The sequence below is a fragment of the Exiguobacterium sp. SH0S2 genome, assembly GCF_004337185.1.
GTDB classification, from domain to species: domain Bacteria; phylum Bacillota; class Bacilli; order Exiguobacteriales; family Exiguobacteriaceae; genus Exiguobacterium; species Exiguobacterium aurantiacum_A.
Window position 1 is genome coordinate 228,851 of record NZ_SJVB01000004.1, and the last position, 55,443, is coordinate 284,293.

Here is a 55,443-nt window from a genome sequence, read left to right on the forward strand (position 1 = left end):
GCAACAACCCCCACATCGCATACGTATGTAAGATGTCACCCGACCAGATGGCCAGGTGAGCAAGTCCGAACAAGAAAAGGATGACGATGCGTCGGACATAGCGGCTCGCCGAGTCCCCACGCGCGTACGAACGCTCGAGAAAAATCGAGAAGCCGATGCCGAACAGTAAAGAGAAAATTGTATAGAACTTCGTCTGGATGAACAAGTCGAACAGTGTCCTTACGACGAGGTCACTGCCTTCATACATCGGTTTACCGAAGATCCAGTCGCTCCCGAGCATGCTCGGGATGTTGACGAGGAAGATGCCGCACAGGGCAAACCCTCGAATGATGTCATAGAGAACGATGCGTTCGTTCAATTGGATTGGGCCTGTCATGCGACACTTCCTCTACACGTTTTAGAATACTTTTGTCGTCCACGATTCGCAGTTCCAGACGTCGGTGACGATGTCTTGGTAGAACTCCGGTTCGTGACTGATGAGCAAGATGCTGCCTTTATACTCTTTCAACGCACGCTTCAACTCTTCTTTCGCGTCGACGTCCAAGTGGTTCGTCGGCTCATCGAAAAGAAGTAAGTTTGACTCGTTGTTTTGGAGCTTACAGAGGCGGACTTTCGCCTTCTCGCCACCACTGAGGACGGCAATTTTACTTTCGATATGTTTCGTCATGAGACCACACTTCGCGAGCATGGCCCGGACTTGTTGCTGGTTGAGCGACGGGAACTCGCTCCAGATCTCTTCGATACACGTGTTGTTGCTGACGGCCGCTTCTTGTTCGAAGTAGCCGATCTCTAAGAACTCGCCGCGTTCGACCGTTCCTTCAAGTGGGTTGATCAAGCCGAGCAGACTCTTCAAGAGTGTCGTCTTCCCGATTCCGTTCGCGCCGACGAGGGCGATCTTCTGACCGCGCTCCATCTGCAAGTCGAGCGGACGTGAGAGCGGCTCATCGTAACCGATGACGAGACCTTTCGCGTCAAAGATGAGACGGCCTGACGTGCGCGCCTGCAAGAAACGGAACTCTGGCTTCGGACGTTCCGCGCTCAGCTCGATGACGTCCATCTTGTCGAGTTTCTTTTGACGTGACATCGCCATGTTTCGTGTCGAGACGCGGGCCTTGTTACGGGCGACGAAGTCTTTCAAATCAGCGATTTCCGCTTGTTGGCGTTTATAAGCCGACTCAAGCTGCGACCGTTTCATCTCGTACACTTCCATAAACTTGTCGTAGTCGCCGACGTAACGCGACAAATCTTGGTTCTCCATATGGTAGACCAAGTTGATGACGCTGTTTAAGAACGGGATATCGTGCGAGATCAAGATGAACGCATTGTCGTAGTTCTGGAGGTAACGCTTCAACCACTCGATATGGATCTCATCCAAATAGTTGGTCGGCTCATCGAGGAGGAGGATGTCCGGCTTCTCAAGGAGCAGCTTCGCGAGCAACACTTTTGTCCGTTGTCCACCTGACAGGTCAGCGACATCGCGGTCGAGACCGACGTCTAAAATACCGAGTCCGCGGGCGACTTCTTCGACTTTCGCATCGATGATATAAAAGTCGTTCGAATCGAGCGTCTCTTGCAGTTCGCCGACTTCAGCGAGCATGTCGTCCATCTGTTCAGGTGACGCGTCGCCCATTTCCATGTAGAGTTCGCCGATGCGTGTCTCCATGTCGATCAAGTATTGGAACGCGCTTTTCAACACGTCACGAATCGTCATCCCGCGTGCGAGGACGGCGTGCTGGTCGAGGTAACCGACGCGGACGTTTTTCGCCCACTCGATTTTCCCTTCATCCGGTTGCAGTTTGCGCGTGATGATGTTCATGAACGTCGATTTTCCTTCACCGTTTGCTCCGATGAGGCCGATGTGTTCACCTTTTAATAGACGGAAAGACACGTCATTTAAAATGGCGCGGTCACCGAAACCGTGGCTCAAGTTTTGTACTGTTAATATACTCATAATTCGTATTCGTTCCCTTCAAAGTTGACTATCCGATATTGTAGCATGGATTCAAAAAAATTAGTACGCCAGTCCGACCGACTGCCGGACGAAACTGTTCTCTTCGACCGTGTTCAACATGAACTGGGCGACGTCGGCGCGTGAAATCTGTTTACCGTCGGCAGGGATCCCGTCGATGTCCGTCCGGTACACCGATGTTCGCGGACCGTCCGTCAGTTGCATCGGCCGCACGATCGTGTAGTCGAACGACGAGTTGCGCCACAGGTCGACCGCGGCCCGGTGGTCGCGAAGCGGCTTCCGGAGCATGAACGTCACGACCGTTCCGGCGATCCCGGGAATCTCTTTGTCAATCCCGGCAGACGCGAGGTACAGAATGCGCGTCACATCGTTCGCTTTCATGGCGGGGACGAGTGCATCGGTCACGCTGGCCAAGAAATCGGCGTCACTCAAATCGGTCCCGAGACAGCTGATGACGGCGTCGTGCCCTTTGAGCGCGTCGGTCAACGCCGAACTGTCCGAGACGTCGCCTTCTATGATCTCGAGCTGTGGGGTCGGGATGAGTTTTTTCTGTTCGCGCACGAAGGCGGTCACATGATGGCCGTGCTCGATCGCTTGATCGACAAACTGATGACCGGTCCGGCCGGTGGCACCAAGAACGAATAGCTTCATAATGGATGTGGCTCCTCTCGTTTTTCCAGTATCTTCAGTATACAGCAGTTTCAGAAAAATCGGACTTTTAGCAGTCTTTTCATAAACGGGTTGCAATTTCTACAATCTCGTCTACAATAAACTTTATCTTATATAACTAAAAAGATTCGCACTCGTATATCCGTGAGAATATGGCTCACAAGTCTCTACCGAACCACCGTAAATGGTTCGACTACGGGTGACGCTTGTCGTGTGCATTCTTTGTGTTTTCATGCGGTTCGTCGTCCCCGGGTAGGGGTGACGAATCGCATTTTTTTATTGGAGGGAAACACAATGAAGCAGTTAGAAGACAAAATTAGAGACGAAGGCCGTGCCTTGTCGGACCAAGTATTGAAAGTCGATGCGTTCCTGAACCACCAAGTCGATCCTGAATTGATGCAGGCGATCGGTCGTGAATTCGCAGACCGATTCCGTGATGACCAGATCGACCGAATCGTCACACTCGAATCGAGCGGGATCGCCCCGGCGATGATGACGGCGCTCGAGCTCGGCATCCCGTTCGTGTTCGCTCGCAAACGAAAATCACTCACGCTCCAAGACGACCTCGTCGAAGCGGACGTCTATTCGTTCACGAAACAAGAGACGAACCGCATCAGCTTGAGCCGTCGTTTCGTCCAACCGGATGAGCGTATCCTCGTCATCGATGACTTCCTCGCGAACGGGGAAGCGGCGCTCGGTTTGACGCAGCTCGTCGAGTCGGCCGGTGCGACCGTCGCGGGTGTCGGCATCGTCATCGAGAAGTCGTTCCAGCCAGGACGGGAAAAACTGATCGACAAAGGGTATCGTGTCGAATCACTCGCCCGTATCGCCAAACTTGGAGCAGATAGCATCTCATTCGTAGAGGTGGTCCGATGAACACGTTCAAAACGGCCAGTCTCGGGTTCCAACATCTGCTCGCGATGTACACAGGCGCGGCCATCGTCCCGCTTATCGTCGGTGGGGCCATCGGGCTCGGACCGACTGAGCTCGCGTATCTCGTCGCCATCGATTTGTTCATGTGCGGCGTCGCGACATTGCTTCAAGTATGGACGACCCGCTTCACTGGTGTTGGGCTACCGGTCGTGCTCGGTTGTACGTTCACAGCGGTCGGTCCGATGATCGCCATCGGCAGTTCGAGCGGTATTACAGCGATTTATGGGGCGTTGATTGCGAGCGGTGTCATCGTCATCTTGATTTCAGGCTTCGTCGGCAAACTGGCCCGATTCTTCCCGCCGGTCGTCCTTGGTTCGGTCGTGACGATCATCGGCCTCTCGCTCATCCCGGTCGCCATCAATGATATCGGCGGCGGGACACCGGGTGAGCCTGGTTTCGCTTCAATACAAAACTTGGCGCTCGGCGGATTGACGATCGGTTTGATTCTCGTCTTGAACCGAGTCGGTACCGTGTTCAGTCGGGCGGCAGCGGTCTTGTTCGCCGTCTTGATCGGTACCGGTGTCGCCACGTTCCTCGGTCTCGTCGATTTCAGCCCGGTCCGTGAGGCCGGCTGGTTCCAAATGGTGCAGCCGTTCTACTTCGGGGTGCCGACGTTTGACGTGTCGGCCATTCTCGTCATGACGCTCGTCGCCATCATCTCGATGATCGAATCGACCGGTGTGTTCTTGGCATTGAGTGACATCACGAAAAAACCGATCGGATCAAACGAATTGACGAAAGGGTACCGAGCCGAAGGTGTGGCGACGATCCTCGGCGGGATCTTCAACAGCTTCCCGTACACGACGTTCAGTCAAAACGTCGGACTCGTCCAGCTGTCGGGTGTCAAATCACGTCGTGTCATCTTTTGGACGAGCGGACTTTTGATCTTGCTCGGCTTCTTGCCGAAAGTCGCGACGTTCACGACGCTCATCCCGAAACCGGTGCTCGGTGGGGCGATGCTCGTCATGTTCGGAACGGTCGCCGCGTCGGGGATTCGCATCCTTAGCCAAGTCGATTTTGCGAAAAACGAGAACTTGATCACGATCGCGCTCTCGATCGGCATCGGGCTCGGCATCACAGCCAACCCAGGCATTGTCGCCAATATGCCGGAATCGATCCAACTGTTCACGGATAGCGCCATCGTTGCCGGCTCATTCACAGCCCTGTTCTTAAACGGTTTCTTCCGTCTCGTCGATCGGTTCAGTCCCGACGAGGTCGTTGCCGATGAACGGCAAGTCAGCTAGACTGAAAGGAGTACGTAACAAGGGGGAACTAGGATGGGAAAAACAGCACTCGTTGTCGGCGCGACCGGTTTGATCGGACGCGAGCTCGTCGAGCAGTTGCTCGAACAAGAACGGTATGACGCGGTATGGATCGTCGTCCGCCGCTCGAAACGTTGGAGTCACCCGAAATTACATGAAGTTGTCGGCTTTGAGAAGATGGATGAGACGTTGCCTCACATTGACGATGTGTACTGTGCACTCGGTACGACGATTGCCGTCGCCGGATCGCAGCAGGCGTTCAAACATGTCGACCTCGAGTTGCCGCTCGAAGTCGCGCGTGTCGCGAAACGCCACGGCGCCACACGTTACGCCGTTGTCTCGGCACAAGGTGCGTCATTGCGCTCGCCGTTCTTCTACAACCGAGTGAAAGGCGAACTCGAGAACGGGCTCAAAGTGTTCGGGTTCGAGCACTTGATTATCGCTCGCCCGTCGCTCTTACTCGGCGACCGCGAGTCGTTCCGGCTCGGTGAGAAAGCGGCTGAAGTCGTCAGCCGCCCATTCCAACCACTGTTGCTCGAAAAAGTGCCAAACGCGGCCCCAATCCAAGCGTTACATGTGGCCCGAGCTTTGATCATGGCGGCAGAAGAAGGACAAGGCACGGAAGTGTTAACGTCCGGAATGATGCAGGGAATGAGCCAATGAAGCGAGTGACGAGTAAACGCACGAAAGCCGTCATGATTGACGGTGCCATTGCCGGGCTCCTAAGTTTCGGTGTCGAACAGCTCGTTCGGAAGAAAGTGAAGAGCGAGTTCGTCCACGCGGTCATCACACCGACACTCGTCTCTTATGCGATCGAGGCGTGCCAGATGAGCCGTGGTGGTCAAACGATCGGCTACAAGCTGATGGGTCTCGAACTGAAAAACGATGACGGAACACCGGTCACGGTCGAGCAAGCGTTCAAGCGTGCCCTTCATCGGGACACGTTGACGATTGCGGCTTACTTCAAGGACCGCGAACACTTCGAGGCGGAAGACGGTGCCGTCTTGCCGCACGACAAAGCTTTCCATATGCACGTAACCGAAAAGAACTGACCTCAGGCGCGAGGTCAGTTCTTTTTTAGTCGTGGATTCGGCTTAGGATGGCGGTCGTCAAGGCGACGACCGTCCCGAGGACGAGACCGTTCGAGAACACGGTCGCAAGGAGCGGCGGTAAATCGTTCATCGCTCCAGGCGGGAGCAACATCGCCCCGGCCCCGATGACGAGCGGGAGGCCGACCGTGAGCGACGCCGTCTTTTGGTTCAACTCGAACGCGGCCTCGTTAATCCCGATGATGATCATCGTCGCGATGAGCGGGGTGACGATGGCGTACCCGACCGCGGCCGGGATGCTTGCGATGAGCGACACGAACGGTCCGATCAAAGCGAGCACCATCATCAAGCCGTGCGCGACGAGGTGAGGGGCACGGTGCACGCTCTCCGTTGACGACAAGAAACCGGCTGTCCCAGAGATCGCGACCGGTCCAGGCGTTCCAAACAAACCAGCGACCATCTGACTGACACCGCTGACGACGCCGGACGCGGCGACGTTGCCTTCGACTTGTTGTTTCGTCCGTGAACTGACGATGCGCTCAATCAATTTGATGTTCGCGAGCACGTTTGTCATGAGTAGAAGTGTGATGACGAAAGCGGTCGGAAGTAAGTTCCAATCCCATACCCAAGCGCCGAACGGGAACAGCTCGGGAACGAGGAAGAACGAGTCCGAACGAACGATTGGGTTGCCGAGACCGAGCAGGTTGAACAACCCGAACCCGACGAAAAGCGTCATGACGAGACCGTATTGTTTGAAGCGGCTCCGCTCGAGCGTGAGTGCGAATAAGACGAGCCCGGCTGTCGCGACGGCTTGCACGATATTGATGCCGTCCTCGCTCACACCGAAACCGCCTTTAATGACGGCACCGGATAATTGCAGGACGAGCAAAATCATATAGACGCCGAGCACTTGAGGCGTGAACAGAGACAACATGCGCCGTAGCAGTCCGGTCACGGTCATGACGACGCCGAGCACACCGCTCAAGAACAGCATGAAGCCGAGCGCTTGGAGCGTCTCTTGCCCGCTACCGTAAAGGGCAGGGCCGATCGAGGCATAAAGTGTGAACACACCCCACCAAATGCCGGCCGGTCCTTCTAAGATCGGCAGACGGTGACCGAACAGCGTCTGGATGATGCTGAACAATGCGAAGATGAACAGCGAGCGCGAGATGAACGTCATCGTCTCGGCCGGCGACAGTTCAAATAGGGCGGCGATGGCGAGCGGTGGTACAATGTTGGTAGCTAAAATAAAAATAAACCACTGAATCGTCGTGGTTACAGAACTTTTCGTCATGGTGTCCCCCTGGTATTTCCCTTTTTTACTATTAGTGTACCGTGACGACGAAGTGGATGCAAATGGAGGTATATAATGAAGAGAAAACTGAAGTGGATCGGACTGTCGTTGCTTGCTGTCATCCTTGTCGCCGTGATCGGCTTCGTCGTTTGGACGCAACTGACGTACGGACCGACGGATGAAGCGCTTGGCTATGCGGCTGAAGCTGAACAGGTCGACAACCGACTCGAGTTCGGAGACCCGGCGAGTGAGGTCGGGATTATCTTGTACCCGGGTGCAAAAGTCGATAAAGAGGCGTACGCCTATTACGGGACCAGATTGGCGGAAGCAGGGAACTTTGTCGCCATCCCGTCGCTGCGCTTGAACCTCGGCATCTTAGATATCGATGCGGCGGAAACAATCATCGAGTCACATCCCGATATCGAGCGCTGGTACGTCGCCGGTCATTCGCTCGGCGGTTCGGCCGCCTCGGGCTATGCGCTCGAAAACGAAGATAAAGTCGACGGGGTCATCTTCCTCGCCTCGTATCCGATCAGCTCGATGACGGATAGCGACTTGCGCGTCTTGTCGATCTCGGGTGAATTGGATGGTCTGGCGACACCGGCCGATATCGAGACGAGCCTTGACAGCGTGCCGAGTGACGCCACGTTCCATCAGATCGAAGGTGGCAATCATGCCAACTTTGGGATGTACGGGCCGCAAGACGGGGATAACGACAGCCCGCTCAGCGCAAGAGAACAACTTGATGAGACGATCGATCAAATCGTAGATTGGCTCTAAAAAAACAGCGTGCCCGGGTTCGGGCACGCTGTTTAGCGTTGGTCGAGACGATGACTGAGTGACGTCAAAGCCGCGGTCAGTAAGGCGACGGCGCCACCGACGAGGGCGAGCATCATGACCGGTGCGTTCGCATAGACGAGACCACCAAGAGCAGACCCCATGCCGATGCCGACGTTGCTCGCGACAGGCATGAGTGACGAGGCGAGTCCTTTCGCATCTGGGTTGAACTTCTCGGCCAAATCGATCAAATAAATTTGCGTCGACGTCGTGAGCAGAATCGCCATGAACGACATGAGGGCGATGTTGATGAGACCGAGCGTCACGTTCGACGTCGTCACATAAAGCGCCGCGAGCACGACCGCTTGGATGAGAAAGACGAACCGGAGCCGACCGATCGGGTTATGGCTCGCGATTTTCCCGGCCGCCATGTTGCTGAAGATCGAGATGAAACCGTAGGCGAGCAGGATCGGACTGACCCATGCGACCGGAACGCCGAGCACGCCTTTTAAGATCGGGACGAGATACGTATAGACGACGTACGTCGCACCGAATCCGAAAGCCGGGATGAAGAAGGCGATCAAAATACGCGGATTCGTCAAGAGCCGGAGCTGGTCAGAGATCGATGTCTTCGCGCTCGATAACTGGTTGGGGACGACGCGGTAGACCGCGAATAAGGCGACGACACCGAGTGCGGTCGTCATGAAGAACGTCGCTTCCCAGCCCGCGCGTTGCCCGATGAAAGTCCCGAGCGGAACACCGAACACGTTCGCCATCGTGAAGCCGCCGAAGATGAACGAGACGGCGATGCCGCGCTTCGTCGGCGGTACCGATTCACTGGCGACAAGCATGGCGAGCGAGATGAGCACACCGGTCACGACCGCGGTCACCATGCGTGTTGATAGCAGAAGACCGTAGTTCGGTGCTTGGCTACTCAAGAAATTGAGCACGATGAAGCCGAGCGTGAGTCCGAGCATAAGTCGTCGTTTCGGCATATGGCTCGTGAACGACATCATGAGCGGGGTGCCGATGGCAAAGCTGATGGCGAAGGCGGACACGAGCGTCCCGGCGGTGGCAATCGAGATGGTCAGTCCATCCGCGATATCGGGTAAAATTCCGACAATGACGAACTCACTCGTGCCGAGCACGAACGTGAGCAACGCCAGTGATAAGATGAGCGTCCAGTCGTTGCGACTGAGCGATGGGGTGGTCGTCAAGATGTAATCACTTCTTTCGTTCAAAGGTTGTTAGACATCAGTCGTTTCCAACCATACAGGATTTTTTGGCAAAGCAAAACCCCTTTCTCTCCAGTTCAGAAAGAAAGGGGTTGTCTCATCGCCAAAACGCGGTCGCTTCGACACCGGCATGGTCTGACACGATTGGTCCGTTGTCGCCGTCAAAGACGACGGCGTGACGCGAAACGTGGATCGGGGCGTTCGTCAACATCAAGTCGATGCGAAGCGCCTGCTTGTTCTCGTCCCAACCGGCGATTTTTCCTTGGACGGTCGCATCGCCTTCACGCTCAGCCGCGAGAAAGAACAAGTCTTGAAGACCGTGGTCGATCAAATAGTCGTAGCCTTCACCGCGCAGAAACGCGTCGTTGTTGAAGTCGCCGAGCAGGAGAGCCCGGTCGTCATCTTCGACGCGGCGAAGCAGTTCATCGAGCTGGTGACGAGCCGGTTCGTCCGCATCATGCCACCAACCGAGATGGCACGAGTAGACGGCCGTCGGTTCGTCAGTGCCACTGACGACGGCTTTGACGATTTTTCTAGACTTGTAATCGTTCGGGTCGGTCGTTTGGGAGACAAAGAACGACTCGGTCGAGACGAACGGTGTCCGCGATAAGATCGCGACGCCTTCTTCGTAGATGTCATATCCGTAATGGGCGAAATCCCATGTCATGTAATAGGCGACCCCTTGCTCACGGAGTTTTTCAACGAGGACGTGGGCAAAGTTGTTTTCACGGATGAGACCGTCAATCAGCGGCGCTTCTTTATGTTGGTTCACTTCTTGGAGCGCGATGATGTCATACTCCTCGCTCGCGATCCGTTCCACGATTGAGTCGATTTTCTCTTGTTGCCGATCTTCTAACCAGGCGTGACAGTTGAGCGTCAAAATATTCACAGTAGTCCTCCTTTAGAAAAAACAGGCCAACTCGCACGAGCTGGCCTGTTGATTATGCACCGATGACGTCTTGAATGTCAGACTTCAACACGTCGGCTTTCGGGCCGTAGATTGCTTGGACACCGCGGTCTTTCAAGATAAGACCCATGGCGCCGTTCTTTTTCCATTCGCGCTCTTCTGAGACGAGCGACATATCTTTCACTGTGACACGAAGACGTGTCATGCATGCATCGACGTCCTCGATGTTATCTTCCCCACCGAGTAGAGCGATAATCCCCATGACCTGCTCGTTGCCGGTCACCGTCGATTGCTCTGTCGCTTCTTCCATATAGTTGCCGTTACGTCCAGGCGTCGGCAAGTTCATCTTCTTGATGAAGAAGTTGAACACCCCGAAGTTGATGAAGAAGAACGCAGCCGAGACGAGGAAGAAGTTGATCAAGTCTTGCAGGAGTCCGGCTTTGATGATCATCGGGATCCGCGTCAATAGCTCGATCGCACCGAACGCGTGGACACGAAGGTCGATAATGTCCGCCAAGGCGAAGGCGGCACCGGCCATGAGTGCATACATGACGTAAAGGACTGGAGCGACGAACATGAACATGAACTCGATCGGCTCAGTGACACCCGTCAAGAAGACGGCGAGACCGGCCGAGAGGAACATCGGCTTGTACTGGGCTTTCTTGTCCTCATCGACGTTACGGTACATCGCATAAGCGGCACCGATGAGTGCCGCGAACGACAAGATGACTTGACCGACTTTGAAACGGGCCGGTACGACGTCAGCGAGCAGCGTGTTATAAGCAGCCGTATCCCCAGCGGCGCGAAGGTTGACGAGGTCCGTCACCCAAGCTAACCAAAGCGGATCTTGACCGGCGACGACTGAACCAGCTGTCGCGCCCGTTAAAATCGTGTACGTGCCACCGAGCTCCGTGTAGTTCATCGGGACGGTGAGCATGTGGTGGAGACCGAACGGTAACAACAGACGTTCGAGCGCACCGTAGATGAACGGCGCGAGGACCGGTGCCGTGTCACGTGACGTGGCAATCCATTGGCCGAAGCTGTTGAGTGCCCCTTGAATCGTTGGCCAGATGATCGACAGCGCGATCGCCGCGACGACCGAACCGAGGATGACGACGAACGGGACGAACCGTTTCCCGTTGAAGAACGACAAGGCGTTCGGCAATTTACTGAAGTTATAGAACCGGTTATAAAGTGCACCACCGAGGAAACCGGCGATGATCCCGACGAACACACCCATGTTCAGGGCAGGTGAACCGAGGACTGATGTGAAGTAATCAGCGACGACGAGGTCGGCCCCAAAGAGGGATTGGACTGTCGCTTCCGGGTCTTGGAGCATAGCACCGTTGACGTTAAAGATGGCGCCTGTGACACGGTTGATCAAAATAAAGGCGATCAGTGCGGCGAACGCACCGCCGGCCTTGTCTTTCGCCCACGAGCCACCGATGGCGACCGCGAACAAGATATGTAAGTTGACGATGATGCCCCAACCTAAGTCTTCGATGATGCGTGCCGTCGTGAGCAAGATGCTGACGTCTCCGGCTGACATGCCGATCAATTTACCGATTGAGATCATGAGTCCTGCTGCCGGCATAACGGCGATAACGACCATCAAGGCCTTACCGAGTTTTTGCCAAAAATCAAATGAGATGAGCTGTTTCATGCTATACGCTTCCTTCCTGTTCGGAACTTTTTCTCTGTTAAGAACGATCGTCAATGCAATCGCTTGCATTAATGATTGTAATCGATTGCATAAATTTGTGCAACCGGTTTCCTAAAATTCATAAATTTTCATGGAAGGATGAAAATACGCTGTTTTACGACGTCGCTTGTCAGTCGAAACGAATCCCGCTAAAATACTAGAGGTTGAAAGGGGCGAGAAGAATGGGATGGAGACAGACGACATCAGCATTGTCAAAAGAAGAGCAGGCCACGTTGCTTGAAGAGTTGTTACGAGCGGGCGTGATGAAAGAAGAGGATCGGCTCTTGTTCTCGATGCTTATGCCAGACCGCGTCAAGCGGATGCAAGACGTATTGAACACGCGGACGAATCACATCACGGTATTGACCGAGGGCGTTGACGATCCGCACAATCAGTCGGCCGTATTGCGTTCGGCGGACGCGTTCGGTGTGCAGACGCTTCACGTCGTCGAAGGACGGGCCAAGTTCAAACCGAACTCGATTATCGCCAAGAGTGCCGATCGCTGGGTCGACGTCGTCGAACACGCTTCCATCGAAGAAGCGATCGATCAGTTGAAAGCGGACGGCTATCAAATACTCGCGACGGCGCTCAGCGAAGAGGCGATCCCGCTCGAAGACGTTGACGTGTCAAAACCGACCGTGCTCTTATTCGGGAACGAGCATCACGGTGTGTCGGAGCAGGCACTCGCGAAAGCGGACGGGAATTACGTCATCCCGATGCAAGGTTATGTCCAAAGTTTAAATATCTCGGTCGCTGCCGCCATCTCGCTTTATGACGTGACGACGCGGGCCCGTCATATCGTGACGGAAGGGTACGGACTATCGATCGAGGACAAACAACGTGTGTTCAAAAACTGGATGGTGCGGAGCCTCCCGAAACGTTCGCTCGGGGTGTACAAACAAAAAGGTTTGAACGCATTTGAGCGAGAAACAGGAAAATCCGAGTAGATGGCGAAATAAACAGGCGTACGAGTAACTTGTCCATATTTCGAAAGGGGATGGAAAGATGAGTACGACCAGTTCATTTATCGTGAAAGATGTGACGACGAACTTTAGCGAGTTTGAAGAGGAATTCTTCAACCTGTATCGCCATCTGTACGGCGACATCGACCAACTTCGTTTTAAAGAACGACTGTACCGCCATGCCAACCCGCTCGTGTTACTCGCATTTTCTGACGACCGGCCCGTCGGATTCAAGATCGGCTACGAGGCTGAGCCATATCGCTTCTATAGCTGGGCTGGCGGCGTGCATCCTGAGTTCCAAAAGTACGGGATCGGCCGCAAGTTGATGGATACGCAACTCGAATGGGTGAAAGCGCAAGGATTCCACTCGATTCGGACGAAAGCGCGCAACACGAACAAAGGTGTCATCATTTTGAACCTGCTCTGTGGCTACGACATCATGGGGGCGTACACGGAAGATGGCGCACCGCGCATCATGATGGAGAAACAATTGAACTGACAGTTGAGCCGTGGCGAGTGCCGCGGCTTTTTTTGTAGGCATGAAACCAAATGAAGCGGCGTCCGTATATAGGAAAAAAGGGGGAGACATTATGGTCAACACGTTCGCATTCGGGGAAGAAGTATACATCGATTCGACAGGGATGGGAGATTCGTTTTTTAGTGGGATGTTCAGTATTTTTCCGATTTTTATTATCGGCATTCTAACCGTGATTATAATCGCTATTATAAGCATGATTCGCCAAGTGACGAAGACGAAGGGCCTATTGAAAGATATGCAACGCTTCGCGACGGAGCTCGCCGACCATCCGGACGACGAGGCGGCGAACCGGCTCGCGGATTATTTGCGGGACGTGGCGTCGTTCCCGGTCGATCGGACATACATGGAGCCGTTCCGGGTGGCACTCGGCAGCTATCAGTTGGTTATGGAGTCGCCGCATGTGAACGATGGGACGAAGGAGCGGGTCGACCGCCAATATAAGCGGCTCGGTATTTTGGACGGCGAGAAGTTCGCCGATGAGCCGGCGCCGAGACGTCGGTCTGGTTCGCGCCATCATGACCACCACAATCATCATAACGACCATCATCACATGTAAAACGCGCCGGGAAGGTCCCGGCGCGTTTTTAGCTTACATATATCGGCTCGCATCAAAATCGATTTCGGTTCGGTGATTGGCCGCATCGATAGCGCTTGAGATACGGTTGGCCCGTTTCTCGACGTCGAGCGCCTTCAGACGGTACAGTTCCGGATCATAAAGCGCGTGCTTGATGACAGAAGTGCCTTCACCGTGACCCGATTGAAATTCGCGTTTCGGACGTTCGGCCAAGTCTTGATACATCCGAGCCTGAGCTCGCAACTGAACGGCGAACTCGATCGCCTCGACGAGCGGGAGCGGTCCATCGTTCGTCTCGATGACGTTATGCAAGTGCGCTTCACAGACGAGGCGGTCGAGACGACGCATGTCGGTCCGAATCGATTGGAGCTCGACCTCGATATCTTCGAGCGAGCGGGATTGGATCGTCGGGAGCGGCTCATCCTTCTCGAGCTCGATGAACGCGACCCGTTCGACTTCTTGTAACAACTTATCAATCTGCTTCAAGAGCAGGTGTTTCAATTTGATGGCATCTGCCAGGTACATTGGGATTCCTCCTTCTGCTTTTTCTAACCGTACCACACTGTGATTCCTAAAAAAAGGAAGGCGTTACTTTTTCGAGGTGAGGCGATATGATGAAAGAAAGAGGGGAGGTCGACCGATGAACAAGTGGAAAACACAATGGGTCATTGCCGTCGTTTTGCTCGTATTCGGGACAGCGACGTTTCTCTATCAGTGGATCGACTTGCGACCGGGGGAGATCCGAGACTATATCGTTCAATTCGGTTGGCTCGCCCCGCTCATTTATATTTTATTGTTCACCGTTCGCCCGTTGATTTTATTTCCGACGTCCGTCTTGTCGGTTGCGGGCGGGTTGGCGTTCGGGACGCTGCCCGGTGTCGTCTATACGGTCATCGGTGCCACGCTCAGCGCACTCGTCGCTTATTATGTAGCGGTTCGCTTCGGAGACCGGTTTCTGCGCCATTTCGAATCGAGCGATTATGAGAAGATTCAGCACAAAATCGAAGAAGACGGATTCTTTTACGTCTTGATCTTACGATTGATCCCGCTCGTCAACTTTGATTTGGTCAGTTATGCCTCAGGTTTGGCGAAAGTGCGACTCCCAGCTTATGTCTTCGCGACCTCGGTCGGTATGATTCCGGGGGCGTTCGCTAATAATTTTCTCGGTAGTAGCCTCGCGAGCGGGGATATGAAGCTGGTCATCCTCGCGCTCGCTGTCTTTGTCGTGTTGACACTCGTCGCGACCGTGTTCCGCGAACCAATCAAGCAACAAATCAACCGTTACAAAAAGAAGTAGGCGCTCAATTGGATGAGCGCCTACTTTTTGCTTAACGGTTGTCGACCGTCTCAGGGTACAAGTCGTGGTTGAACAGGCGATGTTCGGCCATTTGCTCGTACTTCGTGCCCGGCTTGCCGTAGTTGTAGTACGGGTCGATCGAGATGCCGCCGCGGGGCGTGAACTTGCCCCACACTTCGAGGTAGCGCGGTTCCATCAGCTTGACGAGATCTTTCCCGATGACGTTGATGCAGTTTTCGTGGAAGTCGCCGTGGTTACGGAAGCTGAATAAATAAAGCTTGAGTGACTTCGACTCGACGAGTTTTTCGTCCGGAATGTACGAGATGTAGATCGTCGCAAAGTCCGGCTGATTCGTGATCGGACAGAGCGATGTGAATTCCGGTGCGTTGAACTTCACGAAATAATCGTTTTCCGGATGCCGGTTCGGGAACGCCTCGAGCACGTCCGGGGCGTATTCAAAAATGTATGGGACGCTCTTCTGGCCGAGGAGTGACAAGTCTTGTAAGTCTTCTGGTCTCATATTCATTCTCCTTAGACGCCACGTTCGTTGGCGTACAGTAATGTGTGTAGCTGCGGCAAGACACGGACGCTTTGCCATGACGGGTCACGCGCGACGTCTTCCCACAACTCTTTCAAACGTCTGAGCTGCGCGTCGGTGATGTCACCGTCCGCCCCGGGCTCAGGGTTGCCGGCCGACAAGTACATGACGTCCGGGGTGTAGCGGGTTTGGACGTCTTTCGCATAGGCGAGATCGACCTCATCGAACACGGCGATTTTAAACGTCGTCTGTTCGGGACGCAGCCGTTCGACGATGGCGTCGAGTTTTTCCCAATCGGTCGTCATGCCGGACGACGGTGGTTTCGGGCTGAGTGTCACGTCGTCGATGTCTTGGAGCCAGTCTTGATACCGGCTACCTTGTGTCTCGACGGCGAGTTTGACGCCGCGTGCCTTCAACTTTTCGACCAAATCTTTCATACCGGCGATGAGGAGCGGGTTGCCGCCTGAGATCGTGACGTAATCGTACATCCCGAGTGCGTCAAGGCGCTCGATCACTTCGTCAGCCGAGAGCATGTCGGGTTTTTCCGAACCGTCCCAGGTGAAGGCGGAGTCGCACCAGGCGCAGCGATAATCGCAACCGGCGGTCCGGACGAACATCGTCTTCTGTCCGATGGCGCGGCCTTCACCTTGAAACGTCGGCCCGAACACTTCGAGGACAGGGATCTTCATCAGTCCACCAGCCATTCGCGCCGGAACTCGGCGTAGGACGTCGGTGTCTCATAAAGGCGGACGAATTCGACGCGGACGTCGCGTTCGTCAGGCAAGTGCTTAGCGAGCTGATCGAAAATCCAGTAGCACATGTTTTCTGCTGTCGTATTCATATATGGAAGGGACTCATTTAAATAGCGGTGGTCGAGATACGGTTCGAGCTCTTCTTTAAAGATGGCTTTCAAGTCACCGAAGTCGAGCGTCATCCCACGATTGTCGAGAAAACCGCTGATCCCCATTTGAAGTTTGTACGTATGTCCGTGGAGCGCTCGGCACTTCCCATCGTAATCAAACAAGTGATGGGCCGCATCGAACGTCACTTCTTTGACGATTTGGACGCGGTGCGGGCAGTAGATGAGCGAGCCGTCTTGTTTGGCCTCGACGCTCGTCGGGGCGAGGAATGGGGCGTGTTTCATACGCGTACCTCCTCGTATGCAGCGAGCCCGTTTTGACGGAGTACACACGCCGGACATTCGCCGCAGCCTGAACCGAGTACACCGTTATAGCAGGTGAGGGTCCGCTCTTTGATGAAGTCGAACGCTCCGAGCCGGTCCGCGAGTTCCCACGTCTGCTTTTTATCGAGCCACATGAGCGGCGTATCGATGACGAACGGGTAGTCCATCGCTAAGTTGAGCGTCACGTTCAATGATTTGACGAATTGGTCGCGACAGTCCGGGTAGCCCGAGAAGTCGGTCTCACAGACGCCGGTGATGATGTGATGCATACCGAGTTGTTTGGCCATGACGGCCGCAAAAGATAAGAATAAATGGTTGCGTCCATCGACGAACGTATTTGGGACGTCCGCATTGTCGATGTCGAGATCATGTCTCGTCAACGCGTTTGAGGTGAGTTGTCCGAGTAAGGACAAATCGAGGATGTGGTGCGGGACATCGAGTTCGGCCGCGATCTCTTTCGCGACCTCGATTTCCGCATCATGGCGCTGCCCGTAGGCGAACGTCACGGCTTCCACATGAGAGAATTGTTGTTTTGCCCAAAACAGGCAAGTGGTTGAATCTTGACCGCCACTGAAGACGACCAATGCTTTTTCGTGTTGCAACGTGCACACTTCCTTTTTCGCTAGTTTTGATGTCGGAGGAGGTTACGAACTCCGGAGGTCACCCTCGAGCGTTTACTTTACCATAAAAAGACGTTTGACAGGGAAAAGAGAAGTAGGTATAGTAAAGAACATCACTGACACACTTTCATGCATAAAAGCGTTTAAGCGGTTAGGTAGAAAATAATGGAACTGAAAGGAGGGGACGTCGATGCAGATGAAAGGGAAAGAGGCTGTATTCGTCGTGCTGATGAGCGGGATTTCCTTGCTCGCACTGATGTTTTTGGCCAAAGCGACGCCACATATGGCGATCTTTGGCACAATGGTACTAATAGGGGGATACGCGTATTATCGTACGCGCGACTTTAAACGCATCGAGACCGCGATGATCAACGGGATTCGTGAAGCGATTATGCCGATCATGATTTTATTGTTGATCGGGATGCTGATCGGAGTATGGCAAATGTCTGGCACGGTGGCGACGATCCTCTCCATCGGTTTAAATACAATCTCAGCCCAGTGGTTCTTACCGAGCGTGCTTCTCATCACGATGATCGTGTCATCGTTCACGGGCAGTGCCTTCACGACGGTCGGTACCGTCGGGGTCGCCTTGTTCGGGATCGGGATGGCACTCGGGATTTCCCCGGCGCTCGCCGCCGGAGCCATCGTGTCAGGTGCGCTCTTCGGTGACAAGATGAGTCCGCTATCGGATACGACGAACTTCGCACCGGCTGTGGCTGGTGTCAAACTGTTCGACCATATCCGCTTCATGATGGGGACGACCGTTCCCGCGATTGTAATCACACTCATCTTATTCACAGTTCTCGGACGCGGCGGTCAAGCAGCCGACACGACGCAAATCGCGGAAGCACAGACGGCACTCGCCGGACGGTTCAACTTGTCATGGTTGACACTGCTCGCCCCGGTCCTCGTCGCCGTGCTCGCCTTCCGTCGGATGCCGGTATTGCCGACGATGCTCGTCGGGATGTTCGCCGGTGTGTTGACGGCCGGGTTCGTCCAAGGTAATTGGAACGTCTCGAACTGGTTCGGTGTCATGCAGGCCGGATTCAAGTCGGGCGTCGAGAACGAGACGATCGCGGCCGTGCTCGATCGCGGTGGCCTTGAATCGATGCTTTGGTCGGTCAGCCTCGTGTTGATTGCCCTCGCCTTCGGTGGACTGCTCCGTGAGCTGGGCGTGTTCCAAGCCATCGTCGATGCGTTACTAGAGCGTCTGAAGTCACCAGGCAGCTCGGTGCTGTCAGTCGTGCTCAGCTCGATTGGCGTCAACTTGCTCGCCGGTGAGCAGTACTTGTCGATCTTGCTCCCGGGGCAAGCGTTCAAACAAGGATTTATCGACCGCGGCATCGACCCACGTTACTTGTCGCGTGCGCTTGAAGACGGCGGGACGGTCATCAACCCGCTCATTCCTTGGGGTGTGTCCGGTGCCTTCTTCGCCGCGACACTCGGCGTGCCGGTGCTCGAATACGCACCGTTCGCGTTCTTCCTTTGGCTCAGCCCGATCTTCTCGATCGTGCTCGGTTACGTGAAGTTGGGGAAGCAGCGTGATGCGATCAAGCTCGCATCGTAATGAAAGTGATGTCCTGAACGCGTTCAGGGCATCTTTTTTGTGTCGCCAAGCCTCGTTTGAGAAAATAAGGACGAGGAGGGATGACGATGAAACGGCTCGACCCATCATTTTATGAACAACCGACGCTCGAACTGGCCCGGTCGTTGCTCGGACACTATCTCGTCCATGATCATCTCGACGGACAGATCATTGGCAAGATTGTCGAGACGGAGGCGTATCTCGGGGCGGTCGATCAGGCAGCCCACAGTTTTGGCGGCAGACGGACGAATCGGACCGAGATCATGTTCGGGCAGTCTGGACATGTATACACGTATCAAATGCACACGCATACGCTCTTGAACGTCGTCAGCGGTCCGATCGGCTCACCGGAAGCCGTGTTGATCCGGGCAATCGAACCCGTCGTCGGGCAGGAGTTAATTGAATTCAATCGTCCTGGCATCAAACGGTTCGACCGGACGAACGGACCCGGTAAACTGACGAAGGCGCTCGGGATCACGATGGACTTGTACGGACACTCGCTCCAACATGAACCGCTCTATATTATCGAAGGGGACGGTGTGAACGAGATTGAGGCCGGTCCGCGCATCGGTATCCCGAACAGCGGCGAGGCGCGTGACTATGCGTACCGCTTCTTCGAGCGGGACAATCCGTACGTCTCAAAATTCCGCTGAATGTTTAACGGTCCGTGACGGGTGGAACAGTCCTTATGTGCATAAAACAAAAATTAGGGAGTGTTTCCGATATGGCAAAAGTAGCAACGCTAATCACGAATATGTTTGAAGACGTAGAGTTCACAGGTCCACGCGACGCATTGGTGGAGGCGGGGCACGAAGTTGTCACGATCGAAAAGGCAGCCGGTAACACCGTCGAAGGCAAACAAGGCGAGGCAAAAGTCACGATCGACAAAAGTGTCGACGACGTGTCTCCAGAAGACTTTGACGCTCTGCTCTTACCAGGCGGATTCTCACCTGACTTGTTGCGCGAAGACGAACGTTTCGTCCAGTTCGCGAAAGCGTTCATGGATGCGAAGAAGCCGGTATTCGCTATCTGTCACGGGCCGCAACTGTTGATCACGGCGAAGACGCTCGAAGGCCGCGACGCGACCGGGTACAAGTCGATTAAAGTCGACATGGAGTATGCCGGTGCGAAGTATGCCGACAAAGAAGTCGTCGTCTGCCAAAATCAGCTCGTCACGAGCCGTCAACCGGACGACATTCCGGCGTTTAACCGTGAGATGCTCAACCTATTAAAATAATCTATCGGCCACGGACATGTTCCGTGGCTTTTTTGTGGAATCGGGAATAGGTAAACAAGGAGGAGATCATGATGAGACGAAGAGCACGGTCCCCTAGCTAAGTCCGTCGAAACGTAGGGTTGCTTGGTGCGATGCGCTGGTTTGAGGCGTTGATTCCGGCCTATACGATTGAACGTCTGTTTTGGGAGTCGCGCGGCATCACGATTCAAGAAGTGGTCTACACGGAAATCGTCTATGCCGTCATCGTCGTGTTCCTTGAAGTGCCGACCGGCGTCTTAGCCGACCGCTGGGAACGACGACGTCTGCTGCAAATCGGCATTGCGCTCGAATGGCTATCGTTTATTGTGTTGTTGCTGTCGTTTTCGTTGATTGGGTTTGTCTTGGCGATTAGTTTGTCCGCCATCGGGGCGGTGCTGCGCAGCGGGTCCGAGAACGCTTTGTTGTATGAAACGCTCGAGCAAGACGGAGATACGGATGCGTTTGAGCGATTGCTAGGTCGCCTGAATGCCATCGGGCTCGTCGCGGCCGTCATCGCCGCCTTTAGCGGAAGTTTGCTCGCGACCAAGTTTCCGTTTGAGTTCAACTACATGCTATCGCTTGTGAGCCTGTTCATCGCGACGATGTGCAGTCTATTGCTCGTCGAACCGAGACGGGTGGTCCACGAAGAAGCGGTGACATGGCGGCAGTTAAAGGCTGGTTTCCGCTTCATTTGGAACGACAAGTCACTGCTCATGCTGACCGGGTCGTTCGTGTTGGTCGTTAGTGCATTCAATTTCGTGGATGAGTTTTGGCAGCTGTACGCGCGTGACGTCAATGTCCCGATCTACTGGTTCGGGGCGGTCTCAACCGTACTGTTGCTCATTCAAATTCCCGGTCAACTGCTTGCCCCGGTGTTATTGAAAGTTGCCCCGGTCGCTCGCTGGCAACAACTCATCGCTTGGGGTATCGGGATCGGGTTTATACTGCTCGGAACGTTCCCAAATCAGTTCGGACTGCTCTGGATGGCACTGATGGCGCTACTCGTCGGGGCGGTCGAACCGCTCTACTTCGGGGTGCTCCATCGCGCTCTTCCGTCCATGATTCGAGCCACGACCGAGTCAACGGTATCGATGCTCTTGCATGGCGGGATTATCGGACTCGGTGTATTGTTCATCGGGGGTGCGGGATTGTCGCTATTTACTGCTTTCTTCGTCATCGGTTCGTTCGTGTGCGCGTGTCAAGCCGTCCTGAGTCGGGGGGTGGTCTCAAGAAGCGGCTAAGATTGCACATTAGCCGGCTTCCTTTATTGATGTAAGGGGAAAGAGGGCATTACGTCCTCTTTTTTTACGTCTTAAGACCGAGAGAGAACGTCGTCCCGTCCGTGTATGATAAAAAGCAATACTGGAGTAGGGGACAATGCAATGGAATGGTATGAATTATTCATCGGTTTTTTATTAGGCGTCGTCGAAGGATTGACGGAATTCGCGCCTGTCTCTTCGACTGGACATATGATCTTGGTCGACGATATTTGGCTCAACTCGAGTCGTTTTCTAGGTCAAGAAGTAGCCAACACGTTCAAGATCGTGATTCAGCTCGGTTCGATCTTAGCGGTCATCGTCGTTTTCAGGAGTCGGTTCAAAGCGTTATTGAATCCGAAAGAATTGCTCGCGATTCGACATGAAGGGCCGACGAAAAAGTTGAACCTGCTACATATCTTTATCGGTCTGCTCCCGGCGGCCGTGCTCGGACTCATGTTTGAGGACTACATCGACACGCATCTGTTTTCGATTAAGACGGTATTGATCGGACTCGTCATCGGTGCGTTCTTCATGATTGCCGCCGACTTGTCCGGCGTGAAACGACAAACGACGCCGACACTCGACGACATCACATACAAACAAGCGCTTGGAGTCGGCTTGATTCAATGTTTCTCGCTTTGGCCAGGCTTTTCACGTTCGGGCTCGACCATTTCGGGCGGAGTGTTGCTCGGGATGAGTCACCGGGCTGCGGCCGACTTCACGTTCATCATGGCCGTCCCGATCATGTTCGGGGCGAGCGCGCTCTCGCTTTACAGCAAGTGGAGCTATTTCACGGTCGACACGCTGCCTGTTTTCCTGATCGGTTTCGTCAGTGCGTTCTTGTTCGCGTTGCTGTCCATCAAATTCTTTTTGAAGTTGATCAACAAAGTGAAACTGACGCCGTTCGCGATTTACCGGCTCGTCTTGGCTGCCGTTATCTACGTCTTGTACTTTTAATAAAAATAACGCGTGTTCGCACACGCGTTATTGAAACTTATTACTCATTCAGTTCGTAAAACCAAGTAGAGGTGAGAACATGGGACATATCGTCGTCGTGCTAGGAACGTTGATCGGGTTAGGGACTGTAGGTTTGTTGCTGTATATGACGCGTTACGCGTTTGAATCATGAGAACGGATAATGATAGAAGCGCTCACGTTGGAGTAACTCCATGACGTGGGCGTTTTCTGCGTTGTCGATTGCACGGAGCAACCCTTCCGTCTGTGAACGGTGGGCGAGCAACGCCTCACGTTTGGCGGCACTCTCCTGACCGACTTCGATGAGGACGTGAGGTTTGCCGAGCTCATCTTCCGTCCGGTGATCAAAAGCGACACCTAAAAATTCGGGACGCTTCGCTTCGTCCATCTCTTGGAGCGCCCGGACGACCGCTCGTGCTGTCGCCTCATGGTCGGGATGGACGGCATATCCTGGATAAAATGAGATGACGCGGGTCGGTTTCACTTCGGCGATCAACTTGCTGAAGCGATTCGTCAGTTCGGTCTCGTCTTCGAATTCGACGGTCTTGTCGCGCAGTCCCCACATCCGGAGGTCGTCGATGCCCATGACGGCACAGGCGTCCTCGAGCTCGCGTTTACGGATTCTTGGTAGTTCTTCACGCGTCGTGAAGATTGGCGAGCCCATATTACGGCCCATCTCACCAAGTGTCAGACAGACGTATGTGACGGGGAATCCGTTCTTCTGATGTTGAATGATCGTTCCGGCCGAGCTGAACGCCTCATCGTCCGGGTGTGGGAAAATAACAAGTAACGGTCCGTTCATTGGCTGTCCACCTCCGATGCTCCTTGCGGGAGCGGTTTGACGTCTAGATGCAGCGCGCAGGCGAGGCGTCCGAGACGGTCGTGCCCGGCGAGCAGCAACTGTTCACCGTGTTGTTCAAAGTCGGTCAATCCTTCGACGTAGAGCCAGCCGTGATCGAGCTTTAGTCCGACTCGATACGGTCCGTCTCCTTTGATTTGACCGATACTGTACTCGATCACGACGTTACGGATAAACATCCCGGCGTTATGGAAATCCGGGTCGTTATGTGTGGCGTAAGCGCCGTTCGTCGTCTCGACGTGAGCGTATAAAGGCGTCGACACGTGTGCGTTTAAATACGTTTGAATCGTTTCAGGTTGAATCGGTTTCACGCTAGTCTCCTCCAATGGCAATAATGACCCAGGACGTTCGCCCCGGGCCACCTTGTTTATGATTGTGTTGCTAGTTTTTGACGATAACCGGTATGGTTCGTCGGCCCAACGTATTGGTTGAGGCGGAACGAGTGACGGACCGCTTCTGTAATGAACTCTTTCCCGATGCGAATCGACTCGTCGACGGAATGTCCATTCGCGAGTGATGCGGCGATGGCTGAAGAGAATGTGCAACCGCCACCGTGCGTGAAAGCAGGTTCGATCTTTTCGCTTTCGAGCAGACGGTACTCGTTACCGTCATAGAGGACGTCAAACGCCGTGTCGAACCCAAGTTTTCCACCGACTTTAACGATGACGATTTCAGCACCGAGCTCATGGATCAAGCGTGCGGCTTCTTTGATTTCTTCCATCGTCGACGGTGTCTTGTCGAGGCCAGCGAGCATACGCACTTCGAACAAGTTCGGCGTGATGATTTTGGCGACAGGGACGAGGTGCTTACGCATCGCGACGGCGACGTCCGGGTTGAGGATCTCGTCGGCTCCCTTACAAGCCATGACCGGGTCGACGACTGCGTTTTGAATGCCGTACTCTTTAATTTTACGAGCCGCGAGCTCGATGATTTCTGGAGTCGGGAGCATCCCTGTCTTGACGGCATCGACGCCGATTCCGGCGAGGACGGTGTCAATCTGCTTCTCGATCAACGTCGTATCAATCGGGAAGACTTCATGGTGCCAAGCGTTATGCGGGTTTTGGGCTACGATGACCGTGAGTGCGGTCATGCCATACACACCGAGCTCTTCCATCGTCTTCAAGTCAGCTTGAATGCCTGCACCGCCACTCGTATCTGAACCAGCGATCGTTAATGCTTTTTTCATCGTCATAGTCGTTCAATCCCCTTTGTCTGTTTGGATAGTTTCACTATAACGACTTTTAGGCGTTACGACAAATCCCATGACCGCCAAAGGTTGAATCGAAGTTTTAAAAAAGATGGCAGGATTTCAATCATATTTGGGGAATAGTAATGAATAGGGTGTAGACCACTTTTAATTTGCTAGGAGGAAAACCGCATGTTAGTGCATAGCTTATGCATTCCAAAAAAAGACGTCGTCACAATCAGTGAAAAGGCGACGTTACGTGAAGCGCTCGATACGCTTGAAAAGACAGGATACCGCTGTGTCCCTGTCCTCGATGAGACGGGAATATTTTTCCGCGGTAACATTTATAAGATGCATATTTACCGTCACGGAATGAGTGGCGCGAGCCTTGACGACAACGTCATGGAATTGATTAAAAATACGCAGAAATACGTCCACGAGTCGGACGGATTCTTCAAAGTCTTCTTCTCGATCAAAGAGTTACCGTATATCGCGGTCCTAAAAGACGAGAGCAATGAATTTTACGGCATTTTGCCACACGGGAAGATGCTCGGCATGCTCGAAGAGGCGTGGAGCCGTGACACAGGCAGCTACGTCGTCACGATCGCACTTAGCGAGCAGGTAGGTGCGCTCGAGAAAATCACGAAAGTCGTCAGCAAATACTCGTCTATCGCGAGTTTGATGACGCTCGACGCGAAGAGTAAAGTCCTTCGCCGTGTTTTGATCACGTTGCCGCCTGACTGTGATGAGCCGAAGAAAGACAAGATCGTCGCCAAACTCGAACAAAAAGGGTTCCGCGTCGTCGAAGTCGAAAACTTGAACAACTGACGAAAGACCTTCCTCGCTTGAGGAAGGTCTTTGTCATGTCAGTCGCTTTTCCATGCGGATATCAGGCCAAAATTGTTCGTTCCAGTACGTGAACGCATGGATGCGCGCAATTTCTTCATAACCGAGCTTCTTATAGAGATGGTGTGCCGCCTCGTTGAACCCGAACACGCCGAGCTCGATGCGCGGGGTGCCTTGGTGACGAAGCCGTTCCTCCAAAAGTCGGAGTGCCTCGCTGCCCGCACCCTTGCCGCGACCCGCCGCTTCCCCGATGACGAGTCCGAGCCAGGCACTCCCTGGTTCTTGAACGTATAGATGGTTTGCGTCATACATCACGTTCACCTCGCCGACGAGCCTGTCGTCAGCGTAAATGAGAAAGATATCGTGTGTCTGAAGTCGATCCGTCAAGTCGGCGACGGTCATCTGTTGCTCGGCCGCGAGTTCTTCTTCCGAGCGAGCAGGGCGGATCAAATGAACGATTTCGGGATCGTTGTTCCACCGGTTGAACGTCTTGACGATGTCGTCTGACGCTTCGAGCAGCGGAACGAGTGTGATGTTCATCGAACGATCTCTCCTTTCTCGAACGAGCCTTCAATGCCGAGGCGAGAGATTAGACTGGTTTCAGCACTTGGAGATGGCTTGGGAGCACTTCAAACGTGAGCGGGAGTTTCCCGCCCGTGTCCCCATCGGCGTTGACCGGAAGCGAATCAGGCGAATCGACATACACCCGCTTCGTCTGGAACGCGGTCACACTGTCTGTTTCTTTAAGCTTGCCGGTAAATAAGGCCGGGGCGAGCTGGAAGGCGTCTGTGAAACCGAGATTCTCAAACAAGTAGACGTGAAGCAGGCCATCGTTCAACTTCGCATCAGGCTCGAAGTTTTCAAAGCCGCCGACCGAGTTCGTCAGCGCGATGACGGCGAGAAAAGCGTCCCCGTCGAACGTGTGCTCTTCGGCCTGAACTGATAACGAGTAAGGACTGTGTTCCCGGAACGCTTTGATGCCTTCAATCAAGTAGGCGAACGGGCCCCATTTCGTCTTCTCTTCGACGCTGACTTCATCGACCGCCTCAGCGATGAGGCCGATGGCGATGACGTTCATGAAGTAGCCGTGTTCATACTTCCCAATGTCCATCGGTGACGGTTTTGCCGTTCGCAGCGCTTCAATCGCTTCTTTCGGGTCACTCGGTACGCCGAGAGCCCGTGCCAAATCGTTCACCGTTCCGAGCGGGATGATTCCGAAGTCGGGACGATGATCGGCTTCGGCGAGACCGGCCACCGTCTCGTTCAACGTTCCGTCGCCACCCATGGCGACGACGGCTTTATATTGTTTCGACGCAGCTTCTCGCGCGAAGTGTGTGGCGTCGTCGGCTTTTTCAGTAAAACGGACGTCGACGTTTCCGTAACGTTCGCGTAGCACTTCTTCAGCGAACGGCGCGTGCTCTTTCCCTAATTCTTTCCCAGACGATGGGTTGACGATCAACATAACTGTATTCATTCAAGACATTCCCCTTTATCAGTCAGATATTGTCCTATATTCCCGTCCGCGCTCAAACCTAGTCATCAAAAAAACAACGCGCGTGCGTTGTTTAGTAATGGCGGAACGCCGACATATCGAGATGGCTCGCATCGGATTCGTCGACGGCGAGCTCGATTTTCAAATATTCGTGGAAAGGCGAATCGTACGCTCCCATGCAGGCGACCGGTTCATGGCCGGGTACGGGCGATTTTCGTTTCGTCTTGACGAACAGGTAGTCTTCGCGCGACAACGTCAACAAGAAACGCTCGACTGCGTGCGGTTCGCGCGTGACGTTCGGCCACGGCAAGTGGTTGAACAGTAAAAAGACCGCGCCTTCTTTTTCAAGGGCATAGTCAGGGGCGATGCCTTCCCGGTTCAACAACTCGATGACCGAACTCAAATAGCCTGCTTTAATCGTCAATGAAATCTCATAATACTCACGCATACCGTCCACCCTTTCTAAAAATCACAATAGTTCTATTCTAAACGTTTCAAGGAGACGCGACAACGGAGAAGTTTCTTGACGAAGTGTTTTTAGCGACGTATACTGCTCATGTCCTGCTATACTAAAGGTAAATGATGAACGAATTGAGGTGAAACCGACATGATTGAATCACTCGAATTGAAGGCATGGGTCGTCTTAGCAAGAGCGATGGACGCAATCAGTGATCGTGTCAAAGACGATCTTAGACGCCACCAATTGAATTCAACAGAGTTCGGTGTTCTATCCGTATTGTATAAACGAGGAGATACGCCGCTGCAACAAATCGGCGATCAAATTTTGATCACGAGTGGCAGCGTCACGTATGTGATCGACAAGCTTGAGAAGCGAGGGCTCATCGAGCGCGTCGCCTGTCCGTCAGACCGTCGTGTCACGTACGCGTCGTTGACAGGCGAAGGCAAGCAATTGATGGACGTCGTCTATCCTGAGCATATTGAAATCTTCAAAGATATTTATGGACCGCTCAGCGAACAAGAGACCGAGACGTTGATCGATTTATTGAAACGCGTCGGCTACAACGCGGCAGGCAAATAACGCCTGCCTGTTTTTTTGTCGATTATCTTGAAGTTGAAATAATTGACGGTGAGATATACAGATGATATAGTTCTAACTGTTGTTATCAAAATAGAGATTACCAGTGGAGGAACCCATTATGAAAAAAGTATTATACGTATCAGCTAACCCAAAACCGACAGAATTGTCATACAGCAAACAAGTCGCAGAAGCGTTCATGACGAAGCTTCAACAAGAAAACGCATCGCTTGAAGTCGAAGCAATCGAGCTTTACGATGTCGACGTCCAAGAAATCGATGGCGACGTGTTAAGCGCTTGGGGAAAATTCGCGTCTGGTGAAGCACTCACAGACGTCGAAGCTTCAAAAGTCGCGACGATGAACGGTATGCTCGAGAAGTTCATGGAAGCAGACCTTTACGTGTTTGCGACGCCGATGTGGAACTTCTTCTTCCCAGCACGCATGAAGATGTTCCTCGACAGCGTCCTCTCAGCCGGCAAGACGTTCCGTTACACAGAGCAAGGGCCGGTCGGTCTCCTTGAGAACAAACAAGCGATCCACATTCAAGGGACAGGCGGCATCTACACAGGCACAGACCTCAACTTTGCAGACGCGTACCTCCGTCAAGCGCTTGCGTTCGTCGGCGTGAACGAAGTGACGACACTTGCAGTTGAAGGAATGAACCAGTTCCCAGACAAGATCGAAGACATCGTTGCTGACGCGACAGCGAAAGCAGAAGCACTTGCGAAAGAAGTAGCAGGCACAGTCACAGTATAATCATCGGACGAGTCCACTGGGCTCGTCTTTTTGTGTGCCGTCGATTCGGGTATGATAAGACGGAAAGGGGCGAATCAAATGGGAGAACAGTTATCAGACCGCTTGCTCGGCGACTGGAGTGACATCATTGAAGCAGAGATGGAGCAGCCGTACTTCGTTGACTTGAAAGCGTTCGTCGATGAGGCGTATGCGACGACGACCGTCTATCCGCAGCGGGAAGACATTTGGAACGCGTTCGTCTACACGAAGTTTAAAGACGTCAAATGCGTCATCCTCGGCCAAGACCCGTATCACGGTCCGAATCAGGCCCACGGACTCAGCTTCTCGGTCCAAGACGGTGTCCGTTTTCCGCCATCGCTGCGCAACATCTTTCAAGAGTTGCATGAAGACTTGGGTTGTAGCGTGCCGAAGAGCGGGAATCTAGAGAACTGGGCCCGCCAAGGCGTATTGTTGCTCAACACCGCGCTCACGGTCGAAGCGAGTAAGGCCGGATCACACCGCGGACAAGGATGGGTTCAGTTCACGGACTCGATCATCGAGCAACTCGGGAAGCGTGAGCAACCGATCGTGTTTATTCTTTGGGGAAACGATGCCAAAAAGAAACAAAAGCTGATCGGGCCGCAGCACGCGATCTTGACATCGGTCCACCCGAGTCCGCTGTCGGCACACCGCGGCTTCTTCGGATCCCGTCCGTTCTCGCAAGTGAACGATTTGCTGAAACAGTGGGGACAACCTGAAATTGATTGGTGTTTGTGACAGTTCGCAGTTGCGGACTGTTTTTTGTTGACGCCGACAAAACGATTTGGTAAAGTTACAACCAACAAGATACTTTAACGCTTAAAAGCAAGTTTGCATAGAAGCATAACTGCATAAAAGTAACAAAAGCGATGATCAAACCGAAGTAGAGACATCTTCCCTGGCCCAGAGAGCGTGTGGTGCTGCGAACACGCCCAAAAGATGAATCGAATTACAGTTTGTGAGCTCTCACATGTGAGCGGTCCCCCGTTATCGGATTAGAGTGACTAGACAACGTCTAGTAATCAGGGTGGTACCGCGGCTAAGTCGTCCCTATCGAGTGAATCGATAGGGACTTTTTGACGTCCAGTAGACAAAAGGAGGAAATATCATGCTCACACAATCAATCCCACGCCACTTGGCGCCTCATATCTCGCCCCAGTTTTACAACGAGTACACACCGACCGATCACGCGGTCTGGCGCTTCGTATTACGGCTCAATTTGCATACGCTCGAAGGCAAGGCCCATCCGTTCTACATCGAAGGGTTGAAAAAGACAGGCATGGGACCAGAACGCCTCCCGGACGTCGAAAAAATGACCGCCGAGATGCGAGCGGCCGGTTGGTCGACGGTCGCGGTCGACGGATTGATTCCTGGCGTCGCGTTCTTTGACTTCCAAGGGAACGGGATGTTACCGGTCGCGACCGACATCCGGAAAGTCGAGAACATCTTGTACAGCCCGGCACCAGACATTATCCATGAGGCGGCCGGTCACGCGCCGATGCTGATGGACCCTGAGTTTTCTAAAATCGTGAAACGGTTCGGTCAACTTGGCGCGAAAGCGTTCATGAACCGTGAGGAACACGCCTCGTTCGCGGCACTCAAACGACTGACGATCGTGAAAGAGAATGCCAACTCGACGGAAGCGGATGTCAAAGCCGCCTTAGAAGCGCTGCATGAAGCGAAAGCGCAAGTGACGGGCTTCTCCGAAGCGCAGCAAGTGGCACGTATCTTTTGGTGGACGGTCGAGTTCGGACTGATCGGCGACATCGAGCGCCCGCTCATTTACGGGGCCGGACTGTTGTCTTCGGTCGGCGAGAGCCGTCACTGCCTGACCGACGCCGTCACGAAACATCCGTTCAACCTCGAGCATGCGCTAGAGACGAAACAGGATGTGACGAATATGCAAAGTGAACTGTTCGTCATCCCTGACTTCGAGGCGTTGACGGATGCGCTCGATGAACTCGAATCACGGATGGCCGTCCACACGGGCGGAATCGCATCGCTTGAGAAGGCGCTCGCCTCAGGAAGTCAATCGACGATCCGGCTCGAAGATGGGACCGACCGTGTCGGAACGGTTCGACACGTGACGAACACAGGCCGAGTTGCCCTCGTTCAATGGGGGGACTGCGTGAAAGTTGACCACGGCCAGCTTCGCAATTTGAGCAATCACGGACTACTCGTTTTAGATGGACCAATCCAAGAAGCGCTCGCGGAAGCGGACGTTCGCCTCGATGGCCGCATCGTCAGCGAGACGACAGACGAGATCACGCTAGAAGACGTGAGCGTGCACATCGACGGCAAACAAATCGAGCTCGCGACGCTTGAAGTGAGACACGATTCGCTACCGTCGATCTTCCCGGGCACGGACGTCGAAGAGCTCGTCGTCTTAGAGAAACCGGTTCAAATCGAACGGGACGCCCGGACGTGGACGGAAGACGACCCGCTCTTCAATCGCATCCGGCTCATGCGTGAACAAGGTGAGTCGATCGACGCTCTCGTCCCGATGGTCCTCTCTGAGCATGCAGACGCCTGGTTGGCTCAGATTGAATGCTTGGAACTCGTTCAGTCAGACGAGCTTCGTCAAGCACTCATCGACCGGCTACAAGCGTTACGGAAAACTTCAGACTCTCGCAACGAGCTGATTGGCCGCGCAATGGATTTGCTCAAATGACGCAAACAACCCCGACTTTTTTCAAAGTCGGGGTTGTTTTTATTTGGTCGTTTCGCGCAAGAACGTGATCAAGCGACGATACGTTGAACTGGCTGCTGGTTGATCCATCTCGAAGTGATAGCTGTTTCCGAGTTCGTATTCATCTCGATTATAGAAGACGCTCGTCACGTCAGTCCGTCCGGAGAGAATCGTCGCGAACTCTTTCGCTTGTGTCTCGAACGACCCCGTGTTCCCGTCGGTGATGAACGTCGGGACGAACGTGGCCGGGATGTTGACGAGAGGGGACGCTTCGTTGACGATGGGGAGGTTCTCCCAATTGTACGTCCCGAAGTAGGCCCAACCGATCCGCTTGAACAAGAAACGGTTGACGGCTTTCGAAGACTCGAGAATCGTCCGTTTCAAATCATACGGGCCAGACAAGAGAACCGCGCCGAGGATCGAGTCTTGCGGGACGACTTGATTCACTTCGGCTGACGGTGCATAGTCATCGTTCAGTTGAATCCCGATGAATTGGGCGACGAGCTGCGCTCCGTTCGAGTCTCCGGCGAAGAAGACGCGGTCGAGATCGAGTCGGAAGCGATCATTGTTGTCGGCAATATACGTGTACGCCTCTTCGATTTGCTGGAGTGGCACCGGATACGTGACGTCCGGGGCGAGGGCGTAGTTGATGCTGACGACGTTGTAGCCGTTGCTTGCGATCGACGTCGCATACTTGAACACATCGGCCTTATCACCGCCAACGAACGAGCCACCGTGCACCCAAAAGATTGTCGGGACGACATGCTTATCGCCTTCATAGCGAATCAAATCGAACGTCCCGTTCTCGTAGGCAGAATAGTAATCGATGTCTTTACGGACCGACGTCTTTTGAACGACTTCGTCGAATCCTTTGATCGCGACTTCCTTGCCTCCAGTAAATGAAGTTTTGACGAGACGGGACGCAGGCTTCGGTGACAAGAAGACGTAGGCGGCACCGGCGACGGCCGTTCCGACTAGTCCGAGTCCAGCTCGTTTCAATCCTTTATTCATCGTGATTCCTCCTTGGTTCAAACGGTTATTGCTTAACGATTCGTAACGACACTGCTCATGTACGTCTCGATGACGTGGGCGATTCCATCTTCATTGTTTGACTTCGTGATGAAGTCGGCTTTCCCTTTGACCGTGGCGTTGGCGTTACCCATGGCGACACCGAGTCCGGCCCATTCGATCATCGTCAAGTCGTTGTTGCCGTCTCCGCAAGCGATGACGTGTGCTTGGTCGATTCCGACGTGGTCAGCCAAAAAGGCGAGGCTCGTCCCTTTCGTCACACCGGCTTCCGTGAACTCGAGGAAGAACGGTTTCGAACGGGCGACGGCGAGCTTGCCTTCGAGCTCGACTTGTAGCTTCGTCTCGATTGGGGCGAGCGTATCTCCATCGCCGAGCATGAGGCATTTGACGACAGGGGTCGTGACGGTTTCTTTGAAATCGTTGACGTGGATGACCGGCATGCCCGTCAATTCGCCTTCGAGATCGGTATACGGGTTCGGCTGATCGGTTACGATTTCGTTACCGATGTACGTATGAATCGCGATTTCCTCCCGGACACTGATATCATGGAGGTGGGCGACTGTGTCTGGCATTAACGTGCTTGAGAAGATTTCTTCATTTGTTTCACAATTGATGATTGAAGCACCGTTGAATGACAAGATGTAACTACCATATTTGGCGAGCTCGAGTTCACGAGCTGCTTCCCACATGGCGTACGTCGGACGTCCGCTTGCTAAAACGACTTTGTGGCCGCGTTCTTGGACGTCAAGTAACGCCGCTTTCGTGACAGGGGAAATCGTGTGGTCGCTCGTGAGGAGCGTATCGTCCATATCTAAAACAATCATGTTATAACTCATAGTGGTAAGGAGTCCTCCTTCAGAATCTAATGACTCCATCCTAATACGATTTGAGGTCAATTGACAACCTTGTCGCAAAAACGTAACTATAATGTAGAGTAGTGAACTCCAGAAGAGGTGGAAATATGAATCGGATATTAGTAGCCGAAGATGAGCATGCGATTCGCAGCTTTATCATCGTAAATTTAAAACGAGCCGGATTTGATGTCTTTGAGGCAACGAACGGCCGTGAAGCGGTCACCGCGTTCGATCGTGAACCGTTCGATATCGTCTTGCTAGACGTCATGATGCCTGAGATGGACGGCTTTGAAGCGTGCGCCGCGATTCGTGACTTAGACGAGAACGTCGGGATCATCATGTTGACGGCACGCACGCTTGAAGAAGATAAAATCGAAGGTCTCGGGAAAGGGGCGGACGACTATATCGCCAAGCCGTTCAGCCCGGGCGAGCTCATCGCGCGCATTCATGCGCTCCTGCGACGCGTCGAAAAAGTGAAGCGCAAAGAGAAGAAACGTCTCAAGTCAGGACCGTTCGCCATCGACTTGGCGGCGAAACAAGTGACGAAATACGGACAATCGATCGATTTGACGCCGACCGAATATGACTTGATCTGTCATCTCGTCCAAAACGAAGAAGTCGTCTTATCACGTGATGCGCTTCTTGATGCGGTTTGGGGCATCAACTACTTCGGGGACCGGAAGACGGTGGACGTCAACATTCGCCGCTTACGGCAAAAGATTGAAGACGACCCGAGCCATCCTGCCTATATCGAGACGCTATGGGGGCATGGCTATAAGTGGCGGAGACATGACGGATGAGACAACAGCTCGTCATCCGCATGATGATTGTCGTGACACTCGTGCTCTTACTGCTCGTAAGCGTCCTGTCGTACGGTACGTACCGTTATTACTACGAGTATGAGTCCGATGCGTTGGTCAGCCATGCGACGACAAGCGCTTATTTGTATCCACAGGCGCAAGTCGGATTTGAGACACCGAGCGCGTTCTCGGTCCTCGTCCGGACGTTCGGGTATCCGGGTACCGATTTGACGATGGTCGACCGCTCTGGCGCGATTATAAAAACGACCGGACAGCGAGCACAACAAGCGTCGTATACACCTGAGCAGCTCGAGCGTCTCGCTAGAGGAGAGTCGGTCGTCCAAGACTATGACGTGAACGAAGAACACTTTCTGTCGGTGACGAGCCCAATCATGACCGAGGGAACGGGTGAGTTCGCCATCAGTTTCACTCGTCCGCTCGCAGACTTAGATACGCTCATCCGCGAGATTTGGATGGCGGTCCTCATGATCGGTGTCTTGATTTGGCTCGTGGCGCTATACGCGGTCATCCGAATCGCGGACCGCTTCGTCCGTCCGATCCGCGAGATTATTGAGACGGCTGACGAGATGGCGCAAGGTGATTTCGACGTCGAGGTATATTCGAACGAGAAGCACGAGCTCGGGGCGCTTGCCCGGACGCTGACTTACTTAGGCGCTAAAGTGCAACAGCACCAATCGACGCGCAACGAATTCTTGTCGAACGTCTCCCATGAGCTCAGGACGCCGCTCACTTCAATCAAAGGCTGGACTGAGACGATCCGAGGCGGGGACGAACAACTGTCAGACGAGACAGAGCTCGGTCTGAGTATCATTCATTCGGAGACCGAGCGAATGATCGGTCTCGTCGAGCAATTGCTCGACTACACGAAAATCGAGGAGAGTCGTCTCGTGCTCTATCGTCAAGAGCTCGATCTCGTCTCCCTGTTACGCAAAGTAACGATTCAACTGAAACAATCGCTTGAAGATAAGCAGATTACGTTGATCGAGCGCTACCCGGCCAAGTCGGTCGGTCTATTCGATGAGAACCGGCTCAAGCAAGTATTCTTAAACTTACTTGAAAACGCGATCCGGTTCTCACCAGTCGGCGGGACGCTCACGGTTCGCTTCGTCCAGTCGGAGCGGGTCGCCTTCATCTCGATTATCGACCAAGGACCTGGCATCTCGAAAGAACACTTGCAGCGCATCACGGAAATGTTCTATCAAGCGCAAGTGACGAAAGGCAGCAGCGGCCTCGGCCTTGCGATTGCTAAGGAGTTGATCGAGGCGCATGAAGGGAAACTTGTCATCGAAAGTGAAGTCAGACAAGGGACGACTGTGACAGTTCTGTTACCGCTCGACCCGAGCGAACTGCAATAAAAGGGTTAAACCTTCCGAATTCAGGATACATACAATTGTATGTAGAATGAGGGAGGTTTTTTGTCGTGGCCGCAAAAACATTGAAACCGTTGAAAGGAAGTCCGAATGCCGTATCGACACAAACGTCGATCAAAGCGCTGCACATGGACCCGCTTCCGTATGGAAAAGACCGCGATCAAACGGTCGAAACCATCAAAATGGTGATGGGGCAGCTACCTCGGACGGAGCTTGCCGAGGAGACGACGGACACGCTCCATTACGTCGTCTCTTCGAAAGTGATGCGTTTTAAAGATGATGTGGAATTTTTATTTGACGATGAAGCGAGACAAGTAGAATTTCGTTCTGCTTCACGACTCGGTCATTCCGACTTCGGTGTGAACCGGAAACGGATGGACGACGTAAGCAAACGATATCGGAGGTTGATGGGATGAAGGACTATCAGTTGATTGTAATCGGGGGAGGCGCGGCCGGGATGACGGTCGCAGCCGGTGCCGCGAATTTAGGTGTGAAAGTCGCACTGATTGAGAAGAAAAAACATCTGGGTGGCGATTGTCTCCACGTCGGCTGTATCCCGTCGAAGGCGCTCATCGCAGCCTCGAAAGATGCGAGTTCGATGATGCAGGCCGCACGTGTGCTCGGAGCCGAGTTTGACGGGCGCGATCATTATAAGACGACGAAAGCACGAGTCGACAAAGCGCGGGCGATCATTCAAGAACACGATGGGACGGAGCGTTTCGAAAAGATCGGGGTCGATGTATACATCGGAGAAGCGTCGTTCCAAAGCCCGTACGAACTGAAAGTCGGTGACGATTTACTGATCGGTAAAAAGTTCGTCATCGCGACCGGGTCGAAACCGACCGTCCCGCCAATCGATGGATTGGACAACGTTTCCTACTTAACGAATGAAAACGTGTTTGAAGAAGAGACGCTCCCAGAGAGCATCATCGTCATCGGGGCCGGCACGGTCGGACTTGAGCTGGCACAGTCGTTCGCGCGGCTCGGTAGCCAAGTGACCGTGCTCGAGGCGCAAGACGCGTTCTTGCCGAAAGAAGACGAGTCTGTCAGTGCGTTGCTCCGCTCACAGCTTGAGATGGCGCTGCATCTAGAAATCGGTGTCAAGGTCAAACAGATTGCTGAAGTGGCAGGACGCATCAAAGTCACAGCCGAAGTCGATGGGGAAACTGTCGAGTATGAGGCGGAAAAACTGCTCATGGCGACAGGACGTGCTCCACGCATCGAAGAACTTCGCCTTGATCGGGCGAAAGTCGACGTGAAAGACGGCTATGTCGATGTGACGTCGACGTATCGGACGTCACAGTCCCACATCTTCGCCATCGGAGATACGATCAAGACGTTACCGTTCACACATGCGGCCGGCGAAGAAGGAAAGGCGGTCGTCGCCAACGCCTTGTTCGGGCTATGGAACAAGGTCGATTACAGCAAGATGCCTTGGATCACGTTTACCGACCCGGAAGTGTTCCATGTCGGATTGACCGAGGCCGAGGCGCGTGAGCGTCACGGGGATGACATCGAAATCTTTGAGGCGAAGCTGTCCGAAGTCGATCGGTTCGTCGCCGATCGCCAAGAGACAGGCTTCGTCAAAATCATCACCCGGAAGAACGGCAAGATTCTCGGAGGACACGCGGTCGGGATGACGGCTGGCGATTGGATGCAGATTGTCGTCTATGCGATGCAACGCGGTGATAAGATCGGCAAGTTGTCACGTATGATCTATCCGTATCCTTCGCGGAGCGAGGCCGTTAAGAAAGCGGCCGATCTATACTGGCGGAAGCGGCTCTTCGAGAGCCCGCTCACCGAGCTCGCCCGAAAATATTTTGAATGGACACGTTAACAAAAAGCCCACTCTGTCGCAGAGTGGGCTTTTCTTCATGGTAAGACGAGCGTTTCGATCATTTTTGGTGAACCTTCTGATAAGTCGACGAGCGGCTTGATCAATACTTCGACACGGCGATTTTTAGAACGCCCGGCGTCCGTTTCGTTCGTCGCAATCGGCTTATATTCCCCGTAGCTTGCGAGCGTGAACTGATTCGGATTGAGCGACTCATTCGTCAACAGACCTCGCATGAACGCAGTCGCTCGGGCTGAACTGAGTTCCCAGTTCGACGGGAAACGAGCCGTATTGATCGGCACGTTATCGGTATGACCGGACACGACGATTTCTCGATTCCCGGCTTGTTCGAGAATGCCGCTGATCGACTGGGCGACCGTGCGGGCGTCAGCGTCGAGTGTCGCTTCCCCCATGCTGAACAAAGCCCGGTCTTGGATCGTCAGGACGAGCCCACTTGAGTTGATGGTCGCCTCGATTTCGTCTTCTAATCCATTTTTCTTAATGTACTGATTCACTTCTTCTTTTAACTCGTCGAGTTTGGCTAGCTCATACGTCCGCGGATTGGCGGTCGTATCTGTCTTGTCCGTTCGGCTAATGTCACTGTTTGACGCCGTTGAGGCTTGGAAGACACTCGTGCCGCCTGAGAACACTTGATTGAACGATTGAGACATCTTATTGAGCTTCGTCTGATCGACGTTACTTGAGGCGAACAACACGATAAACAAAGCGAGAAGTAACGTCAGCAGGTCAGCGTAAGGGATGAGCCAGCCTTCCGGGATGTGTTCTTCATGGTCATGCTTCTTTTTGCGCTTCATAGTTCGCTCGCTCCTTTGGAGACAAATACACGGCCAACTTATCTTCTAACGTCTTTGGTGACTCTCCGCCTTGAATCGACAAAATTCCTTCGATCATCATTTCCTTGACGACGACCTCGCTTTTCGAATATTGCTTCAACTTGTTGGCAAACGGGAACCAAAGAACATATCCACTGAAAATCCCGAACAGCGTCGCGACAAAGGCGGCGGAGATGGCGTAGCCGAGTTTATCAATATCGGATAAGTCTTTTAGTGCGGCGACGAGCCCGATGACGGCTCCAAGTACACCGAGCGTCGGAGCGTACGTGCCTGCTTGCGTGAACACATCAGCGTTCGCTTTATGGCGTATTTCCATATTCTCGATATCACGCGACATCACTTCGGCGATATATTCAGACGGTTGACCGTCGATGACCATCATCATGCCTTGTTTCAAAAACGGTTCTTCGACTTGCTCGAGTGCCGTCTCGAGTGACAGCAGGCCTTCTTTACGTGCCTGCGTCGACAGGTCGACGAATTGCGTCAACAAACCAGATTTGCTTGGCAGTTCTTGTTTTTTGAATAAAATCTTAAATAGTTGGGGTACCGTCTGTAGCTGTTCTTTCGAAACGGCGATACTGACCGCGGCCGCCGTCCCGACAAAAATAATGACGAGCGCCGCAGGGTTGATCAGCGGAGCGACCCCCGCTCCTTTCAAAATCATCCCTCCGATTAACGTAAAGAAACCGAGTAAAAGTCCGACTAAAGTGACGACATCCATGTCTATGTTTTCCACCTTTCTAAAAAAAATCAAGATATAAAAAAAGCGAGAGACTTAACTCGTCTCCCGCAAATGCGTTCCGATGGTTAAGCGCCGTTTTCGTCAATCAGCAGTTGGATGCTGATATTTCGTTCTTCACGCTCTATATCGGTTAGCACATCGTATTTTTTTAATAATGCGTACAATTGATTCATAACTTCTTGATCAAGTGACCAATTCAACAGTTCTTCGAGCTGGAAATAGAGATGGGCGGGCATACATTGTGATTGACGCTCCAACCTTCGCGAGACATCCTTTAGCGAATGATCTACCGTACTAGGGTCCACGGTTTCATTCAACCTCCTCAATATTCATAAAGTCTATCTCTCATATTACCAAAAAAATATAGGAAGGGTTAGCGATACATTTTTCTAGTTGGCAATTTACACGTCGAGGAGTAAGATGATGCTTAGAAAACTCGATTTAAAGGAGATAGCGAGATGCGACATCGATTGACCGTACGGGAATTGCGCTTAAAACGAATTGAGGCGCTATACCGGCTCATCTTTGAAAAACCGGCCCGATTTATCGCGACTGGATTTTTACTCGCCATCTTGACCGGAGCCACGTTACTGTACATGCCGTTCGCCCAAACCGAGCCGGTCTCTTGGATCGATTGCCTCTTCATCGCGACGTCAGCAGGCACGGTGACCGGCCTGTCGACGATCGACATCGGCTCATCGTTCAATACGTTCGGCGAGCTCGTCATCGTCGCCTTGATTCAAATCGGCGGACTCGGATTCATGACGGTCGCGCTCATGCTGCTCAGTGTGCTCGGTAAGAAAATCGGCTTAAAACAGCGCATCTTACTTCAAGAATCGCTCAACTTGTCAGGTCCGGGCGGAACGGTCCGCCTCGTCCGCAACATCGTCTTCACGACCATCATCGTCCAGTTCATCGGAATGTTATTTTTGACGGTCGAACTTTACAGCACGAGCGGTTATCGGTTCGGCGAAGCACTATATTATGGCTTTTTCCATGCCGTCTCGGCGTTCAATAACGCAGGTTTTGCATTATGGCCCGACAGCTTGATGCAGTTCGAGCAGAATACGGCCATCGTCGTCACGATTTCGATCCTCTTGATGATTGGGGGTCTCGGATTCACGACGATTGCCGACGCGACCGAAGTGAAACGATGGAAGCGACTCGCTTTGCATTCGAAAATCATGATTGCTTCGCTTGGCGTCATCAACGGAATCGCCTGGTTCGGACTTATGCTATTCGAGTGGGTATCAGTGGAAGGTGCACTTTACGGCCGCCCGATTGGCGAGGCGTTAAACGTCACGTTCTTTCAAGCGGTGACGACACGGACGGCTGGATTCAATACGGTGGACATCTCGATGATGGCGCCGGTATCGATCGGATTAATCCTCATCTTGATGTATATCGGGGCCGGAGCGGCATCAACGGGATCTGGTATTAAAGTGACGACCGTCGCTGTCATTTTAGCGGACATGTGGGCGTTCATCGTCGGTAAAAAAGAGACAGTCATTCTCGAGCGGACGGTCGACGCGTTTCAAATCAAGAAAGCATACGTCGTCGCCATCTCGAGCTTCTTCTTTATTATGTTGATCACGGCACTTACGATTTTGACGAATGCTCATATTCCGGCGACCGCCCTCTTGTTCGAGACCGTGTCTGCCTTCGGGACGGTCGGGCTCTCGCTCGGCATCACGGCTGAACTGAATGACGCCGGGAAAGGGTTCATCATGTTCATGATGCTCCTCGGCCGTGTCGGCTCGCTGACCATTCTGTTCACGGTCGCACGACAGATGGACCGGAAGATCCGTTATCCGAAAGAGAAGCTGTTAATTGGATGAAGACACACAAAAAGCCCTGGTCAGGGCTTTTTGTGTGTGTTGTAATAAGCGACGATGTCAGGCAAGTAGTCTTGTAAATCCGGGCAAACGATGCCGGTCCCGTTTAACGCTCGGAGCGTCTGCGTCGTGTCGAAATGGACTTGATGCTTAAAATAGGCGAGCAGTTCTTTTGGAACCCCATATCGTTCCGATAGCTGCAAAGCGGAAAATCCGGTTTCTGCGGCGAAATGGGGAATCGTTCCGCGAGGCGAGCGACCAAACATCGCTTCATGGATCATACGGTACACTTCCCGAGCCCCATGCGGGAACGGGTCGGTCAAATGGAACGTGCGCTTTAGACCGACTGGGGCGTGGGCGAGATAAGCAGTCGCTTCGACCACGTAGTCATACGGTACGAGGTTCACTTCGATGTTTTGCCGTCCGATATACGGGAGCGGCGCCGCTTGACGCAACTGGTCCATCAACTTCAACACGAAGTAGACGCCATCGAATTTTTTCGTCTCTCCGGTCTTGCTATGACCGATGACGATACCGGGACGGATGATCGTCGCGGGTATCGAGCCGAGTTCACGGGAGACGATGGCTTCCGCTTCATACTTCGTAGCCTCGTAATGGTTTTTAAACTGGACCCGATGCCATAGCTCGTTCTCATAGACGGTCCCTTGGCGGCGTCCGGAGACGTAGGCGGTACTAAAGTAGACGTATCGCTTTAAATGTTTTGCCCGTTTGGCGAACGCCGTCATATGCTTCGTCCCGAGCAAGTTGACTCGGTAGCCGACGTCATACGGGATGCTCAAGTCATAAGCGGCCGCTAAGTGGAAGATATAATTCACTTCCCGTTCGATGACCGACCGCATGATCGGGTCGAGAATGACTTCCGGGAGTGTGATATCGGCTTCAACAAGCACTAACTGCTCGTCTTGAAGCGAAGTCGTGGCCAACAGTTCTTGTTTCAAAGCGAGCGCTTCTGGTCGTTGTGCCGGTAAATGGAGCGCATAGATCGTTCCAATCTGATCTGGCAATGTCGCGAGATGGGTAATCAGCTTTCCTGCTAAAAATCCTGGGAAACCGGTAAAGGCATATTGATTCATGACGTCTCCTCCGCTACATCTAACGTGAACGTGAACGTCGAGCCAACGCCTACGCTCGACTCGACTTCGATGCTGCCGCCGTGCGACTCGATGATCTCCTTACAGATTGACAACCCGAGGCCGGTGCCTCCGATTTGACGCGTATCTGAGTTGTCGACACGGTAGAATTTTTTGAACAGTTCTTCGAACGCGTGCTCGGGAATCCCGATTCCAAAATCTTGGACGGACACGTGGGCTTGCTTGTGCTCTTTCCGGACGCGAACTTCAATCTCATGACTGTGAGGTGAGTACTTGATGGCGTTTGAAAGCAAGTTGATGATGACTTGCTCGATCCGGTCTTTGTCGGCGACGAGAACGAGCAACTCGTCGGCATCATCGAAATGAATCGAGTGGTCAGTCGTCTCGCGGAAGCGCTCGACGACTTCACGGACGAGCTCGTTCAGGACGAAGCGGTCTTGTTTATACTCTTGATTGCCATCTTCCATGCGCTGAATATCAAGGAAGTCGTTCAACAAGTCCGTCAACCGCTTCGCTTCTTTCGCCATCGTCTTTAAATAACGTTCGCGCTTGTCCTTCGACAAGTCACGTGTCAGCATCAATTCGATGTATCCCGATAGAGAAGATAATGGCGTTCTCAACTCGTGTGAGACGGTGCTGACCAACTCGTTTTTGATTTGGTCCATCCGCTCTTCTTCGGTCCGGTTGCGGAAGACGAACAAAAAGCCACTATCCATACCAATCTGCCGTTTTGTGTCCATTCCGGTTCCGTACATCTCATAATACTGTTCGTCGCGATCGTTCGGTTGCGGAATCGAAAAGCGGAGCGACACTTCACGAGCCGACCCGTCGAGCAAGAGGTCGATTTTCTTTAACATTTCAGTGCGATCACGGCTCCGGAATGTCGTCAGGAGCGGGATGCGTTCCTGCATCTTGTTCGGAGCGATGCCGGGCAGGTCGAGTAAGCGCCGGGCATGCACGTTCATGAACAGGACACTACCGTTCGATTCGGTCAAGACGAACGCCTCGTTCGATGCTTGCAGAATCGATTGGATGATGTCGCGCTGACGAGCAATCGCATTTTTCTCTCGTTCAAGCATGCGCTCGACTTTTTTACGGTCACTAATATCGCGCATGACGGCGACGCGGAGCGTCTGGCCTTGGAACGTCACTTCTTTCGGATAGACTTCCATCTCTAAAAAGGTACCGTCCTCGCGCCGTCCGATGACTTCGTACGGGGTTTGAATGTGATTACGGACCCGTCTGAGGACATCGGCCCGGTAGCCTTCCGCGATAAATTCGATCGTTTGGCGTCCGACCATGTCCTCGGCCGGGATACGGAAAATCGTTTCGGCTGCCTTGTTCGCGTCAAGAATCGTTCCCCCTTCGTGAAACAGGACAGCTTCAATCACGGACTCAGCAAACATGCGGTAACGCTGCTCTTTATGGAGCAGTTCGCCTTTGAGCGCGATTTCAGGGCTGACATCAAAGACGAAGAAAAAGAAGCCGATGATTTGATTGTGTTCATAGACCGGCTGCATGAACAGTTTGCCGACAAAATGGGTACGATCTTTACGCTGAAACTTCCATTCTCGGTCTCCACGATCGAGTGCGACGCGCAGCATCTGTTCGAACGACAACAAGCGCTCCGTCTCGTCTTGATAATGCGTTCGCTTCTCACTCAGTTCTCGCGACTCGAACAAGGCGAACGGTGTCATCTCATAGAGCACTTCGTGAGGTTGATAGCCGAACAGCTCGGTCGCTCCTTTATTGAAGCGATTGATGAGCAGATTGGCATCTGTCATGATCATCGCCATGTCGAGCTCGGTATGCATCATCGCCTCAAAGGCGTTATGTTGGACCGTGACCCGCGTGTCGAGCGGGAGCGGCTCGATGGAGAGAATATATATATGTTCATATGGGATCGCATGGACGCGAATCGTCGGCATCTCGTATATCCAAGGAAGTCCTTGCTCCATCCGGCGCGACAATTCCATGGTGAGAGGTGACTGGTTGACCATGTGGAAAATATTCGTTTTCGTCTGTAAGTCTTCAGGAAACTGCTCCATGAACGGACGATTCGCCTGAACGATCGTACCGTCCTTCGTAATCAGCGCGACGCCGTAAGGTAAAGCGTGCAGCAGTTCGTTTTGGAGATACATCCTTTTCTCCATTAACGTTTGATCCCTCCTTCTTTATATCAAACGGGTACATTTGGAATACATTCGACAGAAGACCCTTTGTTTTCCTGCATTGATTCGGTAAAGTAAATAAAAGAAACGGTAGGGAGGACGATTGACGTGAAAGGAATGGCGCTTAGCCTATTGATCGCCATCGGATTATGGTGGTGGGGAGCACCGATGTGGAGCGTCGTCACGGTGCTCGCTCTCGGGATTGCTTGGCTCATCTGGCGGATGCGCCTGTCGACGATTGATCGGATTGATCGAATGGACGGCCGTGAGTTTGAGCTGTTTTTAGAAGAAGTATTCACAGCGCTCGGGTACACCGTGACGGTCACACCGGCGTCACGTGATTTCGGGGCGGATTTGCTCCTTGAAACGTCGGACGGCTGGTCGATCGCGGTCCAAGCAAAACGCTATGAAAAAGTTGTCGGACTCGAAGCGGTCCAGCAAGTAGCCGCGTCCGTTCCATACTACGGGGCGAACGAAGGATGGGTCGTCACGAACTCGTCCTATACGGATAGTGCATACGAACTCGCCGAACCAAATCAAGTTCGTCTGATTGCAAGAACAGAGCTCGAACAGCTGCTCAAACAGGCTGGATTTAAGCGCTAAAGTGGCGCCTGTTCACAGCTTTGACAGACTGGCGGATTGTGTCGAAGAAAAAGGGGTTGTCTTTTTCCTCAAACGGTGCAATAATCATCTTCGTCATATGAAATATGTAGTAGTTGAACAGAGAAACACGACTACTAGAAACTAAATTGGGGTTTCACAGAATGACCAACCGAACAAACACAAAAATCGAGGTTGGAACGTAGTAGGAGGAAAAAGCGGTGCGCAAATTAATTTATGTAAAAGGTTGTGTCTTTACGCAAGGCGAGGCGACCATTTATGACGAAACAAATGATGCAATCGGATCTGTTCACCGCGACACGGAGGGCAGTGTTCAAGTGCACAACTTGTCCGGTCGACAAATCGCTCACGGGAAGTACATCCCGAACTGTCAAAAGTGGGTCGTCATGAACCACGACGGGCAAGCGATTGGTCAATTGAAAGACAAGTTCTCGTTATTCGGGAAAAAGTGTGAATACAACGTCTATGAACGTGGTCTCTACACGATTCAATACGATGTCGAACGCTACAAGTTCAGTGTTCGCGATAAAGCTGGAAAACTTGTGGCGGAACTTCGCAAACAAGATGACGATTCTTTCTGTTTGACGAAAGAGGCGGATCAGCTCTCGATGTTCGAGTTGTTGTCAGTTTTGAAGACGTTGACGGTCAAATCACGGATGCCGGTCGCCATGTCAGTCTAACCAATATGACGAACACCAGTCACTGCGACTGGTGTTTTTTTGCGTTCCACAAAAAAAGCTTCATTTGATTGGCTCAAATGAAGCGGCTTAAATAGTGTTTGGCCTCGAGCTCGAGTGTCGTCACGCGGTGCGCGTACAAACAAAGCTTCAGGACGTGCATGATGTTTGGATGGGTATGTCCCATCTTCTCGATCGAACGCTTCGCACGAGTGTCTAACATCTCGATCGGGCTCGTCGACTTGGCATACTCCGCGTACAAGCGGTAGAAGTCGATCGGGGAGATGAGGTCGTCCTCGTCGCGGTCGGGATTGTTGAAGATGAGTGCGAGCAGCGAGCTCGTCTCTTCGAGCGAAAACAAATGCTTCAAGTCGTCTAGCAAATAAATGATCGCAGCCTGTTGCAGTGAATATTTTTTACCGACCCGAGGGACACCGATGATTTTGCGAACTTCGCGTTTCGTCCAGTTTTGAATCGTCGTCGCGGACAAATGTTCTCCGGTCAGTGTGTTGGCCAAGGCCACGATTTGATTGATCGACAATCCGTTCTTTTCAATATGAAACAAATGGATTTTACGAAGCTCTTTCGGGAAATGCTCACGCACTTCTTCAGGAAAAAGTGAGATGGCCCGATCGACGTCACCAACCCGCATATAGTGAAGGCAATCAGCCAACGTTTGAATCGAAATTGCATCGCGCATACAGGCATCCTTTCTATAGCCGACTTCGTTCGCGGGCTATACAGTCATTTGACCTCATTCTACCAAATGTTTGAAAAGGAAGCTAGGTTCTGGCCTGATTAAGGTATAATGAATACGTATAAAAATCGCACATAAAGGTGGTCCAAGGATGAATGAATGGGTCAGTTCTATTCTGTCCATCGTCATTGTCCTGGTGTTTCTCGTCGGTCTCGAACAGATTGGCAAGCGCCTCGGCTGGACGGATGAGACAATTCGAAAGAGCGTACATATTGCGGTCGGGCATTGGTCATTGCTCGCCGTCTGGTTGATGGACACATGGTACATCGCCGCCATACCGCTCGTTTTCTTTACGTTCGCAAACGCGTGGCTTCTATATAAGAGCCCGTCTCCGGTCCATCAGACCGAGCGGAAGTCGCTCGGGACCGTCTATTACCCGATCGCACTCCTCGTCATCTTGTTCTTCTTTTTCGAGACGGAACCGCTCGCCTTTTTAGCGGGCTCGCTCGTATTGGCATGGGGAGACGGCTTAGCAGCCCTCATTGGACGCAAATACGGGACGGTGATCTATGACCTGTATGGGCAAAAGCGATCGTTCCAAGGCAGCATGGCCATGTTCTTAAGTTCGTACGCGGTACTCTTTTTATTGTTTTTGTGGAAAGATATTCCGATGTGGCAAGTGGTAACTTATGGGTTTATCATTTCTATCATAGCGACGCTAACAGAAGCGATTTCGTATCGAGATTGGGATAATTTCACAATCCCGATTGTCGTAGCCGTCGCGACATCATTATTGTTGTAAACCATTTGCTAGATTGTAAAGAAAACGTTGCTTGTCACTCTCGGTAAACATTTGTATACTGTGTTTCGTACTGAAACCATTCAGCAACGTGTCCGAGGCGAACTTTTTCGCTTGCGGCACTAATAAAATAGACCGTAAAGGATTGAGGCAACGCATGAGCTTTTTAGACCAACTACTCACAATCATCCCGGCCGAGCGCTTCAAGCAAGACGAGCCGCTGTCAGCACACACATATACAAAACTGGGCGGGAAAGCGGATTATTTCGTGGCCCCACACACGTATGAAGAAGTTCAAGCCGTCCTTGAGCTCGCCCATCGCGAGAACGTACCATTCATGATTCTCGGTTTCGGGTCCAACTTGATCGTTCGAGACGGCGGCCTGCGTGGCATCGTCTTGAACTTGAACGAGTTGAACACGATTCGCCGCGACGGCAACCGGATCATCGCCCAAGCAGGAGCGGCCATCATCGACGTGTCGCGCCAAGCGCTCACTGAAGAGCTGTCTGGACTGGAGTTCGCATGCGGTATTCCGGGAACGGTCGGAGGCGCCGTCTACATGAACGCGGGTGCCTACGGCGGCGAGACGAAAGACGTGATCGCGAGTGCGGTCGTTTTGACGCCAGACGGCGAACTGCTCACGCTCTCGAAAGATGAGCTTGACCTCGATTATCGAACGAGCCGGGTCTCAAAAGAAGGATTGATCGTCCTAGAGGCGACGTTCGAACTCGATCCGCTCGGTTATGAAGCGATCAAAGACGTGATGGACGATTTGACGCATAAGCGTGAATCGAAACAGCCACTCGAATATCCGTCATGCGGTAGTGTGTTCAAGCGCCCGCCCGGTTATTTTGCCGGTAAACTGATTCAAGATTGCGGACTGCAAGGCAAGCGCATCGGCGGGGCGGAAGTATCACTCAAGCACGCGGGCTTCATCGTCAATATCAATCAGGCGACAGCGACTGAGTACATCTCGCTCATTCGTCACGTCCAAGCGACGGTCAAACAGAAGTTTGAGATTGAACTTGAACCTGAGGTGAAAATCATCGGTGAAGACATCGCCGTTGAAAACGCATAAACATACGAAAGACGCCCGAACGGGATTTTCCGTTCGGGCGTCTTTCTGTCCGCATATTTCGGATGTGTTCGATTACGCGTGGAGCTGCTTCGTGACGGCTTCAGAAGCCGGTACGAACGTGTAGCCGAGGTCACGGGCGACGGCTTCGTATGTGACCGTACCGTCGATGACGTTCAACCCTTTGAGGAGCGCTGCATTTTCGCGAAGCGCCGGGAAGATTCCTTTTTGAGCGCACTCGACGATATAAGGCATCGTCGCGTTCGTCAAACCGAGCGTCGACGTGCGCGGGACCGCCCCTGGCATGTTGGCGACGGCATAGTGCTGCACACCGTAGCGTTCGTACGTCGGTGCGTCATGCGTCGTAATATGATCGATCGTCTCACAGATCCCACCTTGGTCGATGGCGACATCAACGATGACGGACCCCGGTGACATTTGTTGCACCATCTCTTTCGTGACGAGCTTAGGTGCTTTCGCGCCCGGGATGAGGACGGCACCGATGACGAGATCGCTTTCGGCGACTTGCTTCGCGATATTATAGCGGTTCGAGATGAGCGTGTTGATCGTGTTCCCGAACTGGTCGTCGATTTGGCGGAGACGAGCCGGGCTGATGTCCATGATTGTCACGTTGGCTCCGAGACCAATGGCGATGCGGGCCGCGTTCATCCCGACGACACCGCCCCCGATGACGGTGACGTTCGCACGAGGCACTCCAGGAAGACCTGACAAGAGGATCCCTTTGCCGCCATGCGGTTTTTCTAAAATTTGCGCCCCGATTTGAGCAGCCATCCGTCCTGCGACTTCGCTCATCGGTGTGAGCAGCGGAAGCGTGCGGTCGACTTCGACCGTCTCGTAGGCGATGGCGGTCATGCCTGAATCGACGAGCGCTTTCGTGAGTTCAGGTTCGGCCGCTAAATGTAAATACGTGAAGAGCGTAAGGTCTGAACGGAAATATTGATACTCTGACGGCTGTGGCTCTTTTACTTTCAAGGCGAGTTCAACGTCTCCCCAAACGTCCTGTGCTGAATCGACGATGCTTGCCCCAGCGTCGATGTACTCCATATTCGTGAAGCCGCTCCCGATGCCGGCTCCCGTCTCGACGAGCACCTCGTGTCCGAGTTCCGTCAAGACTGATGCACCCATCGGCGTCAACGCGACGCGGTTTTCGTTATTTTTAATCTCTTTCAGTACCCCGATTTTCATGTGTAATTCCCCTTTCTATCTGCTGACACAATTTGTTCACACCTCTAGTATAGACCCAAGTGAAATCGCTGTCTTTAGCATGGATTCTAAAAGCGACAACCCCCACTTTGTGATTTTTCACAAAGTGGGGGTCAGTCGTCTTGACGATATTGTCCGGCCTTGATCGCTAAATAAATAGCGGCCCGTTCCGGGAGCGAGACTTGGGTGATGCTCGTCAGTTCTTCGATCCGTCGAATCCGATACAAGACCGTGTTCGGATGGATATGGAGGTGGGCGGCGACTCGTTTGACGTTCCCGTCAAAATAGAAATACCATTCAAGCGTCGTCACGAGTTCGGTGCGGTGGACTTGGTCATACGCCTGCAACCGTTCGATCGTCGGGTGCGTCTCGAGGCGCAGGCCGATTCGTCTGGACAAATCGGGGACGAGTTGATAGATGCCAATTTGTTCGAACGCCCGGGCACTAGCGAGCTCGAACGGGAACTTCCGGCGTAGCGATGTGACCCGTCTTGCTTCCTCGGTCGCGGCATAGAGCGTATCGCTTTCGAAGAAACGCCCGCTAATCCCGAGGCGAGGTTCGGCGTCAGTGAACTTGTCTTGAAGCTGGGTCTCGAAGCGACCGGCCCACTGGAGGAGGGCGCCCTCTTCTTCAGACAGCTCGGACTTCATATAATGCCAGACGAGCAGTTGTTGGCCGTCGATAGCGTGGAGGACGACCTCGATCGCTTCTTGTGTCGCAAGCGCATAAAATAACCGCTCAGCGAATTGCGGAGTGATCGGCTGCAAGCAGTCGATGATCGTCAGGCGACTCGCGACGGCAATCGGGGCAAGTTCGTTCAAGCGTTCCCGATGTGCGGAAGCGAGGTATGGCGAAGCGAGCACTTCTAAAAAGAAACGCTCGAGTTCGGCATCGATGCGACGTTCGTGCATGGCGATCGTCATGAGCAGTTTCTTGGCAATACTTGCCCCTTCCTTCAAGACGGTGAGCTCCTGCTCGGAGAAAGGGGTCGTCCGGGCCAGGCTCCAAATGTAGCCGAGCACGTCTTCTTGCTGCTTGATGACGACGGCGGCGCGCTCGCCGAGACCGATGGCCATCCGGGCCGGGATGACGACAGGCTCGTCTCGGTCGATCAGCTCTTGCAGGATACCGCTTTCCCACAAATCTTCGATGACGGCTTCCGGGACGCGACGGCCGATGATGGTCGCGATCCTAGCCGGGTCGGTCGAGTCGGGATGCGTGCTATAGGCGAGTAGCTGATGGTGGCGATTTTCGATCGTGATCGGTGCGCGGATCGCTTGCCCGATCGCTTCGGCAAGCGTGTCGAGTGATTCATATGATTTCTGTAAAAAAGGCATGTCGATTCCTCCTCTCTATCACTATACCGTCTCTGTTGTGAAAGTTCACAAAAAGATGGACAGTTTTTGAGAGGGGACCGACATGCCTGGACATGTGTATCGTTTTACATTGGGAAAAATAGTCCGACGACGAGGCCAAGCAATGCGCCGACGATGACTTGGTACGGTGTATGGCCGACGAGTTCGTTCAAGATCGGCGTGTCGTGCTTGATCCCTTTAAAATAGTCGTTCAATAGACGGGCTTGGAAACCAACGGCTTGACGGACGCCGGTCGCGTCGTACATGACGATCGTCGCGAACGTGAGCGCGAGGGCGAACATGCTTGAGTCGAGGCCTTCAGCCCGGCCGATCGCGGTCGCGAGCGCGACGACGGTCGAGGTGTGGGAGCTTGGCATTCCGCCTGAGGCGAACATGATTTCAAGTTCAAAGTCACGTGTTCGAATGAGTTCGGTCACAAGTTTGGCCGCCTGGGCGATAAACCAGGCCAGTATTGCGGCGAGTAACGGTTCGTTAAAGAGCAATTCAGTCACTTCCTGTCTGACAATAGTATCTACACTATACCCGATTCCATGCCGCGCTAGACGTAAAGTTTCTGTCAAAAATAGCGTCGCGGGCATTTGCCCGCGACGCTATTCGGTCGATTTTTGTTACCCGACGACGCCTTCAGTCTCTTGAAGTTTTTCCGCGATGTTCTCGATGATAAAGCGGTTGCGTGGATGCTCCTGACACTCTTTCGAGCATGAACGCATCTGTTTCGGCTCACACTCTTCACAACAGAAGTGTTGGGCGTTACATACCGGGTTGGCACAATTAACGTAACGGACCGTCTTCGTTCCGCAGTGCATACATGCTGAAACGACTGACGGATTGACCGTGTTGACCGGGACGTTGATGCGCTCGTCAAAGACGTAAAGCTCGCCGTCCCAGTTTTCACCTTGCGTCGCTTCGTCCTTGCCGTACATGGCGACGCCGCCTTTTAAATGGAAGATGTTGTCGTGACCTTGGTCACGCATATATGCGGTAAATTTCTCGCAACGGACGCCTCCGGTACAGTACGTGAGAAGTGTTTTCCCTTCGTAGAGGTCTTTGTTCTCCTCGAGCCAGTCTGGCATGTAACGAGAAGCCTCTACGTCGATTTTGATCGCATTTTTGAAGTGACCAAGATCGTACTCGTAGTTGTTACGAACGTCGAGGATGACGACATCATCGCGATTCATCATCTCTTTCCATTCTTCCGGTTCGAGATACGCACCGTGTTGTTTAGGCACGTCGAACTCGCCATCAAAGCGCCACGTCACGAGCTCTTGTTTGTGACGGACAAAGATTTTCTTGAAAGCATGCTCTTCGACTTCATCGATTTTGAACTCGATGTCGCTGAAGTATGGATCGGCTTTCAAGTCGTTCATGTACTGTTCGGTTTGTTCCCAAGTGCCCGAGCACGTCCCGTTGATTCCTTCGGAAGAAATCAAGATACGTCCTTTGATCCCGAGGTCCTTACAATACTTGAGGTGTTGTTGTGTCAGTGTTTCTGGGTCCTCGATGTTGACGTACTTATAGTACAGTAAGACCCGCATTGGTTTTGTTTCCATGTTATTGCTCCCCTGTGTTCAGTTTTTTGCAGGAAAACGAACGTTGGGTTGTGTCGTTCGACGAATGAACTTGCCTGCAACCACAAGTCCATTATTATATGATAGATATCACAGTGAAATTTCGCAAATACTTTTTATTTTTTTTTGAGGAGGGCAGGGGGATGCGTCCTCTTGAACGAATTCGGGTAAAAGGTAGTAACGAAAGCCGAAGGTGGAAACTGAGATGCTCACATCACTCCAACAATATATATTGAACATCATCGAATGGCTCCAAGGACTGCCGGGAGGTCCTTGGGCTGGACTCGGGGCCCCGTTCCTGGAAGCGATTTTCCCGTTCCTCCCGCTCGTCTTGATCATCTCGGCGAACGCGGCCACGTATGGCTTCTGGCTCGGTGTGCTCTTATCGTGGATCGGCAGTTTGGCAGGGACGCTCCTCGTGTTCGCCGCCGTCCGATACGTGTTCCGCAAACCGATGACGCGTTGGCTCGAAAAACATAAACAGGGTGTCTATTGGCTCGATCGCATCAACCATATGAGTCCAATCTCGCTCGGATTCTTATATTCGTTGCCGTTCATCCCGGTCAGTTTGATCACGTACTTACTCGCCTTGATTCAAATGCCGCTCCGGACGTTCGTATTGGCGGCCGGATTCGGGAAACTGCTCGTCGTCGTCATCTTCTCGGTCATCGGTGATCAGTGGCAAGAGTTCATCCAAAGCCCGTTCCGCTTGTCGATGCTCGGCTTGCTCTTGCTCGTATTGTGGGCGATCAGCCGGGGTCTCGAAGAACTTCTCAAACGGCGCGCTTTCAAAAAACGGAACGAAGAGCTCAAACGTAAACGTGAAGCGAGAACATAAAAATCCTCGAAGGCGACCGCCTTCGAGGATTTTTGCTTAGTTGGTTTTTTTGAAACGTGGGAAGTTGAAGACGATCGCCAAGCCTCCGCAAATGAACAGGAGGAACGGATAGAACATATACGGGACGAGGGCGGGGGACGCCGTGTTCGTCAACTCGGCGGCGATGAGGAGCTGCGCCCCGTAAGGCAGAAGTCCTTGTACCCCGCACGAGAAGATGTCGAGTACGCTCGCTGACTTTTTCCGTTCGATGTCATACGTATCGGCGATATTCGCGGCAAGCGGGCCTGCTACGAGAATCGAGATCGTATTGTTCGCCGTCGCGACGTTCGTCGCACTGACGAGCCCGGCGATGCTCCATTCCGCACCAGCCCGGCGTTGAATCCGTGACGTGAGTGCGTCTCGTAAATAGGTGAGTCCACCGTTATGCGAGATGAGTCCGACGAGTCCGCCCATGAATAACGTCAAGAGCGAGATCTCGGCCATGCCCATCATGCCGTCGGCCATCGCCGTGACGTAAGACGTGACGGCCAAGCTTCCGTCAATCAGCCCGATGATGCCAGCGAGCGCGATGCCGCCGAGCAAAACGAGGATGACGTTCAGTCCGGTCAAGGCGAGGACGATGACGGCGAGATACGGAATCAACTTGTACCATTCGAACGCGGCCACTTCAATCGTCGACTCTCCGCTTGAGAGAACGGCTAACAGGACGGTCGTGATGATTGCGGCCGGGAGCACGATCCAAAAGTTGGTCCGGAACTTGTCGCGCATGTTCGTCCGTTGTGTCCGGACGGCGGCGATCGTCGTATCCGAGATGAACGACAAATTGTCTCCGAACATGGCCCCGCCGACAACGGCCGCGGCCGCGATCGCGATATTGACCCCGCTCTCTTGATGGATGCCGAGCGCGATCGGGGCGAGCGCGGCAATCGTACCGGTCGATGTGCCCATCGCCATCGAGATGAAAGCGGCGATGACGAACAGTCCGCTCAGTAAGAGTGACGGTGGCAGGAACGTCAAGGCCGCATTGACCGTCGCGTCAATCGCACCGATTGCACCGGCGACGCTCGAGAACGCACCGGCGAGCAGGAAGATGAATATCATGATCAAGATGCCTGGATTACCGGCACCTTGGGCGATGCGCTCAACGGTCTGAGTGACGCTTCCTTTCGTCATCATCGCAGCGACAATTAAAGCGATCAACGCCGCGATCAGCACCGGGAACTTGTAAAAGTCGCCATAATAAATACCCGCCCCGATGAAGAAGACGAGGAAGACGAGCAAGGGCAAGAGTGCCCATTTGTTAGCTGTTGGTTGTTCCAATCGATTCACCTCATTTCATAGAGTAGAAAAAAAGAGCCTTCCGAAAAAGGCTCTCTCTGTAAGAGACACCCTTTTCATCTTTCGAGCAGAACGCTCGCTGGATTTGGCACAGGTTACCCGCTGCCGAGACATCTAAGGGCCAGTCCCTCCGTCTCTCTTGATAAAAAGTCGTCATGATGTAGTTGTTAGACACGTTTCCTAACGTACCTGTTTCAAATCGGGTTGTCAACAGAAATCCCCCTGCGCCAGTGGACGCGGGGGGAAGTCATGTCGTCAAAAAGTTGTAATGGGCGACGCGGTTACGACCGGCGTACTTGCCGCCGACGTAAAGGGCCCGGTCAGCGTTACGAATCGTATCATCAAGCCGTTTGTCGCCGAACGCTTGAATCGTATCGACACCGATCGAGGCGGTCACGGGAATATCGACCCCATCGACACGGAACGGCTTATCTTCAATCTTCTGCCGAATCCGTTCGGCGATATCGACGGCTTGGTCGACGTCGCAATGATTGAGCAGCAAGATGAACTCCTCGCCCCCGTAACGGGCCGCAAAGTCATCGGTCCGGAGCATTTGCCGGATTCGCCGCCCGAACTCTTGGAGCACGCTGTCTCCGACTTGGTGACCGTGCGTGTCATTGATTTTTTTAAAGAAGTCGATGTCGAGCATCGCGACCGAGATCGGGTACATCGAGCCGTCCGAGATTTGTTGAATCCCATACTCGTAGAACGCGCGCGCATTGGCGAGCAGCGTCAAGCTATCGGTGCGGCTTTCCGTGTATAGGCGGTCGCGTTCGTGGCATCGGCTGATCGTTCGGTTGAACGATTTCAACAGTTTTACCATCTCGTTTTGAATGATGGGCGGATAGCCATAGACGTGTTCACCGATCATGACGATACGTGTGCGAATCCCGTCAATCTCTTCTGACTGGACCGAGATGAAGCTGTGGTAATCGTCATGAAACGCATCTGACAACGCTGCGTCCCATTCGAAGCGCATCTCATAATCGACAGACTTGGCGTGTGGATGGCGCGCTTCCATCAAGTCGAAGACGAGCGGACGGTCGATCGGCTGTCGCGTCAACAAATCGAAATAGAGCGTTCGGTCGAACAGGACGAACTCGACAAACCCTTTATCATATTGGTTGAGGCGCTCACATTGA

The 55,443-nt window shown here is 53.1% G+C and carries 61 protein-coding genes, 2 riboswitches and 1 other annotated feature (2 of these 64 only partly in view); of the genes, 29 read left to right on the forward strand and 32 right to left on the reverse strand.

Features of this window, described 5'->3' with window-relative positions; genetic code table 11:
* The 3 genes in view from EVJ21_RS11670 to EVJ21_RS11680 are tightly spaced (at most 60 nt apart) and all read right to left on the reverse strand, a layout consistent with a single transcriptional unit that may run on beyond the window.
* A protein-coding gene (locus tag EVJ21_RS11670) for a DUF418 domain-containing protein (RefSeq protein ID WP_131490591.1) crosses the window boundary here: on the reverse strand, positions 1-376 show its beginning. 746 nt of this gene lie to the left of the window's left edge; the window shows 376 of its 1,122 coding nt (coding positions 1-376); its start codon is at positions 374-376; its stop codon lies off the left edge, out of view.
* Positions 377-397: 21 nt separating this feature from the next.
* Positions 398-1,951, reverse strand: coding sequence for an ABC-F family ATP-binding cassette domain-containing protein (locus tag EVJ21_RS11675; RefSeq protein ID WP_070328340.1), 1,554 nt, complete (start codon positions 1,949-1,951; stop codon positions 398-400).
* 60 nt (positions 1,952-2,011) lie between these two features.
* Positions 2,012-2,620 (reverse strand): NAD(P)-dependent oxidoreductase, encoded by a 609-nt coding sequence (locus EVJ21_RS11680; RefSeq protein ID WP_070328339.1) that lies wholly within the window; start codon positions 2,618-2,620, stop codon positions 2,012-2,014.
* Positions 2,621-2,752: 132 nt separating this feature from the next.
* A riboswitch (purine riboswitch) is annotated at positions 2,753-2,854 on the forward strand.
* 78 nt (positions 2,855-2,932) lie between these two features.
* Here EVJ21_RS11680 and EVJ21_RS11685 point away from each other — a divergent pair.
* The 4 genes from EVJ21_RS11685 to EVJ21_RS11700 are packed head-to-tail and all read left to right on the forward strand — an operon-like array spanning position 2,933 to position 5,885.
* Positions 2,933-3,514: a xanthine phosphoribosyltransferase gene (locus EVJ21_RS11685; RefSeq protein ID WP_131465946.1), complete on the forward strand. Its 582-nt coding sequence runs from the start codon at positions 2,933-2,935 to the stop codon at positions 3,512-3,514.
* A complete protein-coding gene (locus EVJ21_RS11690) occupies positions 3,511-4,815 on the forward strand; it encodes a nucleobase:cation symporter-2 family protein (protein WP_131490592.1) in 1,305 nt (434 codons plus the stop codon). The genes EVJ21_RS11685 and EVJ21_RS11690 overlap by 4 nt, the downstream gene beginning before the upstream one ends.
* Before the next feature lie 33 nt (positions 4,816-4,848).
* The gene (locus EVJ21_RS11695; protein ID WP_131490593.1) at positions 4,849-5,496 is read left to right on the forward strand and encodes an NAD(P)H-binding protein; all 648 of its coding nucleotides are present in this window, start codon (positions 4,849-4,851) and stop codon (positions 5,494-5,496) included.
* Positions 5,493-5,885, forward strand: a complete 393-nt coding sequence (locus tag EVJ21_RS11700) for an RDD family protein (protein ID WP_131490594.1) — start codon at positions 5,493-5,495, stop codon at positions 5,883-5,885. The genes EVJ21_RS11695 and EVJ21_RS11700 overlap by 4 nt, the downstream gene beginning before the upstream one ends.
* 25 nt (positions 5,886-5,910) lie before the next feature.
* Here EVJ21_RS11700 and EVJ21_RS11705 read toward each other — a convergent pair whose 3' ends face one another.
* On the reverse strand, positions 5,911-7,176 hold the full coding sequence (locus EVJ21_RS11705) for a purine/pyrimidine permease (RefSeq protein ID WP_071398849.1): 1,266 nt from the start codon (positions 7,174-7,176) through the stop codon (positions 5,911-5,913).
* A 75-nt stretch (positions 7,177-7,251) separates the two neighbouring features.
* Between EVJ21_RS11705 and EVJ21_RS11710 the strand changes: the two genes are divergently transcribed.
* Positions 7,252-7,956 carry an alpha/beta hydrolase gene (locus EVJ21_RS11710; RefSeq protein ID WP_131490595.1) on the forward strand — a complete coding sequence of 235 codons (705 nt, stop codon included), beginning with the start codon at positions 7,252-7,254 and terminating at the stop codon, positions 7,954-7,956.
* Positions 7,957-7,988: 32 nt separating this feature from the next.
* Here the strand turns inward: EVJ21_RS11710 and EVJ21_RS11715 are convergent, their stop codons facing one another.
* The 3 genes from EVJ21_RS11715 to EVJ21_RS11725 all read right to left on the reverse strand — a co-directional run bounded on the left by EVJ21_RS11715 (position 7,989) and on the right by EVJ21_RS11725 (position 11,758).
* A complete protein-coding gene (locus EVJ21_RS11715; protein WP_236636586.1) occupies positions 7,989-9,170 on the reverse strand; it encodes an MFS transporter in 1,182 nt (393 codons plus the stop codon).
* Positions 9,171-9,285: 115 nt separating this feature from the next.
* Complete coding sequence (locus EVJ21_RS11720) at positions 9,286-10,077, reverse strand: endonuclease/exonuclease/phosphatase family protein (RefSeq protein WP_070328331.1); 792 nt, start codon at positions 10,075-10,077, stop codon at positions 9,286-9,288.
* A gap of 52 nt (positions 10,078-10,129) precedes the next feature.
* Positions 10,130-11,758, reverse strand: coding sequence for a PTS transporter subunit IIBC (locus EVJ21_RS11725; protein WP_131465955.1), 1,629 nt, complete (start codon positions 11,756-11,758; stop codon positions 10,130-10,132).
* 221 nt (positions 11,759-11,979) lie between these two features.
* On the opposite strand from EVJ21_RS11725, the gene EVJ21_RS11730 reads away from it, so the two are divergent.
* From EVJ21_RS11730 to EVJ21_RS11740, 3 genes are all read left to right on the forward strand, one after another.
* Positions 11,980-12,744, forward strand: coding sequence for a TrmH family RNA methyltransferase (locus tag EVJ21_RS11730; RefSeq protein ID WP_131490597.1), 765 nt, complete (start codon positions 11,980-11,982; stop codon positions 12,742-12,744).
* A 58-nt stretch (positions 12,745-12,802) separates the two neighbouring features.
* The gene (locus EVJ21_RS11735) at positions 12,803-13,258 is read left to right on the forward strand and encodes a GNAT family N-acetyltransferase (protein ID WP_236633530.1); all 456 of its coding nucleotides are present in this window, start codon (positions 12,803-12,805) and stop codon (positions 13,256-13,258) included.
* A 91-nt stretch (positions 13,259-13,349) separates the two neighbouring features.
* Positions 13,350-13,853, forward strand: coding sequence for a hypothetical protein (locus EVJ21_RS11740; RefSeq protein WP_131490598.1), 504 nt, complete (start codon positions 13,350-13,352; stop codon positions 13,851-13,853).
* Positions 13,854-13,886: 33 nt separating this feature from the next.
* Here EVJ21_RS11740 and EVJ21_RS11745 read toward each other — a convergent pair whose 3' ends face one another.
* Positions 13,887-14,396, reverse strand: coding sequence for a hypothetical protein (locus tag EVJ21_RS11745; protein ID WP_070328327.1), 510 nt, complete (start codon positions 14,394-14,396; stop codon positions 13,887-13,889).
* Between the two features lie 115 nt (positions 14,397-14,511).
* Here EVJ21_RS11745 and EVJ21_RS11750 point away from each other — a divergent pair, with 115 nt between their 5' ends.
* Positions 14,512-15,168, forward strand: a complete 657-nt coding sequence (locus tag EVJ21_RS11750) for a TVP38/TMEM64 family protein (RefSeq protein ID WP_131465962.1) — start codon at positions 14,512-14,514, stop codon at positions 15,166-15,168.
* 31 nt (positions 15,169-15,199) lie between these two features.
* Here EVJ21_RS11750 and queF read toward each other — a convergent pair whose 3' ends face one another.
* From queF to queC, 4 genes are read right to left on the reverse strand one after another with little or no spacing between them, the layout of a single operon-like run.
* On the reverse strand, positions 15,200-15,688 hold the full coding sequence (gene queF, locus EVJ21_RS11755; RefSeq protein WP_070328325.1) for a preQ(1) synthase: 489 nt from the start codon (positions 15,686-15,688) through the stop codon (positions 15,200-15,202).
* 11 nt (positions 15,689-15,699) lie between these two features.
* Complete coding sequence (queE, locus tag EVJ21_RS11760) at positions 15,700-16,395, reverse strand: 7-carboxy-7-deazaguanine synthase QueE (protein ID WP_201739013.1); 696 nt, start codon at positions 16,393-16,395, stop codon at positions 15,700-15,702.
* Positions 16,395-16,850 carry a 6-carboxytetrahydropterin synthase QueD gene (gene queD / locus EVJ21_RS11765; protein WP_016509716.1) on the reverse strand — a complete coding sequence of 152 codons (456 nt, stop codon included), beginning with the start codon at positions 16,848-16,850 and terminating at the stop codon, positions 16,395-16,397. The genes queE and queD overlap by 1 nt, the downstream gene beginning before the upstream one ends.
* Entirely contained in the window at positions 16,847-17,491 is a 645-nt protein-coding gene (gene queC, locus EVJ21_RS11770; RefSeq protein WP_035386372.1) for a 7-cyano-7-deazaguanine synthase QueC, read from the reverse strand. The genes queD and queC overlap by 4 nt, the downstream gene beginning before the upstream one ends.
* Before the next feature lie 208 nt (positions 17,492-17,699).
* Here queC and nhaC point away from each other — a divergent pair, with 208 nt between their 5' ends.
* From nhaC to EVJ21_RS11795, 5 genes are all read left to right on the forward strand, one after another.
* Positions 17,700-19,076, forward strand: coding sequence for a Na+/H+ antiporter NhaC (gene nhaC / locus EVJ21_RS11775; protein ID WP_131444130.1), 1,377 nt, complete (start codon positions 17,700-17,702; stop codon positions 19,074-19,076).
* An 80-nt stretch (positions 19,077-19,156) separates the two neighbouring features.
* Positions 19,157-19,747, forward strand: a complete 591-nt coding sequence (locus EVJ21_RS11780; protein WP_131490600.1) for a DNA-3-methyladenine glycosylase — start codon at positions 19,157-19,159, stop codon at positions 19,745-19,747.
* A gap of 71 nt (positions 19,748-19,818) precedes the next feature.
* Positions 19,819-20,331 carry a type 1 glutamine amidotransferase domain-containing protein gene (locus tag EVJ21_RS11785; RefSeq protein WP_131490601.1) on the forward strand — a complete coding sequence of 171 codons (513 nt, stop codon included), beginning with the start codon at positions 19,819-19,821 and terminating at the stop codon, positions 20,329-20,331.
* A 131-nt stretch (positions 20,332-20,462) separates the two neighbouring features.
* Entirely contained in the window at positions 20,463-21,590 is a 1,128-nt protein-coding gene (locus EVJ21_RS11790; RefSeq protein ID WP_131490602.1) for an MFS transporter, read from the forward strand.
* Between the two features lie 141 nt (positions 21,591-21,731).
* Positions 21,732-22,565 carry an undecaprenyl-diphosphate phosphatase gene (locus EVJ21_RS11795; protein WP_070328320.1) on the forward strand — a complete coding sequence of 278 codons (834 nt, stop codon included), beginning with the start codon at positions 21,732-21,734 and terminating at the stop codon, positions 22,563-22,565.
* Positions 22,566-22,731: 166 nt separating this feature from the next.
* Here EVJ21_RS11795 and bshB2 read toward each other — a convergent pair whose 3' ends face one another.
* Genes bshB2 through pdxK form a run of 3 tightly spaced genes read right to left on the reverse strand, consistent with a single transcriptional unit; the run spans position 22,732 to position 24,634 of the window.
* Positions 22,732-23,385, reverse strand: a complete 654-nt coding sequence (gene bshB2 / locus EVJ21_RS11800; RefSeq protein WP_016509728.1) for a bacillithiol biosynthesis deacetylase BshB2 — start codon at positions 23,383-23,385, stop codon at positions 22,732-22,734.
* Positions 23,382-23,753 carry a YojF family protein gene (locus EVJ21_RS11805; protein WP_016509734.1) on the reverse strand — a complete coding sequence of 124 codons (372 nt, stop codon included), beginning with the start codon at positions 23,751-23,753 and terminating at the stop codon, positions 23,382-23,384. Before EVJ21_RS11805 ends, bshB2 begins: the two co-directional genes overlap by 4 nt.
* Before the next feature lie 56 nt (positions 23,754-23,809).
* On the reverse strand, positions 23,810-24,634 hold the full coding sequence (gene pdxK / locus EVJ21_RS11810) for a pyridoxine/pyridoxal/pyridoxamine kinase (RefSeq protein WP_131490603.1): 825 nt from the start codon (positions 24,632-24,634) through the stop codon (positions 23,810-23,812).
* A gap of 186 nt (positions 24,635-24,820) precedes the next feature.
* Between pdxK and cbpA the strand changes: the two genes are divergently transcribed.
* Positions 24,821-25,456 carry a cyclic di-AMP binding protein CbpA gene (gene cbpA / locus EVJ21_RS11815; protein WP_070328318.1) on the forward strand — a complete coding sequence of 212 codons (636 nt, stop codon included), beginning with the start codon at positions 24,821-24,823 and terminating at the stop codon, positions 25,454-25,456.
* Between the two features lie 33 nt (positions 25,457-25,489).
* Here cbpA and EVJ21_RS11820 read toward each other — a convergent pair whose 3' ends face one another.
* The 3 genes from EVJ21_RS11820 to EVJ21_RS11830 all read right to left on the reverse strand — a co-directional run bounded on the left by EVJ21_RS11820 (position 25,490) and on the right by EVJ21_RS11830 (position 27,414).
* On the reverse strand, positions 25,490-26,014 hold the full coding sequence (locus tag EVJ21_RS11820; protein WP_131490604.1) for a GNAT family N-acetyltransferase: 525 nt from the start codon (positions 26,012-26,014) through the stop codon (positions 25,490-25,492).
* Between the two features lie 49 nt (positions 26,015-26,063).
* On the reverse strand, positions 26,064-26,948 hold the full coding sequence (locus EVJ21_RS11825; RefSeq protein WP_201739992.1) for a diacylglycerol/lipid kinase family protein: 885 nt from the start codon (positions 26,946-26,948) through the stop codon (positions 26,064-26,066).
* Positions 26,949-27,039: 91 nt separating this feature from the next.
* Positions 27,040-27,414 (reverse strand): hypothetical protein, encoded by a 375-nt coding sequence (locus tag EVJ21_RS11830; protein ID WP_070328315.1) that lies wholly within the window; start codon positions 27,412-27,414, stop codon positions 27,040-27,042.
* 159 nt (positions 27,415-27,573) lie between these two features.
* Here EVJ21_RS11830 and EVJ21_RS11835 point away from each other — a divergent pair, with 159 nt between their 5' ends.
* From EVJ21_RS11835 to EVJ21_RS11850, 4 genes are all read left to right on the forward strand, one after another.
* Positions 27,574-28,005, forward strand: coding sequence for a MarR family winged helix-turn-helix transcriptional regulator (locus EVJ21_RS11835; RefSeq protein WP_016509745.1), 432 nt, complete (start codon positions 27,574-27,576; stop codon positions 28,003-28,005).
* A 118-nt stretch (positions 28,006-28,123) separates the two neighbouring features.
* Positions 28,124-28,759, forward strand: coding sequence for an FMN-dependent NADH-azoreductase (locus EVJ21_RS11840; protein WP_131465972.1), 636 nt, complete (start codon positions 28,124-28,126; stop codon positions 28,757-28,759).
* A 78-nt stretch (positions 28,760-28,837) separates the two neighbouring features.
* Positions 28,838-29,515 (forward strand): uracil-DNA glycosylase, encoded by a 678-nt coding sequence (locus EVJ21_RS11845; RefSeq protein ID WP_070328313.1) that lies wholly within the window; start codon positions 28,838-28,840, stop codon positions 29,513-29,515.
* A gap of 122 nt (positions 29,516-29,637) precedes the next feature.
* Positions 29,638-29,832, forward strand: a binding site (T-box leader).
* Between the two features lie 53 nt (positions 29,833-29,885).
* Complete coding sequence (locus tag EVJ21_RS11850) at positions 29,886-31,448, forward strand: aromatic amino acid hydroxylase (protein ID WP_131490606.1); 1,563 nt, start codon at positions 29,886-29,888, stop codon at positions 31,446-31,448.
* A 39-nt stretch (positions 31,449-31,487) separates the two neighbouring features.
* Here the strand turns inward: EVJ21_RS11850 and EVJ21_RS11855 are convergent, their stop codons facing one another.
* Both EVJ21_RS11855 and EVJ21_RS11860 read right to left on the reverse strand, forming a co-directional pair.
* Positions 31,488-32,477, reverse strand: coding sequence for an alpha/beta hydrolase (locus EVJ21_RS11855; protein WP_131465977.1), 990 nt, complete (start codon positions 32,475-32,477; stop codon positions 31,488-31,490).
* 32 nt (positions 32,478-32,509) lie between these two features.
* Positions 32,510-33,331: a Cof-type HAD-IIB family hydrolase gene (locus tag EVJ21_RS11860; RefSeq protein ID WP_131490607.1), complete on the reverse strand. Its 822-nt coding sequence runs from the start codon at positions 33,329-33,331 to the stop codon at positions 32,510-32,512.
* Between the two features lie 125 nt (positions 33,332-33,456).
* Between EVJ21_RS11860 and EVJ21_RS11865 the strand changes: the two genes are divergently transcribed.
* The 4 genes from EVJ21_RS11865 (at position 33,457) to EVJ21_RS11880 (ending at position 37,377) form a co-directional block, all read left to right on the forward strand.
* Positions 33,457-34,149 carry a response regulator transcription factor gene (locus EVJ21_RS11865; protein ID WP_131457893.1) on the forward strand — a complete coding sequence of 231 codons (693 nt, stop codon included), beginning with the start codon at positions 33,457-33,459 and terminating at the stop codon, positions 34,147-34,149.
* Positions 34,146-35,525, forward strand: coding sequence for a sensor histidine kinase (locus EVJ21_RS11870; RefSeq protein ID WP_070328309.1), 1,380 nt, complete (start codon positions 34,146-34,148; stop codon positions 35,523-35,525). The genes EVJ21_RS11865 and EVJ21_RS11870 overlap by 4 nt, the downstream gene beginning before the upstream one ends.
* Before the next feature lie 65 nt (positions 35,526-35,590).
* Positions 35,591-35,956: a DUF1499 domain-containing protein gene (locus tag EVJ21_RS11875; RefSeq protein ID WP_070328308.1), complete on the forward strand. Its 366-nt coding sequence runs from the start codon at positions 35,591-35,593 to the stop codon at positions 35,954-35,956.
* On the forward strand, positions 35,953-37,377 hold the full coding sequence (locus EVJ21_RS11880) for a dihydrolipoyl dehydrogenase family protein (protein ID WP_070328307.1): 1,425 nt from the start codon (positions 35,953-35,955) through the stop codon (positions 37,375-37,377). Before EVJ21_RS11875 ends, EVJ21_RS11880 begins: the two co-directional genes overlap by 4 nt.
* 35 nt (positions 37,378-37,412) lie before the next feature.
* On the opposite strand, the gene EVJ21_RS11885 is transcribed toward EVJ21_RS11880, so the two are convergent.
* From EVJ21_RS11885 to EVJ21_RS11895, 3 genes are all read right to left on the reverse strand, one after another.
* The gene (locus EVJ21_RS11885; RefSeq protein ID WP_070329181.1) at positions 37,413-38,189 is read right to left on the reverse strand and encodes a flagellar motor protein MotB; all 777 of its coding nucleotides are present in this window, start codon (positions 38,187-38,189) and stop codon (positions 37,413-37,415) included.
* Entirely contained in the window at positions 38,167-38,949 is a 783-nt protein-coding gene (gene motA / locus EVJ21_RS11890; RefSeq protein ID WP_070329182.1) for a flagellar motor stator protein MotA, read from the reverse strand. The genes EVJ21_RS11885 and motA overlap by 23 nt, the downstream gene beginning before the upstream one ends.
* Before the next feature lie 86 nt (positions 38,950-39,035).
* A complete protein-coding gene (locus tag EVJ21_RS11895) occupies positions 39,036-39,227 on the reverse strand; it encodes a hypothetical protein (RefSeq protein WP_233589722.1) in 192 nt (63 codons plus the stop codon).
* Positions 39,228-39,428: 201 nt separating this feature from the next.
* On the opposite strand from EVJ21_RS11895, the gene EVJ21_RS11900 reads away from it, so the two are divergent.
* Complete coding sequence (locus EVJ21_RS11900; protein WP_131490608.1) at positions 39,429-40,808, forward strand: TrkH family potassium uptake protein; 1,380 nt, start codon at positions 39,429-39,431, stop codon at positions 40,806-40,808.
* Between the two features lie 20 nt (positions 40,809-40,828).
* Here EVJ21_RS11900 and EVJ21_RS11905 read toward each other — a convergent pair whose 3' ends face one another.
* Both EVJ21_RS11905 and EVJ21_RS11910 read right to left on the reverse strand, forming a co-directional pair.
* On the reverse strand, positions 40,829-41,899 hold the full coding sequence (locus EVJ21_RS11905) for an SDR family oxidoreductase (protein ID WP_131490609.1): 1,071 nt from the start codon (positions 41,897-41,899) through the stop codon (positions 40,829-40,831).
* Positions 41,896-44,070, reverse strand: coding sequence for a PAS domain-containing sensor histidine kinase (locus EVJ21_RS11910; protein WP_131490610.1), 2,175 nt, complete (start codon positions 44,068-44,070; stop codon positions 41,896-41,898). The genes EVJ21_RS11905 and EVJ21_RS11910 overlap by 4 nt, the downstream gene beginning before the upstream one ends.
* A gap of 135 nt (positions 44,071-44,205) precedes the next feature.
* Between EVJ21_RS11910 and EVJ21_RS11915 the strand changes: the two genes are divergently transcribed.
* Positions 44,206-44,691, forward strand: coding sequence for a restriction endonuclease (locus EVJ21_RS11915; protein ID WP_236633536.1), 486 nt, complete (start codon positions 44,206-44,208; stop codon positions 44,689-44,691).
* Between the two features lie 218 nt (positions 44,692-44,909).
* A complete protein-coding gene (locus EVJ21_RS11920) occupies positions 44,910-45,389 on the forward strand; it encodes an LURP-one-related family protein (protein ID WP_070329187.1) in 480 nt (159 codons plus the stop codon).
* A gap of 73 nt (positions 45,390-45,462) precedes the next feature.
* Here the strand turns inward: EVJ21_RS11920 and EVJ21_RS11925 are convergent, their stop codons facing one another.
* The gene (locus EVJ21_RS11925) at positions 45,463-46,086 is read right to left on the reverse strand and encodes a DUF1836 domain-containing protein (protein WP_070329188.1); all 624 of its coding nucleotides are present in this window, start codon (positions 46,084-46,086) and stop codon (positions 45,463-45,465) included.
* A 148-nt stretch (positions 46,087-46,234) separates the two neighbouring features.
* On the opposite strand from EVJ21_RS11925, the gene EVJ21_RS11930 reads away from it, so the two are divergent.
* Positions 46,235-46,885: a diacylglycerol/polyprenol kinase family protein gene (locus tag EVJ21_RS11930; RefSeq protein WP_070329189.1), complete on the forward strand. Its 651-nt coding sequence runs from the start codon at positions 46,235-46,237 to the stop codon at positions 46,883-46,885.
* 154 nt (positions 46,886-47,039) lie between these two features.
* On the forward strand, positions 47,040-47,960 hold the full coding sequence (murB, locus tag EVJ21_RS11935; RefSeq protein WP_131490612.1) for a UDP-N-acetylmuramate dehydrogenase: 921 nt from the start codon (positions 47,040-47,042) through the stop codon (positions 47,958-47,960).
* Between the two features lie 72 nt (positions 47,961-48,032).
* Here the strand turns inward: murB and ald are convergent, their stop codons facing one another.
* The 4 genes from ald to trhO form a co-directional block, all read right to left on the reverse strand.
* Complete coding sequence (gene ald, locus EVJ21_RS11940; protein ID WP_071398884.1) at positions 48,033-49,163, reverse strand: alanine dehydrogenase; 1,131 nt, start codon at positions 49,161-49,163, stop codon at positions 48,033-48,035.
* Positions 49,164-49,294: 131 nt separating this feature from the next.
* Positions 49,295-50,518: a PucR family transcriptional regulator gene (locus tag EVJ21_RS11945; RefSeq protein ID WP_131465989.1), complete on the reverse strand. Its 1,224-nt coding sequence runs from the start codon at positions 50,516-50,518 to the stop codon at positions 49,295-49,297.
* Between the two features lie 104 nt (positions 50,519-50,622).
* On the reverse strand, positions 50,623-51,048 hold the full coding sequence (locus EVJ21_RS11950) for a divergent PAP2 family protein (protein WP_070329193.1): 426 nt from the start codon (positions 51,046-51,048) through the stop codon (positions 50,623-50,625).
* Positions 51,049-51,165: 117 nt separating this feature from the next.
* On the reverse strand, positions 51,166-52,107 hold the full coding sequence (gene trhO, locus EVJ21_RS11955) for an oxygen-dependent tRNA uridine(34) hydroxylase TrhO (protein ID WP_070329194.1): 942 nt from the start codon (positions 52,105-52,107) through the stop codon (positions 51,166-51,168).
* 223 nt (positions 52,108-52,330) lie between these two features.
* Here trhO and EVJ21_RS11960 point away from each other — a divergent pair, with 223 nt between their 5' ends.
* Complete coding sequence (locus tag EVJ21_RS11960) at positions 52,331-52,963, forward strand: TVP38/TMEM64 family protein (RefSeq protein ID WP_131441650.1); 633 nt, start codon at positions 52,331-52,333, stop codon at positions 52,961-52,963.
* A gap of 36 nt (positions 52,964-52,999) precedes the next feature.
* Here the strand turns inward: EVJ21_RS11960 and EVJ21_RS11965 are convergent, their stop codons facing one another.
* On the reverse strand, positions 53,000-54,283 hold the full coding sequence (locus EVJ21_RS11965) for a Na+/H+ antiporter NhaC family protein (protein ID WP_070329196.1): 1,284 nt from the start codon (positions 54,281-54,283) through the stop codon (positions 53,000-53,002).
* 71 nt (positions 54,284-54,354) lie between these two features.
* Positions 54,355-54,450, reverse strand: a riboswitch (SAM riboswitch).
* Between the two features lie 98 nt (positions 54,451-54,548).
* Positions 54,549-55,443 carry the 3' portion of a GGDEF domain-containing protein gene (locus EVJ21_RS11970; protein WP_236633531.1) on the reverse strand. The gene runs 785 nt beyond the window's last position, so only the last 895 of its 1,680 coding nucleotides appear in the window; its start codon lies off the right edge, out of view; it ends in the stop codon at positions 54,549-54,551.

Excerpts from the sequence above, each read along its gene's own strand:
- EVJ21_RS11710 (WP_131490595.1), top strand. The coding sequence starts at position 7,252 with ATGAAGAGAAAACTGAAGTGGATCGGACTGTCGTTGCTTGCTGTCATC.
- EVJ21_RS11675 (WP_070328340.1), bottom strand. The coding sequence starts at position 1,951 with ATGAGTATATTAACAGTACAAAACTTGAGCCACGGTTTCGGTGACCGC.
- EVJ21_RS11680 (WP_070328339.1), bottom strand. The coding sequence starts at position 2,620 with ATGAAGCTATTCGTTCTTGGTGCCACCGGCCGGACCGGTCATCAGTTT.
- EVJ21_RS11725 (WP_131465955.1), bottom strand. The coding sequence starts at position 11,758 with ATGAAACAGCTCATCTCATTTGATTTTTGGCAAAAACTCGGTAAGGCC.
- EVJ21_RS11905 (WP_131490609.1), bottom strand. The coding sequence starts at position 41,899 with ATGAATCAATATGCCTTTACCGGTTTCCCAGGATTTTTAGCAGGAAAG.
- EVJ21_RS11855 (WP_131465977.1), bottom strand. The coding sequence starts at position 32,477 with ATGAATAAAGGATTGAAACGAGCTGGACTCGGACTAGTCGGAACGGCC.
- EVJ21_RS11870 (WP_070328309.1), top strand. The coding sequence starts at position 34,146 with ATGAGACAACAGCTCGTCATCCGCATGATGATTGTCGTGACACTCGTG.
- EVJ21_RS11700 (WP_131490594.1), top strand. The coding sequence starts at position 5,493 with ATGAAGCGAGTGACGAGTAAACGCACGAAAGCCGTCATGATTGACGGT.
- EVJ21_RS11845 (WP_070328313.1), top strand. The coding sequence starts at position 28,838 with ATGGGAGAACAGTTATCAGACCGCTTGCTCGGCGACTGGAGTGACATC.
- queD (WP_016509716.1), bottom strand. The coding sequence starts at position 16,850 with ATGAAACACGCCCCATTCCTCGCCCCGACGAGCGTCGAGGCCAAACAA.
- EVJ21_RS11825 (WP_201739992.1), bottom strand. The coding sequence starts at position 26,948 with ATGAATACAGTTATGTTGATCGTCAACCCATCGTCTGGGAAAGAATTA.
- EVJ21_RS11900 (WP_131490608.1), top strand. The coding sequence starts at position 39,429 with ATGCGACATCGATTGACCGTACGGGAATTGCGCTTAAAACGAATTGAG.
- EVJ21_RS11735 (WP_236633530.1), top strand. The coding sequence starts at position 12,803 with ATGAGTACGACCAGTTCATTTATCGTGAAAGATGTGACGACGAACTTT.
- nhaC (WP_131444130.1), top strand. The coding sequence starts at position 17,700 with ATGCAGATGAAAGGGAAAGAGGCTGTATTCGTCGTGCTGATGAGCGGG.
- EVJ21_RS11745 (WP_070328327.1), bottom strand. The coding sequence starts at position 14,396 with ATGTACCTGGCAGATGCCATCAAATTGAAACACCTGCTCTTGAAGCAG.
- EVJ21_RS11925 (WP_070329188.1), bottom strand. The coding sequence starts at position 46,086 with ATGCGCGATGCAATTTCGATTCAAACGTTGGCTGATTGCCTTCACTAT.
- EVJ21_RS11690 (WP_131490592.1), top strand. The coding sequence starts at position 3,511 with ATGAACACGTTCAAAACGGCCAGTCTCGGGTTCCAACATCTGCTCGCG.
- pdxK (WP_131490603.1), bottom strand. The coding sequence starts at position 24,634 with ATGACGATGAAAAAAGCATTAACGATCGCTGGTTCAGATACGAGTGGC.
- EVJ21_RS11945 (WP_131465989.1), bottom strand. The coding sequence starts at position 50,518 with ATGCCTTTTTTACAGAAATCATATGAATCACTCGACACGCTTGCCGAA.
- ald (WP_071398884.1), bottom strand. The coding sequence starts at position 49,163 with ATGAAAATCGGGGTACTGAAAGAGATTAAAAATAACGAAAACCGCGTC.
- trhO (WP_070329194.1), bottom strand. The coding sequence starts at position 52,107 with ATGGAAACAAAACCAATGCGGGTCTTACTGTACTATAAGTACGTCAAC.
- EVJ21_RS11780 (WP_131490600.1), top strand. The coding sequence starts at position 19,157 with ATGACGATGAAACGGCTCGACCCATCATTTTATGAACAACCGACGCTC.
- EVJ21_RS11865 (WP_131457893.1), top strand. The coding sequence starts at position 33,457 with ATGAATCGGATATTAGTAGCCGAAGATGAGCATGCGATTCGCAGCTTT.
- EVJ21_RS11850 (WP_131490606.1), top strand. The coding sequence starts at position 29,886 with ATGCTCACACAATCAATCCCACGCCACTTGGCGCCTCATATCTCGCCC.
- EVJ21_RS11830 (WP_070328315.1), bottom strand. The coding sequence starts at position 27,414 with ATGCGTGAGTATTATGAGATTTCATTGACGATTAAAGCAGGCTATTTG.
- EVJ21_RS11930 (WP_070329189.1), top strand. The coding sequence starts at position 46,235 with ATGAATGAATGGGTCAGTTCTATTCTGTCCATCGTCATTGTCCTGGTG.
- EVJ21_RS11840 (WP_131465972.1), top strand. The coding sequence starts at position 28,124 with ATGAAAAAAGTATTATACGTATCAGCTAACCCAAAACCGACAGAATTG.
- EVJ21_RS11740 (WP_131490598.1), top strand. The coding sequence starts at position 13,350 with ATGGTCAACACGTTCGCATTCGGGGAAGAAGTATACATCGATTCGACA.
- motA (WP_070329182.1), bottom strand. The coding sequence starts at position 38,949 with ATGGATGTCGTCACTTTAGTCGGACTTTTACTCGGTTTCTTTACGTTA.
- cbpA (WP_070328318.1), top strand. The coding sequence starts at position 24,821 with ATGTTAGTGCATAGCTTATGCATTCCAAAAAAAGACGTCGTCACAATC.
- EVJ21_RS11910 (WP_131490610.1), bottom strand. The coding sequence starts at position 44,070 with ATGGAGAAAAGGATGTATCTCCAAAACGAACTGCTGCACGCTTTACCT.
- EVJ21_RS11885 (WP_070329181.1), bottom strand. The coding sequence starts at position 38,189 with ATGAAGCGCAAAAAGAAGCATGACCATGAAGAACACATCCCGGAAGGC.
- EVJ21_RS11685 (WP_131465946.1), top strand. The coding sequence starts at position 2,933 with ATGAAGCAGTTAGAAGACAAAATTAGAGACGAAGGCCGTGCCTTGTCG.
- EVJ21_RS11820 (WP_131490604.1), bottom strand. The coding sequence starts at position 26,014 with ATGAACATCACACTCGTTCCGCTGCTCGAAGCGTCAGACGACATCGTC.
- EVJ21_RS11835 (WP_016509745.1), top strand. The coding sequence starts at position 27,574 with ATGATTGAATCACTCGAATTGAAGGCATGGGTCGTCTTAGCAAGAGCG.
- EVJ21_RS11860 (WP_131490607.1), bottom strand. The coding sequence starts at position 33,331 with ATGAGTTATAACATGATTGTTTTAGATATGGACGATACGCTCCTCACG.
- EVJ21_RS11750 (WP_131465962.1), top strand. The coding sequence starts at position 14,512 with ATGAACAAGTGGAAAACACAATGGGTCATTGCCGTCGTTTTGCTCGTA.
- EVJ21_RS11880 (WP_070328307.1), top strand. The coding sequence starts at position 35,953 with ATGAAGGACTATCAGTTGATTGTAATCGGGGGAGGCGCGGCCGGGATG.
- EVJ21_RS11915 (WP_236633536.1), top strand. The coding sequence starts at position 44,206 with ATGGCGCTTAGCCTATTGATCGCCATCGGATTATGGTGGTGGGGAGCA.
- EVJ21_RS11785 (WP_131490601.1), top strand. The coding sequence starts at position 19,819 with ATGGCAAAAGTAGCAACGCTAATCACGAATATGTTTGAAGACGTAGAG.
- EVJ21_RS11795 (WP_070328320.1), top strand. The coding sequence starts at position 21,732 with ATGGAATGGTATGAATTATTCATCGGTTTTTTATTAGGCGTCGTCGAA.
- EVJ21_RS11705 (WP_071398849.1), bottom strand. The coding sequence starts at position 7,176 with ATGACGAAAAGTTCTGTAACCACGACGATTCAGTGGTTTATTTTTATT.
- EVJ21_RS11960 (WP_131441650.1), top strand. The coding sequence starts at position 52,331 with ATGCTCACATCACTCCAACAATATATATTGAACATCATCGAATGGCTC.
- queE (WP_201739013.1), bottom strand. The coding sequence starts at position 16,395 with ATGAAGATCCCTGTCCTCGAAGTGTTCGGGCCGACGTTTCAAGGTGAA.
- bshB2 (WP_016509728.1), bottom strand. The coding sequence starts at position 23,385 with ATGAACGGACCGTTACTTGTTATTTTCCCACACCCGGACGATGAGGCG.
- queF (WP_070328325.1), bottom strand. The coding sequence starts at position 15,688 with ATGAGACCAGAAGACTTACAAGACTTGTCACTCCTCGGCCAGAAGAGC.
- EVJ21_RS11695 (WP_131490593.1), top strand. The coding sequence starts at position 4,849 with ATGGGAAAAACAGCACTCGTTGTCGGCGCGACCGGTTTGATCGGACGC.
- EVJ21_RS11790 (WP_131490602.1), top strand. The coding sequence starts at position 20,463 with ATGCGCTGGTTTGAGGCGTTGATTCCGGCCTATACGATTGAACGTCTG.
- EVJ21_RS11730 (WP_131490597.1), top strand. The coding sequence starts at position 11,980 with ATGGGATGGAGACAGACGACATCAGCATTGTCAAAAGAAGAGCAGGCC.
- murB (WP_131490612.1), top strand. The coding sequence starts at position 47,040 with ATGAGCTTTTTAGACCAACTACTCACAATCATCCCGGCCGAGCGCTTC.